This is a genomic window from Avibacterium sp. 20-132, assembly GCF_023611925.1.
Lineage (GTDB): Bacteria > Pseudomonadota > Gammaproteobacteria > Enterobacterales > Pasteurellaceae > Avibacterium.
Genome location: NZ_CP091456.1, coordinates 1587672 through 1645342, shown reverse-complemented (window position 1 = coordinate 1645342; position 57671 = coordinate 1587672). Strand labels below are relative to the sequence as shown.

The following is a 57671-nucleotide window of genomic DNA, read 5'->3' as shown; positions in this document are numbered from 1 at the left end:
TGTACACCGCCGTGTTTTATATTCAATGGATCAAAGTGGCATTACCCACAGTAAAGCCTATGTGAAATCAGCACGTGTTGTCGGTGATGTGATCGGTAAATATCACCCTCATGGTGACAGTGCGGTTTATGACACCATTGTGCGTATGGCTCAACCTTTCTCATTGCGCTATATGTTGGTAGATGGTCAAGGTAACTTCGGCTCGATAGATGGTGATGCGCCAGCGGCAATGCGTTATACCGAAGTTCGTATGCAAAAAATCACACAGGAATTGCTCACCGATCTTGATAAAGAAACGGTTGATTTCTCACCAAACTATGATGGTAAAGAAATGATTCCTGATGTGCTACCAACCAAAATTCCGGCCTTATTAGTGAATGGTTCCTCAGGGATTGCGGTGGGTATGGCAACAAATATCCCTCCTCATAATTTGGGTGAAGTTTTAGATGGCTGTCTAGCTTACTTGGATAATGAAGCAATTACCATTGATGAACTTATGCAATTTATTCCGGGGCCTGATTTTCCAACTGCCGCGCTGATCAATGGACGAAAAGGCATTGAAGATGCTTATAAAACAGGACGGGGAAAAGTTTATGTACGTGCCAAAGCTGAAGTTGAAACTTCAGATAAAGGACGTGAAACCATCGTTGTTACAGAAATTCCTTATCAAGTTAATAAAGCAAAACTGGTAGAAAAAATTGCTGAACTTGTACGTGAAAAGAAAATTGAAGGGATCAGTAATGTCCTTGATGTTTCAAATAAAGAAGGAATTCGTCTAGAAATTGAGGTAAAACGTGATGCTGTGGGCGAAGTGGTGTTAAATAACCTCTACGCCCTCACCCAAATGCAAGTAACATTCGGGATCAATATGGTTGCCTTAGATCACGGTCAGCCAAAATTATTTAACTTAAAACAAATTATTGAGGCCTTTGTAAAACACCGCCGTGAAGTGGTAACACGTCGTACAGTGTTTGAATTACGCAAAGCCCGCGAACGAGCGCATATTTTAGAAGGGCTAGCTATTGCCTTAGCCAATATCGATCCCGTTATTGAATTAATTCGTGCCTCTAAAACAGGCGATGAAGCCCGTGAAGCCTTGCTTGCTCGCGGTTGGCAGTTAGGTAACGTAAGCGGAATGTTAGAGGCGGCGGGAATGAATGCCTCTCGCCCTGAAGATCTTGCCCCCGAATTAGGTTTGCGTGATGGCGTCTATTATCTTTCTGAAGAACAAGCCCGTGCGATTTTAGATCTACGTTTGCAACGCCTAACTGGCTTAGAACACGAAAAAATTGTCACTGAATATCAGGAAATTTTAGTCGAAATTGGCGAATTATTGCATATTCTAAATAGTACAGAACGCTTAAGAGAAGTAGTTTGTGAAGAACTCGCACGCATCAAAACAGAATTTAATGATGAACGCCGTACTGAAATTACAACGGCATCAGGTGATATTAATTTAGAAGATCTTATCGCTCAAGAAGATGTGGTGGTTACCCTTTCTCACGAAGGCTATGTCAAATATCAGCCACTTACCGATTACGAAGCACAACGCCGCGGCGGTAAAGGTAAATCAGCAACAAAAATGAAAGAAGAAGATTTCATTGAAAAATTATTGGTTGCGAATACACACGATACAATTCTTTGTTTCTCAAGCCGTGGACGTTTATACTGGCTCAAGGTTTATCAACTACCGCAAGCCAGCCGCGGTGCGCGTGGCCGCCCAATTGTCAATATTCTGCCACTGGATGAAAATGAGCGCATTACCGCAATTTTGCCGATTTCTGCTTATGAAGAAGATAAATTTGTAGTAATGGCAACTGCTGGGGGAATGGTGAAAAAAATCGCCCTTACCGAATTTAGTCGTCCTCGTTCTAACGGGATTATCGCCCTGAACTTGCGTGATGAAGATGAACTCATCGGTGTGGATATTACAGACGGTTCAAATGAAATTATGCTGTTCTCTTCGCAAGGTCGCGTGGTGCGTTTTGCAGAAAGTGCTGTTCGCCCAATGGGACGTACAGCCACTGGCGTGCGCGGAATTAAATTAGCCCTAACAAACGATCTTTCTGATGATGAAAGTGCGGTGGAAATTGAAGAGATTTCTGACGATAATAACGAAGAAACCCTTGATCTCAATATCGACAAAGTGGTTTCGCTAGTTATTCCGAAAAATGAAGGGGCAATCCTCACCGCAACACAAAATGGTTACGGTAAACGTACCGTTTTAGCAGAATATCCAACAAAATCCCGTAATACCAAAGGGGTGATTTCTATCAAGGTCAGTGAGCGTAATGGTAAAGTTGTTGCAGCAACCCAAGTGGAAGAAAATGACCAAATTATGCTGATTACAGATGCTGGAACCTTAGTCAGAACCCGTGTTAGCGAAGTGAGTATAGTTGGACGTAACACCCAAGGCGTGCGTTTAATCCGCACCACAGAAGAAGAACAGGTTGTCAGCCTTGAACGTGTTTGTGATGTTGATGAAGAAGACAACGAAGACACAATAGAAAACACGGAAGAATAAAATAAAGTGGGCTATTGCCCACTTTCTCTTTTCTCAAAGCTGAAACCTTTTTTCACGCTCAATATGTTAAATTAAAAACCATCGTATAGGCTATTCGACAATGATTTTTTACACAATTTACACCCACCTTTTTTGTGCTTTTATTAGCTTAGGACTTTTTGTGATCCGAGCCTTAATGCAATTTGCTGGAAAAGATTGGCGTGCAATAAAATTGCTCAAAATTTTACCGCACTTATCGGATACGCTACTTATCGTAAGTGGCGCAATCTTATTATTCACATTAAACGTGGGGTTTCCTTGGTGGATTATCGCTAAATTTGGATTATTGATTATCTACATTATTTTTGCGGCGAAATTTTTCAAACGTGGCATAACGAATAACCCTATTGCCTTTCTGATTGCACTCATTTCATTGCTCGGCGCAATCTTACTCGGCTACAACCATTAATCTCATCAAACTCTCAAGCGGTTTGGTTTAGCTTAAACCGCTTTTTCACTTCACACAGCCTTTCATTCTCTATAATTTAAAGTGCGGTAGAATTTTGTAAAATTTTCCCACCTATTTTGAGTTATAAAACCTGATTTAGATCATAAGCTCACCATTTTTTTTAAAAAGAAGTTGGGATTACCAACTAAATACCTTAGTATTTTTGTCAGGTTTAATAATCCAAATAAGGTTAAATTATGTCATTAGAAAACAGAATGAAACAAGCAGATGAACAATGGCAAGATGCCAGTTACCAAGAAACGATTTCGCATATTCTATCGCGTTTTCATCAACGTCATCGTGAACAATTACAAGAACTTATTCCTCTTGCAGAGAAAGTTGAAGCACGCCACGGTGATCTGCCTGATTGCCCAAAAGGTCTGGCTGATGCATTAAAAAATGCCTATGCCGATTTATCTAGCCATATGATGAAAGAAGAACAAATCTTATTCCCGATGATTCAAGCGGGAAATTATATGATGGCGAGAATGCCTATTCAGGTAATGGAATTTGAACACGATGAACATAGTGCGACAATAGAAGTTCTACGATCCCTTACTCACAATATGACGCCACCTGCCGATGCTTGCACCTCTTGGCGTAATCTCTATCAAGGTATTCAAGAATTTTGTGATGATTTACAAGAACATATTCACACAGAAAATAATATCTTATTCCCTCGTGTCTTAAGCGAACAATAGAAATCGTTGCACCTTAATGAAAATTAAGGTGCTTTTCAATGAAACAAAATCTCCACCCAAAAGCCTTTCTCTCCACGTAAATTCTCTGCATTTTTATACCGCACTTGATAATGATGCAGTTGAGCGATGCGTTGTACAATAGATAGCCCCAAACCACTCCCTTTTTCATTTTGTCCCGCTGGGCGGTAGAAGCGTTGCCCTAACTTCTCTAAAACATTATCAGGCACGCCTCCGCCATTATCCGCAATAATGAGTTTATCCTGTTGTAAAATAAGGCGGATTTCACTTCCTTTCGGACAATAAGCAATGGCATTATCAATCAAATTACGTAGCATCAAAGAAAGTAATAATGGCTCACCTTGTTGGGTTCGGGGTGAACTGAGAGGTTCAAAAATTAAGCGAAACCCTGCGTTTTCCACCTCTAAATAACGTTCAGCCACAAGCTCAGTGATTAATTTATCCCATTCAATGCGGTTGAGATGTGCCAATTCATTGAGATTATCTAGACGGGAAAGGGTAAGCAACTGTTCAACTAATTGGCTGGCACGATCGATACCTAAAGTAAGATTTTGCAATGCCTGATTTCGCATTGCTTCATCTTTCCCCGCCATTTGAGCAAGTTCGGTTTGAATACGTAAGGCGGTGAGCGGGCTACGTAATTCGTGGGCTGCATCGGAGGTGAAACGCCGCTCTCTCAATAAACTGCTTGCCGTGCGAGTAAAAAATTGATTTAAATTTTGCACTAATGGCAAGATTTCCTTTGGCACTGGCTCAGTATTTAACGGCTGATCATCATCAGGACGACGATGGCTGACTTGTTCACTCACTTTGCGCAATATCGCCAATTCACGGCTAATAGCCCAAATAATCACGGCAAGTAGCACAGGCAGGCTAGCAAACCAAATCCACATTTGCCCTAGCACCATTTTTTCGATTAATTCTTGACGATATTCAAGTTCCTGCCCCACGGCAATCATTAATCTGCCTTCCGCCGCTGGTAGCCAAAAAATTCGCCATTTATCGTCATCTCCTTGCAACGTGGTATTGTGAAAGCCTCTTTTCGGTTCATAAATGAAATTGTTGCCATTTTCACTATCACTCAGCAATATTTCACCATCACGATTAAAAATCGCAAAGGCAAGTGCATCGTCATCATAATTTTGCCTTTTGCGAAAGTGCGGTGGTTTTTGTCGATGATTTTTCCCCTCCGGGCGAGGGCGTTCAATCAAAATACTTCTTAAATGAGAGGTTGCAAGCCGCTTGGCAAATAAAATTTGTTGTGTATCAAAGACTTCATTTACTTGACTGCGTGCCGCTGACCAAGCAATCGCGGTAGAAATCAGCCAAATAGTACAAGCGAATAGAGAGAGGATCAGAATGAGACGAAGGCGTAAGCTACGAGTGTTCATTTTATTCCTCCATCATTCCAAGCGCGTAGCCTACTCCATGCACAGTGCGAATAAAAGGCTTGCCTAATTTTTGGCGTAAATTGTAAATATGCACTTCTAATGCATTACTGCTCACTTCATCATTCCAAGTATAAAGCTTTTCCTCAATAAAGCTACGAGAAAGTACCCGCTCTTTATTATGCATAAACAGCTCAAGTAACTTATATTCCGTTCCCGTGAGAGAGATCTCTTGGTTGCGTAAAAAGGCTTTATGCTGTCCAAGATCAAGGCTCACGACGCCGTGCTGAAGAAAAGATTGTGCTTGTCCATAACGGCGACGAATTAAGGCTTGCAAGCGTGCCACCACTTCAGCCAAAGCAAAAGGTTTGCCGAGATAATCGTCCGCCCCAAGTTGTAAACCTTCAATCCGTTGTTCCAAGCTATCTCGTGCGGTTAAAATTAGCACTGGTACATCTTGATTTTCCTTGCGCCATTGGTTCAACACCTGCAAGCCATCTTTTTTCGGCAAGGTGAGATCGAGCACCACCGCATCATAAGGGGCATAACGCAAGGCTTGCATACCACTTTCCCCCTCTTTAAACCAATCGACACTAAAACCCGATTTACTCAACCCAATGTTAAGCCCATCACCAATTAAAGGATCATCTTCAATTAATAAAATTCGCATAATTTTAACCGCACTTTACTTAGCTTAAATCCAATCCCATTTGCCAAAAATCAATTTCCATTCGTGTCGCGGTAGTGAAAATATGCTGTAAGCGCTGTTGCTGTTTGCGGGAAAGATCGATAAATAATCCATTTAACATCGTCATAAATTCTTGTGCTGCCTGCTGAAAATCCTCTGCTCCGTAAGTGTCAATCCATTGTTGATAAGGATTGTTTGCCACTGGCGTTTGCTGACTCAGTATTTTGCCTATTTCCGCATAACCTAGCATACAGGGTGCGAGTGCGGTATAAAGCTCAGCCAATCCCCCTTTCATTCCACAATCTAAAACATAACGCGTATAAGCCACACAAGCGGTTGATTCTTGCACTTGATGCAACGTCTCTTCTGAAATGCCCCACGCTTTACAAAAAGCAACGTGTAGCTGAGTTTCTTTTAATAACACCTCATTCGCTTGATGTGCGGTCAAAATTTCAGCAAAATTTTCTGCTTTAAAAATACCTAAAGATAAGGCGCGACTATATTGAAATAAATATAAATAATCTTGCTGCAAGTAGTGCTGAAAACATTTTTTAGCCAGTGTTCCCTGACTTAATTGTTGAACAAAAGAATGGTGAATATAATTATCCCAATACGGCTGGCTTTGGGCGATCAAGTTTTCTACGGTAAGCATTTGATTTTCCTTTTTTTTATATTGAAGTAAATAATGCCATCTTGTCCCATTTACCACATAAACCCAATGAGAGAAAATGTCCCGTTGAGTTTAGCCTAAAAAAATAAATTTGCGAATGAAATCTTTTCTCAATTAATGACTTTTAGCGACTTTCATAATGCGATGAACTTCCAGTTCTAATTTTTTGTCGGATTTATCCACTTCAACCAAAATTTTTACCTCATCGTTCGGGGTAATGGTTTTACCACGCCACGCACGAGGTTCAACTTCTAGCTCAATTTCTCCGCTCTTATCACGGAATAAAAAATCATCTTTGCTTAGTTGTTTGACAATATGACCTTGTAAAACAAGATGTTGCTCATCTTCCCAAGACGCTTGTTGGATAATTTGGCTTATTGGTAAATTATTCATCACGGATTTTTTACCCTTAATTTGAGCTTGCGGATTATTAGGATCAACAAACCCTCCGTGCATTTTATGAGCTTTTTTATGCTTATGGTGATGTTTTTCTTGTGCTTTTTCTCCTTTCTCCGTATTTGACACAGGTTGTACTGTCTGTTGCTCTCGCACAGAGGATTGTTCACTCGTTGTTGGCAAATTTTCTGCACTCACCATAAGGCTAGCAGTTGATAATAGTAAAATTGTTGCTAAACTAAGTTTTTTCATTGTTACACTCCTTTCAAATGGCAAGACGGCTGTCTTGCTGGAAAGATTAAAACAAAGAAATATTAAGAGAATCTTAAGATAGGTAAAAAAGGAAAAAGAATGCGTTGTGAAAATATGTCTGCATTTATTGTAATGGATATTGTGCGTGAAGCGGCGAAATACCCGAATGCCATTCATTTTGAAATTGGCCAACCAGATTTACCCCCATCTCCGAAAGTGAAACACGCCTTACAACAAGCCATTACAGACAATCAATTTAGTTATACAGAAAGCCTTGGCTTACCGGCATTGCGTGAAAAAATCAGTGAATTTTATCACCGCACTTATCAAGTGGATATTGCACCACATCGCATTATTCTTACCCCCGGCACAAGTGGCGCATTTCTTGTCGCCTATGCCTTAACGCTTAACCAAGGAGATAAACTGGGGCTAACCGATCCTGCATATCCGTGCTATAAAAATTTTGCTTATATGATGGATATTGAGCCTGAATTTATCCCGGTAGATAAACAAGATTGTTATCAGCTTTCCCCGCAACAACTTGTCAATCGCCCAATCAAAGCCTTACAAATTTCCTCGCCGGCTAACCCTACGGGCAATATTTATACCCCTGAACGCCTGCAAGCCCTGAATGAATATTGCGTTGCCAATCAAATCGATTTTATTTCCGATGAACTTTACCACGGCTTAGTTTATGATGAACAAGCCGCCACAGCCTTGCAATTTAATCCTAATGCCTATGTGATCAACGGATTTTCTAAGTATTTTTGTATGCCGGGAATGCGTCTAGGTTGGCTTATTGTGCCAGAAGCAAAAGCCCGAGAAGCAGAAATTGTGGCGCAAAATATTTTTATTTCAGCGCCCACATTAAGCCAATACGCCGCATTAGAAGCCTTTGATGATGACTATCTAAACCAAATTAAAGCCAAGTTTAAACAACGCCGAGATTTTCTTTATGAAGAACTAAAACAACTGTTTAACATTGAATTCAAACCGCAAGGCGCATTTTATCTTTGGGCAGATGTGTCTGCTTACACCCAAGATAGCTATGAATTTGCCAAAAAAATGCTGGCTGAAATTCAAGTTGCGGCAACTCCCGGGATTGATTTTGGTGGAAATGGCACAAAGCACTACTTACGTTTTGCTTATACCAGAGATATTGAACATTTGCGCGAAGGGGTTGAGCGAATGAAGCGGTGGCTTACTAAACAGACTAATCACACAACAGCAAAATAAAAAGAATAAGGAATAGTATGAATTTTCAAGCAGATACAGAACAAGCCCTATTGGATATCGTAAAGCAAGAAGTCGTGCCAGCGTTAGGATGTACCGAGCCAATTTCCCTTGCATTAGCCGCTGCCACGGCGCGACAATATTTAAATGCAATACCAGAGCGTATTGAAGCAAAAGTTTCGCCTAATTTGATGAAAAATGGAATGGGCGTCACCGTACCCGGTACGGGAACCTTAGGGCTAACAATGGCGGCTGCGATTGGAGCCATTGGTGGTGATCCTAATGCAGGATTGGAAGTGCTAAAAAATATTACCACAGAACAAACTGAGCAAGCGAAAAAAATGATTCAAGAAGACAAGGTTTCTGTTTCTATTTTTGAAACGGAGCATATTTTGTATTCTGAGGCAACGTTATATCATCATCAGGACAAAGTGAGTGTTCGCATTGCTGCACACCATACCAATGTCATTTACATTGCCAAAAATGATCAGGTGATTTTCACCAAACCTTGCGCCGTAGAAAGTGATAATTTATACGAAATTTTCACCGCACTTTCTGCGAAAGCCATTTTTGATTTCTCCATTCAAGTGGAGCTTGCCAAGATTAAATTTATTGATGAGGCAGAAAGGCTAAACTCTGCCCTTTCACAAGAGGGCTTACGGCAAGATTATGGTTTGCACATTGGACGTACGTTACAAAAACAAATTGCTGCGGGATTGCTCGGTAATGATTTAATGAACCGCATTATCATCGAAACAACAGCAGCTTCTGATGCCCGAATGGGCGGTGCCAATTTACCCGCAATGAGTAATTCTGGTTCAGGTAATCAAGGCATCGCTGCAACAATGCCTGTTGTGGTAGTGGCAAAACATATTAACGCTTCAGATGAGCAACTTACTCGCGCATTATTTCTTTCTCACCTTATGGCAATTTATATTCATAGCAAATTACCAAAACTTTCCGCATTATGTGCTGCGACCACCGCCGCAATGGGCAGTTGCGCTGGCATTGCTTGGTTACTGACGGGCAAATTTGAAACCGTGAGTATGGCAATTAGCAGTATGATCGGTGATATTAGCGGCATTATCTGCGATGGCGCAGCAAATAGCTGTGCAATGAAAGTATCCACCAGTGTAACCTCAAGTTATAAAGCCGTACTAATGGCATTAGATAATATGCAAGTAACAGGCAATGAAGGCATTGTAGAACATTGTATCGATCGCTCAATCAATAATCTTTGCAACATTGCTTCACGTAGTATGCAATATACCGACCGCCAAGTAATTGAAATTATGGTGAGTAAACCAAAAAATAAATAAGCTTATTTAATGAATGGCAATATAAAAGAGAGGGATATTATCCCCCTGCTAGCTTAACCTTAAAACCTTTTTGTTCTAATAATTGTTTGAGTAACTCTCGTTTTTCGCCTTGGATTTCAATCAAGCCATTTTTCACAGAGCCACCACAACCACAACGTTTTTTCAGTTCTGCAGCTAATTTTTTCAATTCATCATCGGGCAAGTCTAGACCTTTTATTACGCTAACGCCACTCCCCTTTCTTCCACTCACTTGGCGTTCAATGCGAACGATGCCATCACCTTTAGGGCGAATAGGCTGTTGGTTTTTTTCTGTTTTGATTCTGCCTATTTCCGTAGAGTAAACTAAAGTGCTTTCTGACATATTAGCCCTCAATAGAAGCATTAATTGCACGCAATACTTCTGCTGGATTTTCAGCTTGAGTAATTGGACGGCCGATAACCAAATAATCAGAACCCGCTTGAATTGCCGCTGCTGGTGTCATTACACGACGTTGATCACCAAAGTCTGCGCCAATAGGACGAATACCCGGAGTGATCAGTTTGAAATCGCTACCACAATGTGCGCGTAAAATTTCGACTTCTTGTGGTGAACATACTACGCCATCAAGTCCTGCACGTTGAGTTAAATGAGCGAGACGAATCACTTGCTCCATTGGTGAGGCATTAATGCCAATTTGCAGCAGATCGAGATCTTCCATACTCGTTAGCACAGTAACGCCAATTAAAATTGGCGCATCTTTTCCATAAGGCACAAGAATATTTTTGGCTTCTTCCATCATTCGCAAGCCACCACTGGCGTGTAAATCCACCATCCAAACGCCTAAATCTGCTGCAGAACGCACCGCTCTTGCCACCGTGTTAGGAATATCGTGAAACTTGAGATCAAGAAAAACGTCAAAATTACGGCTATGTAGCTGTTTGACAAAATTTGTGCCTAGTGTGGTAAACATTTCTTTGCCTACTTTTAAGCGACATTGGCTTGGGTCAAGCTGATCCACCAAAGCAAGGGCTTGTTCTTCTTTTTCATAATCTAAGGCAACAATGACTTTACTGCTCATTTTCTCTTCCTCGTTGGTTAATGATATTCAATATCTGGCGTGGGTTTGATGCTTTCCCATTGACGACAAGAAGGACAGCACCAGATGAGTTTATTGGTTTGATAACCGCAATTCGTACAGCGATAATCAAAACCTTGCTTAATCCGCTCACCAACCATTTTTGAGAGTAAAATGAGGCTCTCTTTACCTCGCCCTTCTTCTGCACTTTCAATTTGATATTGGATAAAGCGATGAAAAACAATGGTTGTTGGGTTTTGATTGAGCTGTTGATAAAGTTTGGCTTGCGCAGCCACAAGGCCATCTTTTTCTGCAATAAAATCCGCTAAGGCAAGATCAACGGCGCTACTTTTGCCTACTTGGCTTGCTTTAATAAGAAAAAGCTCAAAATTATCTTGTTGATGTAATTCTTCATAGCAATATTTTAAGGCGGATAATGCCTCACTAATATAAGCGGGATTTTGCTGTAAAATATTTTCTAAATTTTTTACCGCACTTTGGTAATCCAGTTGCAAGATTTCATTTTGAGCCAATAATAGCGAGGCTCGGATACAATTTGGATAGACGGTTAATGCACGCTGTAAAAGCGCGGTGGTTATTTTTCTTTGTTCTGAATCTAGGCTCTGAGCATATTCACAATAGTAATGCGCCAAAGGGATAGGATCAAAGTGCGGTGAAATTTTGGCAAGTTTTTCTGCGACATTAATAGCTTTTTTCCATTCTTTCATTTTTTGATAAATCACCGCTAACTGCTGTAAGGCATTTTCAGCAAAATCGGGTTCATCGACTAAAAGAATATACAATGCTTCAGCACGATCAAAAAAACCAACCGTCATAAAATCCCGTGCAAGCTGTTGTTTGGCGAGAAGTTTTTGTTCAAAGCTATAATTTGGACTACGATCTAGGGCTTGGTGGATTCGCAATGCACGATCTACTTCACCACGAGAACGGAATAAGTTTCCTAATGTGAGTTCCGCTTCAAATTGCGAACTTTGTTCAATTTCATTTTCTTGCTCTTGTTTTTGTAAAATACCTAAAAACAAATCAACTGCTTTTTCTTGCTGATTAGAGAGAAGCAAATTCACCCCCGTTACATAATCACGGGATAATTTATTCGTGATGTCTTCCTGATCCTTTTTCGCACTACGATGCCCCATATACCATCCATAAGCTGCGGCAATAGGAAGCAGTAGAAAAAGCAGCTCGAGCATTATTGTGCAGCCTTATCTCGGCTTGAAGTTAATTCAGTAATTTGTGAGGAAAGGCGTTTTACCTTGCGTGCTAATCCCATATTTTTTAATTTTAATTTGAGATAAAAAAAGCCAGTAATAAACCAACCTAAAAGCAAGCCAAAACCAAATAAGATAGCCACTAAAGTAGAAAGCTGTAGTTCACTTTGAGCAACAATATAATTAAAGGTAATGAGTTGATCATTATTCGCCCCAATGGTGATGGCGACAAGTACAACGGCGAGTAAAATAATAAAACCGAAAATATACTTAATCATTACGCACTCCAAAAGATTTAAATAAATACAAAAAACGACACAAAGGTGCCGTTTAGTTAGCTGACTATTATGCTTGAATATCTACACGCATTCTAAGATCTTTACCAGCTTTAAAGTGCGGTACAGATTTTGCATCTAATTCAACTTTAGCACCCGTTTTAGGGTTACGCCCTACACGAGGCTGACGGAAATGTAGTGAAAAACTGCCAAAACCACGAACTTCAACACGCTCTCCATTTTCTAAGGTCTGCGCAATTTGCTCTAAAATCTCTTTTACTGCATTTTCTACCTCTTTAACTGAAATAGAAGGATGCTGTTGAACTAATGCTTCAATGAGTTCTGATTTAGTCATAATATTCTCCTAACTATCAATAAGTTAGCGTGAGTTTCCTCACGCCAACTTTAAAGGGAACTAAAATTATTCACCTTTAGCTGCTTTGAATGCTTCAGCCATCGCATTTGGAATAACCACTTCTTCTTTATTCACATTTGCAACTGCTGCCGCTTCTTCAGCTTGATCTTTCGCTTTCACAGATAAGTGAACTAAACGGGCTTTACGATCTACACCGGTGTATTTCGCTTCAACAACATCACCTTCAGCAACTTCGCTTGTTAAATCAGCAGCACGGATGTAACCTTCAACACCGCCGTCTAACTCAACTTTAGCGCCTTTTGCATCTGCTTCAACAACTTTAGCACTTACGATAGCGCCTTTTTTGTTTGCTGCGATGAAGTTATTGAATGGATCATCTTCAAGTTGTTTGATACCTAAAGAGATACGCTCTTTTGCTGAATCCACTTGTAATACTACTGCAGAAACTTCATCACCTTTTTTGTAGTTACGAACAGCTTCTTCACCCGGAACATTCCAAGAAATGTCAGATAAGTGAACTAAGCCATCAATCCCCCCTTCAAGACCGATGAAGATACCGAAGTCAGTAATTGACTTAATTTTACCTGTAACTTTATCGCCTTTGTTGTGAGTGTCAGCAAATTGTAACCACGGGTTAGGTTTACATTGTTTTAAACCTAAAGAAATACGACGACGTTCTTCGTCAATTTCTAATACCATTACCTCAACAGTATCACCTAAGCTAACCACTTTAGATGGGTGAATGTTTTTGTTTGTCCAATCCATTTCAGAAACGTGAACTAAGCCTTCAACGCCTTCTAAAATTTCAACGAAACAACCATAGTCTGTTAAGTTAGTTACTTTACCAGTTAATTTGCTACCAACTGGGTGATTTTCTGCGATAGCAACCCAAGGATCTTGACCTAATTGTTTTAAGCCTAAAGATACACGAGTACGATCTTTATCGAATTTTAATACTTTAACTGTGATTTCATCACCCACATTCACGATTTCGCTTGGGTGTTTAACGCGTTTCCAAGCCATATCTGTGATGTGTAATAAACCATCAACGCCACCTAAATCAACGAATGCGCCGTAGTCAGTTAAGTTTTTAACTGTACCTTTAACTTCAGCGCCTTCAGCAAGGTTAGCTAAGATTTCTTCACGATCTTGACTGTTTTCTGATTCAATAACAGCACGACGAGAAACCACAACGTTGTTACGTTTTTGATCTAATTTGATTACTTTGAATTCTAATTCTTTACCTTCAAGGTGTAAGGTATCACGCACTGGACGAGTATCTACTAATGAACCCGGTAAGAATGCACGAACACCGTTTAACTCAACTGTGAAACCACCTTTCACTTTACCGTTGATTAAACCGATAACTGTTGCTTGTTCTTCATAGGCTTTTTCTAATTCAATCCAAGATTCGTGACGTACTGCTTTTTCACGAGATAATTTAGTTTCACCGAAACCATCTTCCACAGCGTCTAACGCAACGTTTACCACGTCACCAACTTTAACGTCTAATTCACCTTGTGCATTTTGGAATTCTTCAGCTGGGATACGCGCTTCAGATTTTAAACCTGCATCGACATATACGAAGCCTTTTTCAATAGCAACAACTGTACCGTTAACGATTGAACCTAAACGAGTTTCAAGGTCTTTTAATGATTCTTCAAAGAGTTGAGCAAAAGATTCTGACATAATTAATCTTCTAAATTTAGTTAATAACGTCCACTTTATATCCATAAAAAGTGGGGCTGATAATAAATGTTTATCCATCCTTGAATAAACCGATGAAAATAATTTAAGCCTTAGAGACTAACCTTCTGACGAATATAATCAAGTGCTTGGGCTATCACTGCTTCAATACTTAATTCCGTGCTATCTAATAGCAATGCATCATCTGCAGGTTTAAGTGGCGCAACAGGACGATTTCTATCGCGAAAATCACGCTCTTTTATCTCGGCTAAAATCTGTGCAAAGTTACCACTAATTCCTTTAGTTTGCAACTGTTTATAGCGTCTTTTCGCTCTTTCTTCGACACTTGCATCTAAAAATAACTTGACTTGTGCCTGAGGGAAAACCACCGTCCCCATATCTCGCCCGTCTGCAATAAGCCCTTTATCCGTCGCAAAGCTTTGTTGTAACTGCAATAATGCTTGGCGCACTTGTGGAAACACCGCCACTTTTGAAGCCGCATCAGCCACTTCTTGAGTGCGAATTTGTCCACTCACATTTTCCCCTTCTAAGATAATTTTCACTTCATTATCTTCAGGTAAAAATGCCACATCTAAATGACGTGCTAAATTTGCCAACGCCATTTCATCATCTAACGACACTTGCTTTTTCAACGCCGCCAATGCAGTAACACGATAAATAGCCCCGCTATCTAACAAAGCAAAACCTAATTGCTGTGCCAACGCATAACATAACGTACCTTTACCTGCACCACTTGGGCCATCGACGGTGATGACGAGATTATTCTGCATAGTCATTCATTCTCTATTGTGTTTTATGAAAGTAGCAATCATAGCACAGCTCTGTGCTTTTCGCATTGTGATTTATAAAGTACGGTGATTTTTTATAAAATTTTTTGCTTTATTACAATTCCAAATAAATCTTTTTTCTTTATTGAAAAGAAATAACAGGCTTTGCTTTTTTCTTAGAATTTTGTGCGAAAAATTTACATTCAAATAGAAAATTACGTACCTTATTCGACATAGCCCTTTTTATAATTCATATCAATTCAAGGTGTTGTATCCACTACATAATTTTATGTAGCTCTTTCCTCTCAATCATATAAGGAGAAATATTATGGCTTTTAATCTTAAAAATAGGCATTTACTCAGTCTAGTGAATCACTCTGAACGTGAAATTAATTATTTACTTGAGCTTTCTCGAGATTTAAAACGAGCAAAATATGCTGGCACAGAACAGCAAAAATTAAAAGGTAAAAATATTGCCTTGATTTTTGAGAAAACCTCAACTCGCACTCGCTGTGCATTTGAAGTTGCTGCTTATGATCAAGGTGCAAGCGTAACTTATATTGATCCAACTTCTTCACAAATCGGTCATAAAGAAAGTATGAAAGACACAGCACGTGTACTCGGGCGAATGTATGATGCGATTGAATATCGTGGTTTCAAACAAACAGTAGTTGAGGAACTAGCAGAATATGCGGGAGTACCTGTCTTTAATGGTTTAACCGACGAATTCCACCCAACCCAAATGCTCGCAGATGTGCTGACAATGATCGAAAATTGCGACAAACCACTCACGCAAATTAAATATGTTTATATTGGAGATGGACGTAATAATGTAGGCAACTCTTTATTATTAATCGGGGCCAAATTAGGTATGGATGTGCGTATTTGTAGCCCTAAATCGCTTTTACCAGAACCTGAATTAGTGGCAATGTGCAAAAAATTTGCACAAGAAAGTGGCGCGCGAATTACTGTAACCGAAGATATCGATCTTGCTGTAAAAGATGTGGACTTTGTACATACCGATGTATGGGTTTCTATGGGGGAACCATTAGAAAGCTGGGGAGAACGTATTAAATTGCTTTTACCTTACCAAGTCACCCCTGAATTAATGAAACGTACAGGCAATCCAAGAGCAAAATTTATGCATTGCTTACCTGCTTTCCATAACAGTGAAACTAAAGTGGGGTGCCAAATTGCCGAAACCTATCCTGAATTAGCCAATGGTATTGAAGTAACTGAAGATGTATTTGAATCATCAATGAATATTGCCTTTGAACAAGCCGAAAACCGTATGCACACCATTAAAGCGGTGCTTTATGCAAGCTTAACCTAGGGAATAAAAGGAGAATATTATGCGAATAGTCATTGCATTAGGGGGGAATGCGCTACTCCGCCGAGGAGAACCCTTAACAGCAGAGAATCAACGACAAAATGTCAGAATTGCTTGTGAACAGATTGCCAAGATTTGGCCTAATAATGAATTAGTTATCGCTCACGGTAATGGTCCTCAAGTAGGCTTATTAGCCTTGCAAGGTGCTGCTTATAAAGATGTCCCAACTTACCCGCTTGATGTACTTGGTGCAGAGTCAGTAGGAATGATTGGCTATATGATTCAGCAAGAATTAGGTAATCTTGTACCATTTGAAGTCCCATTTGCCACATTACTTTCTCAGGTTGAAGTGGATAAAAATGATCCCGCATTCCAAAACCCAACAAAACCAATTGGACCAGTTTATACCAAAGAAGAAGCGGATAAATTAGCTAAAGAAAAAGGATGGTCCATTGCACAAGATGGTGATAAATATCGTCGTGTTGTACCAAGCCCATTACCAAAACGGATTTTTGAAACTCGTCCCGTACAGTGGTTGCTTGAAAAAGGCAGTATTGTTATCTGTGCAGGTGGCGGTGGTATTCCAACCTACTATGATGATCAACATAATCTTTGTGGTGTTGAAGCGGTCATTGATAAAGATCTTTGTTCTGCGCTATTAGCAGAAAATTTAGAGGCTGATCTCTTTATTATTGCCACAGATGTTTCCGCAGTGTATCTAAATTGGGGTCAAGAAAATCAACAAGCTATTGCAACGGCCCCTCCTGTTCTGCTAGAAGAAATGCCGTTCCCTTCTGGTTCAATGGGGCCAAAAGTCCAAGCTGCAGTGAATTTTGTTAAACATACGGGTAAAGATGCGGTGATAGGTTCACTTTCTGATATTGTGGATATTATGAAAGGTAAAGCTGGTACGCGTATTACAACAAATGCCAAAGTGATAACCTACTATTGATAGTTAATTAATACGCTTTATAGGTCTATAAAGCGTATTCTTACCATAACTTACTGTATATAAAGGAGTATATTATGGAAAACGCACATAGAAAAACCTTTAACTTTCCATCAGCATTTTCAATTTTATTTGTTATTTTAATTATAGCCGTAGGACTCACTTGGATTATTCCCGCGGGTTCTTATTCCAAACTGACCTATAATTCGGCAAACAATGTCTTTGTGGTAAAAACCTATCAACAAGAAGATACCATTTTACCTGCAACCAAAGAATCCCTTGATAACTTAAATATTAAAATCGAATTATCAAACTTCACCGAAGGGACAATCAAAAAGCCAATTGCCATTCCTGGTACTTATCAACGTGTTCAACAAAATCCTAAAACACTGCAAGATATTGCAATCAGTATGGTACAAGGTACGATTGATGCTGCAGATATTATGGTATTTATCTTCGTTTTAGGAGGAATGATCGGGGTCATTAACCGAACAGGCTCTTTTAATGCGGGTCTGACTGCTTTGGCTAACCGTACTAAAGGCAATGAATTTTTGATTGTTTTCTGCGTATCCGTATTAATGGTAATTGGAGGAACAACCTGTGGCATTGAAGAAGAGGCCGTCGCATTCTATCCCATTCTTGTTCCCGTTTTCCTTGCTTTGGGATACGATGCCATTGTTTGCGTTGGCGCAATTTTTCTAGCTTCATCAATGGGAACTGCATTCTCTACTATCAATCCATTCTCAGTGGTAATTGCCTCTAATGCAGCTGGTATTCCATTCACTGAAGGGATTACTTGGCGATTTGCTGGCCTAATTCTCGGCTCAATTTGTGTCATCGCTTATCTTTACTGGTACTGTAAAAAAATAAAAGCTGATCCGACCGCATCTTATACCTATGAAGATCGCGAAGAATTTGTCCAAAAGTACATGAAAAACATTGATACCAACCAGCTCATTAACTTCACCGTGCGTAGAAAAATCATCTTAATGTTGTTCTGTATCGCATTTCCAATAATGGTTTGGGGTGTAATGTTCGGTGGTTGGTGGTTCCCACAAATGGCGGCTTCCTTCCTTACCCTCACAATTATCATTATGTTTATTTCTAAACTAAAAGAAAAAGAAATCGTTAATGCCTTTACTGAAGGGGCATCAGAATTAGTTGGTGTTTCCCTTATCATTGGTTTAGCTCGAGGAGTAAATCTTGTACTTGATGAAGGAATGATTTCCGATACGATTCTTGCTTATGCATCAGAACTTGTTTCTGGCGTACCGGGAAGCGTATTTATTTTAGCACAACTTGTGATCTTCATCTTCCTTGGTTTAATTGTACCGTCTTCATCAGGTTTGGCCGTGCTTGCAATGCCAATTATGGCGCCACTTGCAGACACCGTAGGCATTCCAAGACATATCATTGTATCCGCCTATAATTGGGGACAATATGCAATGCTATTCCTTGCACCAACAGGGCTTGTTCTCGTTACTTTGCAAATGCTCAATATTCCATTTAACAAATGGGTTCGTTTTGTTATGCCGATGATCGGATGTTTATTGGTAATAGGCTCAATCTTACTTGTTGTGCAAGTTTCACTTTATACTTGATACTCACACTTGCGTGTAACCAAATTGCACGCAAGTGTTTTCTTATAAAGAATAAGCTAAACAACAACATAGATCACAGTTTTACCTCGATTATCTTGTTATAATCAATTCGGCATAAAGCTACACAAGGATAATGTATGGCTAAGAAAGTATTTGATAATATTGATACGCGAATTTTAAGAGCATTACAACGCAATGGACGCTTGCAAAATAACGAGTTAGCCAAAGAAGTGGGATTATCTAATTCCGCTTGTTTACGCCGAGTTAATATTTTAGAACAAAATGGCGTGATTGATAATTATGTTGCCTTGCTTAATCCGCAAAAACTTAACTGTAATCTGGTAATTTATGTGCTAGGTTCATTTTTTGAAGAAGATCCCAAAGTCCGCGAACGCTTTATGTTTGAAATGAAATCCTTGCCACAAATTGCAGAATGCCATTTAATGGCGGGAGATTATGACTTTATCCTTAAATTATTCGTTTCCAATCTTGAAGAGTTTCATTCAATTAAAATACGTTATCTCACTAAAGAAATCGGTATCAAAAATATCAAATCTGAAATAGCCTTAAAAACTGTCAAAAACACCACCGAGCTCCCACTTTGATTTACCAAGAAAACGTACCCAAAAGTGCGGTCACTTTTGGGCCTATTTTTTAGCTAAATATTATACGTAAATCAGTTTCCAATTTATCCAACATTTCATACCGTTTACGATACATTGAACGTTTTTTGCTTTGAATATCTTCTAAAGGTTTACGTTCTATCTCAAGTGGTAATGTCCAGTAGCCATTCTCGGCTATCCCATTGTTTTCTTTCCAAAAATCATCATAATTGAATAATAGACGGTTATAATCATTCCAACGATATTTCGCTTGATTTTTATGTGGGATTGCAACTAATTCACAAGCAAAAAGTTGGCATAGTAGCTTAAATACATTCACAATCATAAACATTGGTCTAATGCCATATAAAGATTTAGTTGCAGATTTCACCAACTGTTGCGAATTAGCTTCATTAGGGCCTTGAATGGATGCAATCAATAATTTATTAGGTGTTAAAAAGCTAAAAGAGGCATCATAGACATTCTCATCATTTTCATTTTTGATATTGATAGAGAGAAATCCCTCAAAAGGATCAATAGCATTAATATTTAAGTATAGCTTTAAGCCATCAGGTAATTCAGCCAACAAAACACGATCTTCTCTGATCAATGTTTCTAGCCTCTCATTTCCTAGAAATTTTTCTGCTAATTGAAAATTAGCTAATATTGATTGAATCCGTACCTTTTTACTAAAGCGATTATCACAATATTTTCTTAACACCGCATTACAACGATAAGGGACTTTCTCAAAGATAGGTATCCACTTCGGATCTTGATTTAAAAATAGCGTGAATTGATGGCATTCTTTATAACATAATACACGATAGAAATAATAGCGGAGACGTGAACGTAGACGCTTTAGGAAGCGTTTATCATAGGGTTGCAAGGTTTTAAAATCAGGAAAAGAAAACGAACTGGACATAAAAATACCGATAAAAAGCCAAAATAAGATGGAAATTTTAATAAAAAATAACCGCACTTTCAATGTAATAAAGTGCGGTTAAAGTTTTACACGATTTTAATTAATCTTTTTTATTATTTAACTGTGGTAAAAAAGAGTCTTTTGAAATGCTTAACAAACCAGTTTGGGTGTAAATACCTAATTTATCACGGGTATCGACAATATCTAAGTTACGCATTGTTAATTGACCGATGCGATCTAATGGATCGAATGGGGCATTTTCAATTTTTTCCATACTTAAACGTTCTGGGTGATAGGTGCTGTTCGCTGATGACGTGTTTAAGATGGAATAATCATTGCCACGGCGTAGTTCAAGAGTAACTTCACCAGTGATCGCACGCGCAACCCAACGCTGCGCAGTTTCACGCAACATTAATGCTTGCGGATCGAACCAGCGACCTTGATACAATAAACGACCTAGACGTAAACCGTTAATGCGGTATTGTTCAATGGTGTCTTCATTGTGGATTGCACTGAGCAAACGCTCGTAGGCAATATGTAATAATGCCATTCCCGGCGCTTCATAAATACCGCGAGATTTTGCCTCAATAATGCGGTTTTCAATTTGGTCTGACATTCCTAAACCGTGGCGACCACCAATGCGGTTTGCTTCAAGGAAGAGTTCGACTAAATCGCTAAATGATTTACCATTTAATGCCACTGGCACGCCTTCTTCAAAGCGAACCGTAACTTCTTCAGGCTTAATTTCTACCTCTTCGCGCCAGAATGGTACGCCCATAATTGGATTCACAATACGAATGCCACGGCTTAATAATTCGAGATCTTTCGCCTCGTGTGTCGCCCCCAGCATATTAGAATCTGTTGAGTAGGCTTTTTCGGCGGACATTTTATATTCAAAACCATTGGCGATTAAGAATTCTGACATCTCGTGGCGACCGCCGAGTTCCTCAATAAAGCGATCATCTAACCAAGGTTTATAAATTTTTAAATTTGGGTTAGTTAATAAACCGTAACGATAAAAACGCTCAATATCATTCCCTTTGAAGGTACTTCCATCGCCCCAGATATTGACATCATCTTCTTTCATTGCGGAAACCAGCATTGTTCCTGTTACCGCACGACCTAATGGTGTGGTGTTGAAGTAAGTTGCGCCCCCTGTAGAAATATGAAATGCCCCACATTGGATCGCCGCAATCCCTTCGTGCGCAAGCTGGCTACGACAGTCGATTAAACGTGCGTTTTCCGCACCATATTCCATCGCTTTGCGTGGAATGGCATTGTAATCTTCTTCATCAGGCTGACCTAAATTTGCCGTATATGCGTAAGGAATTGCCCCATTTTGACGCATCCAAAGCAATGCGGCACTGGTATCTAATCCGCCAGAAAAGGCAATCCCAACTTTTTGTCCTACTGGAAGGTTTTGTAAAATCGTGTTTGACATAGTAATACCTTAGTTGTTGCTTTTGTGTGAGTAATGTTAAATCGGTTTATTATCAATGAAATCGCCTTTAAAGTCCATTAGGCATTAAAGGATTTTACTGCTGGAAGCATTAATTCAGGATCAGGATATTGATAAACAAAATCTAATTCTTGGCAAATTTTATTGCCTTCAATAATTCGCCTTGGATCCGTAGATGAACAAATAAAGTGCGGTGCAATTACACCAAGTTTTTCCGCCATTTTCCCATAATATTGCGCTTTGGTCGGATGACAAGGTGCAGAAAGATGATACAAACGCTGCCCACTTGGGGTTTCAAGCAAAAGCTGAATCGCTCTCGCACAATCATCAATATGCACTAAATTGACTGACGTGTTACCTTGTTTCACGTCTTGCTTATTTGCTAACGCATAAACTGGATGACGATCTGCCCCTACAAGCCCTGCAAAGCGGATAATATCGCAATCAACATTAGGCAATGTGGCTAGCCATTTTTCAATTTCAAGCAAGCCCTGCCCAATTTCACTGTCAGGTTGTGGCAACTGCGCTTCATCAAAATGCCCACTTTGCATCGGAAAAACGGAACTGGAACTAATAAAAATAAAATGCTGAACACCGTGATTTAGCGCCTCATTGACCAAATTTTTAATGCCTTGCACATAATCTTTGACATCAAAAAAATATTGGCTTGGCGGAATATTTATCACCAAGCTATCCACGGCCAAAAGCGCAGATAAATCATCAGGATCGGCATTGATTTCAGGCTCAAGCAACAAGTGATAGGTTTCCAATCGCATTAAGCGCATTTGTTCCACCTCATCGTGTGTACGTTTCGTGCCTTTTACTATCCAGCCTAAATGTTTTAAATGGCGAGCAAGGGGCAACCCTAACCAACCTAATCCAACGATTGCAACAGATCGCATATTACCTCGGTAATCCAATTATTGTGTCGTCAATTCTAGCCGAAAAAGCACCGCACTTGAAAATAATTTGCTTCCCGATTGATTATTTCGTCAATAAATCCAATGCTTCTTGGTATTTATCCACCGTTTTTTGGATCACCTCAGCAGGAACTTTTGGGGCGGGAGGTTCTTTATTCCAACCGCTGTTTTCCAGCCAATCACGGATAAATTGTTTATCAAAAGAAGGCGGATTTATGCCTTCTTGGTAGCTGTCCACCGACCAAAAACGGCTAGAATCCGGTGTTAGCACTTCGTCCATTAAGGTAAGCGTGCCGTTTTCATCTAGTCCAAATTCAAATTTGGTATCACAAATGATAATGCCTTTGGTTAAGGCATATTCTGCCGCTGCTTTGTAAAGTGCTAGGGCTTTTTCTTTCACTTGCGCCGCTAATTCCGCCCCAATGAGCGCTTCACATTCGGCATAGCTAATATTGATGTCGTGATTGCCCAGTTCTTCTTTACTTGACGGGGTAAAAATTGGCTCTGGCAATTTGCTCGCTTCTTGCAAACCTTTCGGTAATTCAAGCCCACAGATCGTTCCTGTTTGTAAGTAATCTTTTAAGCCACTTCCCGTGAGATAGCCACGAACAATAGATTCAATTTTAATCGGCGTTAAACGCTGACATACAACAGCACGATCTTTGACTAAATCAGCTTCCGCTTTTGGCAATACATCATAGACACTGTCGCCGGTAAAATGATTTGGCATTATAGGGGCTAATTTATTAAACCAGAAGTTAGAAATTTGGGTAAGAATTTCGCCTTTACGTGGAATGGGATCATCTAAAATCACATCAAATGCCGATAAACGATCGGTTGCCACCATTAACATTCGTTTGTCGTCAATTTCATAGAGATCACGCACTTTGCCTGAATAAATTTTTTTTAGACTTAATTCGCTCATTTTTACCTCGTTTAGCTCATAAAAAAACTGCCGAATATTGTACCGCACTTTTAATTAATTTACGCAAACGTTTGCTTGTTTTTTTAGAATAATTGAATAAATCCTTATTACAAAGAGAAAAGAAAAAGAAAGTATTGAGAATCACACAAAGATCAGAGAAAATAACCCTCATTTTTTTCAGTATAACGAATAATAACCTATGTCTTTAAACGATTATCCACAACAAGTTAATAAACGTAGAACTTTTGCCATTATTTCTCACCCCGATGCCGGTAAAACCACTATCACAGAAAAAGTATTGCTTTATGGAAATGCGATTCAAAAAGCAGGGTCAGTGAAAGGAAAAGGTTCAGCGCAACACGCCAAATCAGACTGGATGGAAATGGAAAAGCAACGTGGAATTTCCATTACCACTTCTGTCATGCAATTTCCTTACAATAATTGCTTAGTCAATTTATTAGATACCCCAGGACACGAAGACTTCTCAGAAGATACTTACCGCACATTAACCGCTGTAGATAGCTGTTTAATGGTGATAGACAGTGCCAAAGGGGTTGAAGAGCGTACCATTAAACTAATGGAAGTCACTCGCTTGCGTGATACGCCGATTCTCACTTTTATGAATAAATTGGACCGCGATATTCGTGATCCGATGGAATTATTAGATGAAGTAGAAAGCGTACTCAATATTCATTGTGCGCCGATTACTTGGCCGATTGGTTGCGGTAAATTATTTAAGGGTGTCTATCATCTTTATAAAGATGAAACCTATCTTTACCAAACAGGGCAAGGGCATACGATTCAACAAGTTCGCGTGGTGAAAGGTCTTGATAATCCTGAATTAGATCAAGCAGTAGGCACAGATTTAGCACAGCAATTGCGAGATGAATTAGAACTGGTACAAGGCGCATCTAATGAATTTGATCTATCACTTTTCCTTTCTGGCGAATTGACCCCCGTATTCTTTGGTACAGCACTAGGTAATTTCGGGGTCGATCATTTCCTTGATGGTCTAACTGAATGGGCACCAATTCCACAAGCTCGTCAAGCAGATACCCGAATCGTAGAAAGCAGTGAAGAAAAGCTTACTGGCTTTGTCTTTAAAATCCAAGCCAATATGGATCCAAAGCACCGCGACCGAGTTGCCTTTATGCGTGTTGTTTCGGGCAAATATGAAAAAGGGATGAAACTGCGCCACGTTCGTATCGGCAAAGATGTCGTGATTTCAGATGCACTTACCTTTATGGCAGGCGATCGTACTCACGCTGAAGAAGCCTATGCGGGGGATATTATCGGTTTACATAACCATGGCACGATTCAAATTGGCGATACTTTCACGCAAGGGGAAGAATTAAAATTCACTGGCATTCCAAACTTTGCCCCAGAATTATTTCGCCGTATTCGCCTTAAAGATCCACTCAAACAAAAACAATTACTCAAAGGTTTAGTACAACTCTCAGAAGAAGGTGCTGTGCAAGTTTTCCGCCCTCTCACCAATAATGATCTTATCGTCGGTGCGGTAGGGGTGTTGCAATTTGATGTGGTTGTTGCTCGCTTAAAATCTGAATATAACGTCGAAGCCATTTACGAAACCGTAAATGTCGCCACCGCACGCTGGGTGGAAGGTGATGATGTGAAAAAATTTGAAGAATTTAAACGCAAAAATGAACAAAATCTTGCTTTAGATGGAGGGGATAATCTCACCTATATCGCCCCAACAATGGTCAATCTGAACCTGACTCAAGAGCGTTATCCTGACATCACTTTCTTTAAAACAAGAGAACATTAACGTCAGAAAGAAAAATCAGCAAAATCACTACCGCTTCTTACATAAAGATCGAACGATGTTTTTAGTTTTAAATCACAGCCATCTGTGAGATGGCTGCCCCTCTTCATAATCGGCACTATTACGATAATGAGTTTCAATTCACAGCCATCTGTGAGATGGCCGAAGCGCACTACTCTATGCAGGGCTTTACACCTGACGTTTCAATTCACAGCCATCTGTGAGATGGCTGAAATTCATTACTTCATCATCAGCAGTATTTATTGTTTCAATTCACAGCCATCTGTGAGATGGCTGTATTTGAGTAATAAACACGTAAAAGATTGTATAGGTTTCAATTCACAGCCATCTGTGAGATGGCTGGGGGCTAAGTTTTTAGAAACAGATAACGTTGCTAGTTTCAATTCACAGCCATCTGTGAGATGGCTGAGGTGATAAGAAACTTAGTGAACTTTCAGACCAAGTTTCAATTCACAGCCATCTGTGAGATGGCTGCGCCATTAATTTCGCAAATAATTCCTTTAATCTTGGTTTCAATTCACAGCCATCTGTGAGATGGCTGTAATATCCCACGATCCTTTTGCCCAAGCCTTACGTTTCAATTCACAGCCATCTGTGAGATGGCTGCTAGTCATTATGCGTTGAAAGTAACACATTCAATGTTTCAATTCACAGCCATCTGTGAGATGGCTGTTCCAAAAAGATAGTACCAATACCGCCAACAGCAGTTTCAATTCACAGCCATCTGTGAGATGGCTGCATCCACATACTATGATACGCTTGCTATTGAGGAGTTTCAATTCACAGCCATCTGTGAGATGGCTGGGATTAGGATATTTGCCAAAACATTATGGTATTAATGTTTCAATTCACAGCCATCTGTGAGATGGCTGTGCAATTTCTATTGATTTTACCGATTATTTGATAGTTTCAATTCACAGCCATCTGTGAGATGGCTGCAGCCCAAAATTGGTCTCGTTGATTAAATTGGACGTTTCAATTCACAGCCATCTGTGAGATGGCTGCAAATTATGAGCGTTATGGTGTTGGAGTATATGGTTTCAATTCACAGCCATCTGTGAGATGGCTGTAGCTTGTTTATTCTGATTTTTGAATTAGATGATGTTTCAATTCACAGCCATCTGTGAGATGGCTGTTAACTAACCGCTACGATTGGCAACTATTTCTTGTTTCAATTCACAGCCATCTGTGAGATGGCTGTTGCCACGTTCAGTTATCGTTAAATTTTGCAATGGGGTTTCAATTCACAGCCATCTGTGAGATGGCTGTGCGTTAATTATTCTCTTTATCGTTCAGCTATTGTTTCAATTCACAGCCATCTGTGAGATGGCTGGGGTGTTCACCCTTTAACTAATTGAAATATAATAGTTTCAATTCACAGCCATCTGTGAGATGGCTGTGCCGTGTTGTTTCAATCCTTGCTTGAGCGAACTTGTTTCAATTCACAGCCATCTGTGAGATGGCTGAATTAGAAAAAGTAAAACGCGGGGGAAATAATGGTTTCAATTCACAGCCATCTGTGAGATGGCTGCGCCAAAAGTGCGGGCTTTATCATTCGCCGTAGTTTCAATTCACAGCCATCTGTGAGATGGCTGCGTGGGTTTAGTATCACCAATAGCCAAGGTACAGTTTCAATTCACAGCCATCTGTGAGATGGCTGCTTCCGCAGTCTGTGGGCTAACAAATTCCCCCGCAGTTTCAATTCACAGCCATCTGTGAGATGGCTGATTGCTTACTTAACGGCAATGCGTATGCAGTGATTGTTTCAATTCACAGCCATCTGTGAGATGGCTGGTTCAAATTTATATGTAATATCAAAAGCAATAGCTGTTTCAATTCACAGCCATCTGTGAGATGGCTGTCAAAAAAGCCCGTGGCATACCGTCCGAATGGGTGGTTTCAATTCACAGCCATCTGTGAGATGGCTGTCACCGCAATCAATCGCCATTCAACTTTTAGCGATGTTTCAATTCACAGCCATCTGTGAGATGGCTGCTTATAGGCATTACAATGTTTCCTTAAAATTCATTGTTTCAATTCACAGCCATCTGTGAGATGGCTGGTGGATGAGGGCTTAATGAGCCGTTTCAATATTGTTGTTTCAATTCACAGCCATCTGTGAGATGGCTGTCACCAACACGGGCAAAGAATGTACCAACAGTTGGTTTCAATTCACAGCCATCTGTGAGATGGCTGCCTTTAATCCGTCTACTGATTTAGTACATATTGTGTTTCAATTCACAGCCATCTGTGAGATGGCTGTTTTGTGATAATAAAATAAATAATAGTGTAAATGTTTCAATTCACAGCCATCTGTGAGATGGCTGGGATTTGTACAAGAAAGTATTAATACTATTTATAAGTTTCAATTCACAGCCATCTGTGAGATGGCTGAAAGTTTTTTTAAAATAATCTTTAAATTCATAAGTTTCAATTCACAGCCATCTGTGAGATGGCTGAAGAAACGAAAAAAGGAGCTTGAACAAGTCAGAGTTTCAATTCACAGCCATCTGTGAGATGGCTGAACATAAAAAAAGAAATATTTAAAAAGATTTCTAGTTTCAATTCACAGCCATCTGTGAGATGGCTGGGATCGAAGAAATTCAACCGCTTGAAGATAAATTAGTTTCAATTCACAGCCATCTGTGAGATGGCTGCCGAAATATTATTGTAACTAATATTACCGGCGTAGTTTCAATTCACAGCCATCTGTGAGATGGCTGCACCACATAGCCAACCAGCTTTTTATCTTGCGCTTGTTTCAATTCACAGCCATCTGTGAGATGGCTGATACTACAAGATATTATATTAAGAGAAGATACAAAAGTTTCAATTCACAGCCATCTGTGAGATGGCTGGTTTTTCTTTTCTTCGCTTTCTTTTTGAACTATTAAGTTTCAATTCACAGCCATCTGTGAGATGGCTGGGCTTATGTACTCCCAGCAAAAACAAAAAAAATAAATGTTTCAATTCACAGCCATCTGTGAGATGGCTGATTTTAAAAATATGTGATCTAAATCGCATTTCTAGTTTCAATTCACAGCCATCTGTGAGATGGCTGTCGGGTTATGGCAACAAAGCAACCCTATTCCGCCCGTTTCAATTCACAGCCATCTGTGAGATGGCTGCTCGCCAAGGCTCAAAGGGGGATCCGTGTTTAAGGTTTCAATTCACAGCCATCTGTGAGATGGCTGCTTTATTAATATTATTCCATATTTGATTATCAGCAGTTTCAATTCACAGCCATCTGTGAGATGGCTGCTAATAAATAGCGTTTACCGCTTAAATTGTTTTAATGTTTCAATTCACAGCCATCTGTGAGATGGCTGAGCATAGGGAAAAAATATAACAAAAATAATGAATTAACCTCAGTATTTCGCTAACAAGTCTTTCCTATGGGGATGAGGATTATAGCATAGTTATTGCCAAATAAAATTCAGCGTTAATTATTTAATTTTTAAAGAACAATAGAGAATCGCTAACCTAACAGAGATTTGATGAGAACAAGAAGTTAGCGATTATAAGATTATGGTATCTTGGAAAATATCAATTGATGGTTTTGCACCATGATGCTCTACTTTTCTGCGCCATTTACTTCCTAAATGGTAAAAGCGCAAACTATCAGTTTCAGGGTTATAAGTATCCAATAGTTTGGATTTTAATACTACCCATTGATCTGGAGCTATATCACATTCAAACACAGAATATTGAACGCGAACACCATAATCAAGACAATGTTTCGCAATACGACGCAAACGCGCTTGACCTTGTGGATCATCAAGAGAAATATCATAAGTAATCAGCATTAACATATTGTTATCCTAACGCATTAAAAATGGGGGATATTGCGCTAAATCACCGCGTAAATGCCGTGCTAGTAGCATTGCTTGTATATGGGGTAATAATCCTATTGCAACATTTTCCTGCAAAAATGGGTGGAGTATTTTTTCTTGCTTCTTCGCTTGCCAAGCTTGGAATAGGCTTTTTCGCATTTCAGGTTTCAAATTAACTGCACCACTACTTTCTTTTACAAAATCACTTGGTTTAATTTGCCCACGGTTAATTAGGCTTAATACGGTTCTATCCACCCACCAAGCACGAAATTCTTCCAATATATCTTGTGCTAAACTATCTCTGCCTGGACGATCAGCATGTAAAAAGCCAATTTGCGGATCTAGCCCCACACCTTGCAAAGCACCGCTAATTTCCTTACCTAAAATACTATATAAAAATGATAACAACGCATTCACTTCATCACGCGGTGGACGGCGTGAACGTCCGTGAAAAGCAAAACCGCTCTTATCCCGCAATAAATGATGAAAAACACTAAAGTAACGAGATGCAGCTTCGCCCTCAATGCCACGAATAGTCTCCAACCCGTCAGCTTGCTTAAGCTCCCTTAAACGTGCATTTAAACCATAAATAGCCTGTTGAATTTCTTGATTTTCACCATAGTTTCGTAACTGGCGTTGCAACACGCGCTTAGATGATTGAATTTTAGCTGCGATAATATGACGTGCAATGGTGGTAGGTTTTTCCGCGGAATATCGATATTGCGCTCGGCGTAATAATACATTGCCACTTTGTCGGCCTTGTAAGCGCCCTAAATAGCGTCCATTTTCAGTGAAAAAGGCAAGATTTACATTATTTTCGCCACAAAATCCCATTAAAAATGGAGATACCAACACATTACCAAAACAGAATATATGTCCAATAGAATGAATAGGAAGCTGTGCCACTTTTTTACGCTCTTGTTCAATCACAAGCGTTTCTCTTTCTTTATGCAAATAACTGCCTTGTGTCGTGATATAAATGGTATTTTGTAGTTTTTTCATCGTAAAAATTCACCTAATTAAGATTAAAAAACTCATCATTTTTATACCGCACTTTGCTTTTATTCTTTCTCATCAAACAACCTTTTGATATAAGATTGCGATTTATCTTTTTCCAATAATGCAGGCTGGCAAAGCTCAATTAAGGAACAAGCCTTACAGTGTTTCCCATATTGTGGTGCAGGCGTTATGCCGCTTTCTAACAATGCTTGTACATTCGCAATGGTATCTAATGTTCTGTTTCTTAATTCAGCTGAAAACAGAACAGGTAAACGATGTCGCGTTTGTAAATACCATATCGCCCCTTCCGTAATAGACTGCCCTGTCATTTCTTCTAAACATAATGCTTGAGCGCAAAGTTGAATTTCATCAATAGGTTCAAGTTTAGGTTTGCCACGTTTATACTCTATAGGCTTTAATTGACCTGAGCTAAGATCTTGCTCTACGAGATCCAAAATTCCCGTTAATCCAAGCTGTTGCGCACAAACATGTACGGTTCGCTCAAAACGAATTCCCTTACGGCTTTCAGGCTCGCCTGAATCGACACGCTCGTGCAAGGTTCTTCCTTGTGCCGTAAGCAAGTTTTCTTCCCACGCTTGCTCGTTATGGATTAACGCACATTGGCGTGGGCAGAATGCATAATGCTGTAATGCCGAAAGGGAAACGATATACATTGGTTAAATTAATTCTTCAACCGTTACGCCTGTTAACCCATCAGTATTCACTGAGATACGGTAATCATCAAATGACTGTGCAGGCATTGCCATATCACCATTCACACGTTCTACGGTGACTCGCTCAAATAATTTATGCGCTGGTTGATTGCCTAAGGCGTCTTGATGTTTAAATACCACCAGTTTGCGCGCCACCATTTCACCACGCGCGGCAGAATGATCGTGTTCAAACATTAGCTGTAAAGCCTGCCATAACTTCTGTAAATCGTCATCACTAAAGCCCGTTTTCTCTGCTAATTTTGCTGAAATAAAGCCGTGAACACGATAAAGTCCGTAAGGAACAATGGCTTTACGCCCCATAGTACGTTCTTTTTCAAGATCTTTCTCATTGGTTACAGCCATACGCGTAATAGAAAGTTCCACTGGAACAATCGGATCGATTGATTGTGCAAAGGCAAATTGCACTGGGCCACGAACTTGACCGCTATTAACTTCTGTCGTCATTACTGCACCAAAACTACGAACATCAAAGAAATTTTTGCACATCCATGCGGTAATTTCGCGTGCTTTGGCTTCATCTTTCGGTAGTTTTTTCGCTTCAGGCTTGATGGATAAAGCTTCATAGGCACGTTTATTTTGTAAATTCAACACGCTTTTTTCTTTCACATAAATCTCGTAGCCTGGCTCATTTTCATAGCATAATTCAATAAAATTACGGATCTTACGTTTTAAACAAACATCTGTAACCAAGCCTTTGCTGGTTTCAGGATCCATACGCGGTAAATTTCCTGCATCAGGATCACCATTTGGATTCCCGTTAGTAACATCAAAAAAATATACAAATTCATAACGATTCTGGATAGTCATTTTTTACTCCTTGATTGATTCGGTTTCATCAGCATTGACTTTTTTGCTGAAATAACGTTCTTTTTCTTGATAATAGCCTAATGCAAAGCGTCCTTGTTCCTCAATATTCAAATGACGCGGGAAAACGGTTGGTAATTTTGCTAAAATTGCGGCAAGCTCCTTACTTAAATTAATCGCCATCCCCACTTTGTCTTTCTTTAAGCGAGAAAAATGATGCTGAGCCCCTTTCAGAAGACGTGGGAAAACTGAATACGGCACAGTAGATGCCGAGGCATAATAACGATCGACAATATTTGCATTGAGATCACCCAACGCTTGGTATTGAACGCGTTCTAACAACGCAAACAATCGCCCAAGAAGATAAGCTGTATGATCCGTATTTTCATCTAATTCCATAGGAACTCCTTGTTTTATCAAACCTTTTCTAAATCGCCGCTGAAGTACGGCTTTAACCATTGCAATTCTTAATCCTGTTATTTGTCCATCCGCTCTAAATCGCATCAGTAATTGAGATAATAAATTCATCGGATAGAGACTATCAGTAAAAATAGCTCGAGCCAGCTCCCCTGCGAGTACTGGGGAAATATTCTCAGATTTGCCTTTGCCAACGCGATCCAATGGCGTTGTTTGCAATAATAAACGCCAAATAGAAGGTGGCGTTTTCCAAGGGCGAGGATTAAGCGCAAGATCCTGCCAATGCATCGCTAAGTTATTGGCTAGCTCACCAAAACTGGTTTCCAACCAAAAACGAATAGAAATTCTTGAGGCATTGGGCGCTAAACCTAAAATGAAAAAACGGGTACTCGGCGCTATTCCTGGATTAATCTCTTGCAAAGGTCTGCCTTTACTCATTTTTTCTAGCATATCAAAAATAGGGCTATTCTCTTGCTCATCATCAGGCGGTGTCAAAAAACCTGCAAAAAATTGTTCCGCCAGCTCCGCTTGTTCAACATCTTCTGCTTCTGCCCAAAAAACGGTACTTGTATCGCCGATCATTAAATGATGATTTTTATTGCGTAATAAATAATTTAACGCTGTGGTATAAGCAAACGCTGCTTGTTCTGAAACAGGTGCATTATCACCTTGATCCTTATTAAAAGAAGTAAAGGCATCTTTATTGAAGGAAATAATTGAACCGCCCGCAGCTTGTCCACCTTGAACGCCTTTAATTGAAGGATGCAAACGTGCAATAGGTGCTTTTTCACCCGTAATTAAGCAAATTCCTTCTGCCTTTTCATTCTGGGATAATAAACCTGTCCATAAATTTTGTGCTTCAACAGTTTGATGAATATATTCATTTTCACCATCCAACTTAAATACAACGTTAGCATCTAGTATTTCAATAGGACAAAGAGAGTCTGCAAATTTTTCAGGATCCCAAGTTGTTAAGAATTTCACCAAGGCTTGCAAGCCTTTATCTTGAGTATCAGCCAATGTCTCTAAATGAAATTGTTTGAACGCATCGAAAGTATGGCGCGAAAGTAACGCAGGCTGCACTTTCGCAGTATCTTTATCCTGATTTGCTTCCACCCCAAGTACATAAGCTGTTTTATCCCATAAAAAGTTCGGTTTTATCCCAGAAGTTCGTTTCACTGCTTGGGGAACATTGATTAACTTCACCCTTGACTTTTTGTCATCAGTAAAATTAGGAATAACATCAACCAGCTCTCCCTTTGAATTTAATACTAAGATATATCCAATTTTTTCTTCACTGAATCCATAAGAAGGGACTTTAGGTTCACCTGTATCACGATCCTTTTGTGAAGATAAACGATGATAATAACGAACAAGCGATAATAAAATCACGATACCACCTCCTCAGCCATAAAAGGTGGCACCGTAATAATGCCATCTTGCATTTTGGCTCTAAAAAAGTGCGGTGTATTTTCATTCTGAAAATCAATATCGTGCAACATCCAGCCTAAATCACGCTGACGATCGTTTTCATCTAATAAACATTCAGGTAACGATTCACCTTCATCAATAAAGGCAAATTCAGCTGGAAACTCCCTCACTCCCATACAAGGTTGTTGGAAGCATTGCCCTTTCATCGCACGACGTTTAAACATTTCTAAATGCTTGGTTAAATTATCACTTTCACCCGCTTTATCCGTCATTACAATATGGGCTTCAATAACATAAGCGACATTTTTTAATACGGTAGCAGCACGTTGTTGACGATCTTCTTCAATAATAGTATAAAGTCCTTCAACACTTTTACGTTTCATTGCCCCACTTACTTTAGTGGCTGGCAGCTTACTCCCTAATTCATTTCTGCGAATAGATTCAAACTGGATAGGCTTCAGCACATAGATCTTATCTATTACCCAATTTATTGCGGGCTTCCAATGGATCGCTGATAATATCCCCCGCGCAGCTGAAGGGGTTATCACGTCATAAGAGACCCGTTCCACCTTCATTTCTGGGCGGGTGAAACAGGCATAGTCGCCCCAAATATGTAATCTCACTTTATTCTTCATTCACTACTCCATTTATTCTATGGTTATGCTATGACAACTTACCAAGCACAATTTTCCGCAGCAATAAATTCTGGCGTATCCCAATTTAATCCAGAATCTTCGCTATATAAATCCTGATTAATCAGATAATAAAACTGTTCACCAAAACGTTCTCTATTGATTAAATCAACCACGCCTCGCTGATAAAGTGCGGTCAAAATTTTCTCAGAAATTTGGATCGTATAGGGTTGCAACTTGCGTAAAATTCCCCCAATTTGTTCGGCATTTTGCAGGCTATCGATAAGTTTTTCGGCCTCTTCATTAAAAGGAATAATCAAAGGCACAAGATGGCTTTGAATCATTTGAAATTTTTTCGCCATGGTTTCAAAAGGGAAATTTAGCCTTGCATTATGGCAATCTGCTAAAATGCCTGCTTTATCTAGTTCACTCCCCTTTGAAGCATAAACCTGCTTGAAATAATTTAAAATAGCATCTGGTGCCAGTAAATCGGATTGATGCGAGCGTACAACTGAACGCATACAGGCCGAAAGTACGTTTAACTCCGCTGGTGGCTTCCACTGCTCTTCTGGCTTAAAAATAAAGACTAAACTTTCGCTCTGCGCCCGTTTTCCCTCACGATTACAACGTCCTGCGGCTTGAGCAACAGAATCTAAGCCTGCTTCCGCACGCATTACCAGCGGGAAATCGACATCCACACCCGCCTCTATTAAGGATGTTGAAATCACCCGACAAGATTTGCCTTCTTTCAAGCAATGACGAATCTCATCAAGTATTTGCGTACGGTGTTTAGCACACATCAAGGTGGAAAGATGAAAACATCCCTCCAAGGATTTCGCTAAATGATACAAATGCTGCGTGTGCTTGCGATTATTGACAATAATCAGAATTTGTGGATTTTCAGTTAAATAATTGAGTACAGACTCATCTTTTTGCTCACCAATATGCTGTACAGTGGTACGTGCCAATCGTTCAAATAATTGTTCAGGATTTGGCGCAATTTCGCGTAAATACTCAAATCCTTTATAGAAACCGTGTTGCTGATGAATCGCAGGTTGAGTCGCGGTACACATTACCACCGAACAGCGATAATTACGCGCAAGTTCATCAATGGCTGCCATAATCGGACGTAATAAATTGAGCGGTAACATTTGTGCTTCATCTAAAATAATCACACTTCCCGTAATATTATGTAACTTACGGCAACGAGATGAACGATTTGCAAATAAAGATTCAAAAAATTGCACCGCTGTGGTTACCACAACAGGCATATCCCAATTTTCAGAAGCTAAGCGCAATTTATCTTTGCTATTTTTATCCGCCAATTTTCCATCATCAAAGGTACTATGATGCTCTAACACCGCTTTCTCACCAAGCTCGCCAAATGCTTGGCGAAATTGTGCAGCATTTTGCTCAATAATACTCGTAAAAGGAATCACATAAATAATACGGCGAAGTTGGTGAATCTTAGCGTGCTCAAGAGCAAATGCCATTGAGGTAAAAGTCTTTCCACCACCAGTTGGCACGGTTAAAGTAAAAAGTCCAGGTGGTAGTACGGCTTGCTGTACCGCATAATCAAAAATCTGACTACGCAGTTGATTCAGCGAAGAAGCTTTCTGATTAGCTGAAGATTGTCTAAATTTTGACTGAATAAATTGATTGAAATGATGCTGTAAGGTAATAAGATCCGGATAATTACCCCGCTCAACGGAAACATTTTGCCCTTTGGCATAAAAAGCTTCTGTTTCTAAAAAATCCGCATCGACCAAACAAGAATAAAGCATTCGGGTAAAAAAAGACAAAGAGAAAAATTGCTCTGTTTTTGATGGTGTGATAGCAGGAAAAGAAAGTTTATCGGCTAACGGAATTTCATCTTGCCAAGCTTTATCTAAAGCAGGAATGATATTTTCTAAGCGCTGAGCTAAGGTTGTTAGCTCCCCTTCTCGCGAACCATTCGCTAACCCAGCGTGATGCCCTGCAATACAAAATGCCATCAGCCAACCGAGTTGAGGGTATTTTTCTATGGCTAATTTTGCCCCTGCAGTTGAATGATCAACCCGCGGCCCACCACGCAAACGCGCTTGATATGGCTCACTATACTTACCAAAATCGTGTAGCAATCCCATATGATATGCAATCTCTTGAGCGCCAAAATATTGCGCAAAATCAGCTGCCATTTTCGCAACATTGATCAAATGATCACTTAACAACTGCCAATCTTTCTCTGTCGGATCTTCTGTTGAATGTGCGAAAAAAACCATAAGCTCTACTGCTGTAAAAGGTTAATCATTAGACAGTAGTATATAAAAAAATCCTTATCTTCCAATCAGTAAAACTAAATTATGTGATACATTTCACATTGTTTTAGAAAATACCTAAGTTTAGGATAAAACTAACATAAAATGATGCAATTGAAAGGCAAATAATAGACATAAAAAAAGCCGCCACCGGCGGCTATCTTATTATAGCCAGCCAAAGGCTGGCTATAAAAACCATACGCTATGCGTATGGTGTTAAAGAGCTTAAGCGATGAAAAGAAAAATCCTCACTATATAATGAACGAAGCTGATAACCAAAATTCAACATATAGGAGGATATGTCATGACAAATAAAGCGAATGACGATTTAAGTTTATCACATACAAGGTGGAACTGTAAGTATCACCTAGTATTTATACCTAAATACAGACGGAAAGCTATTTTCGGTAAGCTAAGAGCAGATATAGGGAGTATTTTAGACTATAAAGGCGTAGAAATTGTAGAAGCTCATGCAATGAAAGATCATATCCATATGCTTGTAAAAATACCACCGAAATTAGTAGTTTCAAGTTTTATGGGATATTTGAAAGGAAAATCATCATTGATGATTTTTGAAAAGCATGCAAAGCTAAAATATAAATATGGTAATAGACACTTTTGGGCAAAAGGCTATTATGTAAGTACGGTGGGTTTAAATGCCAAGGTGGTAGAGGAAAATATATACGTAACCAAGAAAAAGAAGATATGCTACAAGATAATTTAAGTACGAAAGAATATGTGGACCCCTTTAAGGGGTAACCAAAGTAATCTCTAAACACGGTTGTCGGTCTTTTCACACATCCCTTGAGGGATGTGTGAAGTAAAGGCCCTTATAGGGTAACCTCAAAACCGCACGTTTCACGTGCGGATTGTTATTGATTTATCTATAATTTTATGACACCTGAGGGCGAGCTTGCGAGGGGTTTAAAATCTCTTGTATAGCCCATTAACCTAAAATAGTTCTTTTTCTTTACGTGGAATATTCGGCCAATACTACCACCCGATCTATTGTTTAATAGACGCTCCTATCCTACACAACTTATAAAGTTTGTAAAAGCTGGATTCTAACTTTTTATAATAAAGCTGAATTTACCATATCTATAATTTCGATTTAAATCGTCGTATCAATGAATTAAGCATTAAAATGAAATAGCCTAGTAATAAAATGCAAAATAGATATGTAACTGAAACAGAGATATTCCGCAATATGAAACTCTCCCAAGCTCCAAGATGAAAAAATAGTATTGTTATCCATTAAATGTCGTCCTTGGACGCTTGCTACAATATATTGAAAAAAAAAGATTACTGTGGAAAATAGCCATTCTCGAATAACCAACTATATAGTCTCTGACTTGAGCAACGCTACCCACTTCACTTTTTATTCACTTTTAAACTATTTAAAATTAAAATATAATTTATTCTTGATTTTTACGGTTTCTTCACTTTTGCAGGGCTAGCTATGAAAAAAACAGCGATATTGATTTGGTTTTGTAGTTTCTCATCATTATTATCTGCGGTAGAACGACTTTCTCCAGAATTAAATCATATTGATGCCCAACAGCAACAACGCCAAAAGGAGCAAATCCAACAACAAAGCAAACGCCTTCGCCCTAATCCTGATGTGAGAATGTCAATTTCTTCAGAAAAACCTACCGCACTTCCATTTAATGAATCCCCTTGTTATCCTATTCAACATCTTTCTCTAGTCGATTACTTTTCCGATAACATCGTAAAACCGAGCCAATTTCAATGGGCATTAAATCAAACCATTGCCCAATTAAATCTCAAATTACCGCATTGCTTCGGGGCTCAAGGATTAGGGATTTTGATGAAGCAAGTGCAAAATAATCTGATTGAGCGAGGCTATATCACAACCAGAGTGGTGGCAAGCGAACAAGATTTAACGCAAGGCATATTTTCTTTAACCGTTATTCCTGGGCAAGTTCGCCATACCATTATTGCGGATGCAAGCAGAATTCCTTGGTTTAGTAAACTGACAGCGAAGACCGCATTGGCATTTAAGCAGGGAGATTTAATTAATCTCCGCGATATTGAGCAATCATTAGAAAATCTCAAGCGTGTGCCAACGGCTGATGCAAATATCGAAATTCTTCCCACCGATAATAACGCTCAAATTGGTGAAAGCGATATTAAAATCACCTATCAACAGCAGTTTCCATTCCGATTGAGCCTCAATTTAGATGATTCTGGTTCAAAATCCACGGGGAAATGGCAAGGCTCTGCTACCTTTTCGTGGGATAATCTTTTTTCTGCTAATGATTTATTTTATACCACCTTCACACATAGCTTAAAACATCATAGTGATGATCCCGGTCGCCGAGCAACAAGAAACTATGGCTTCTATTATTCTGTTCCTTTTGGTTATTGGATGCTCTCTGCCTCACTTTATAAAACGGATTACCATCAAGATGTTTTTGGGGCGTTTGATAATACTTACCTCTATGCGGGGCGTAGCGAAACAACTAATTTGAATCTTGCCTATCGGCTTTATCGTGATGCCGTGCGTAAAACCACTCTTTCTGGTGGCTTTTGGTCTCGCCACTCGAAAAACTACATTGATGGGGCTGAAATTGGGGTTCAACGTCGTCGAATGGCTGGTTGGCAAATCAATCTTAGCCATATTGAATATATTAAAGCGGCAACACTGAAACTGTCTGCAGGATTTAAATGGGGAACAGGTGTACGCCACGCAATGGCAGCCCCAGAAGAATATTGGGGAAACGGTACTTCTCGCCCTAAAATTATTACCGCCTCAGTGGACATTGATTATCCTTTCTATATCGAAAAGCAACTCCTAGCATTTAATACAAACTGGTCTGCTCAATGGAATAAAACCCCGCTTATTCAACAAGATAGATTCAGTATTGGGGGACGCTATACGGTACATGGATTTGATGGTGAGCTTACCTTATCAGGAGAACGCGGTTGGCTATGGCGTAATGAACTAAGTTGGAATGTGGCAAATAAAGGGCATTGGCTATATCTAGCGCTTGATGGCGGCCGAGTGATGGAGCGTGATGAAGAAATGCGTCTTGGTCATCATTTAATGGGGACGGCCCTCGGACTACGCGGAGGTTGGACGCACTTTTATTATGATGTTTTTATTGGACGTCCATTAAGCAAACCAAGTGGCTTTAAAACATCGCATAGCGTAACAGGCTTTAATATTGGCTTAACCTTTTAATTTAGTGTATTAGGCTTAAACGAGGATTTTCTTATGAATAAACATCACTTCCGAGTCATTTTTAGCAAAACGCTGCAACGTCTTATCGTGGTTTCAGAACTAGCGAAAACCGAAGGTAAAGCAAAAAGTGAAATGCCTCAAAAACAAAGTGCGGTACGTTTTTTGCCGATTTTTGCCACATTAAAACCACTGACATTCCATTTATTCTGTGCTTTTGGTTTTGTTGCTATTTCCTCTTATGCCTTGGCTGATACACTTATCATCAAAGCCGATCCTAATGCCCCTAAAAATCAACAACCCATTGTGTTGCAAACTGCGAATGGATTGCCACAAGTCAATATTCAAACTCCAAATAGCAAAGGGCTTTCCCATAATAAATACCAAGATTTTAACGTAGATAAAAAAGGGGCGATTCTTAATAACAGCCACAAGGCCACACAAACTCAACAAGCTGGATTAATACAAGGCAACCCCTACCTTGCTCGTGGTGAAGCCAAAGTGATTCTCAATGAAATCACCTCCACAAATCCAAGCGAACTGAAGGGTTATCTTGAAGTGGCAGGGAAAAAAGCAGAAGTAATTATCGCCAACCCAAATGGGCTACACTGCGATGGTTGTGGTACGATTAACGCCACCCGTTCCACAATGACCACCGGCAAACCGATAATTGAAGAGGGACGTGTAACAGGTTTTCAGGTCGAAAAAGGCAAAATGAAAGTCAGCGGTCGGGGCTTAGATAACAGCCGTGTAGATTATACAGATATCCTTGCTCGAGAAGCAGAAATCAATGCGGGCATTTGGGCAGGCAAAAAGCTCAATGTGGTAACAGGAAAAAACACCATCAAACAAGCAGAACTTGCCAATGCTGACGGTGAATTACAAATTATCCGCATAGATAGCCAAAATCTCAGTGAAAATACACCGCACTTTGCCTTAGATGTGAGTGAACTTGGCGGTATGTATGCAGGAAAAATTCATCTTGTCGGCACAGAACAAGGGCTAGGCGTGCGTAATGCAGGGCATATTGGGGCGAGTGCAGATAATGTACAAATTGATATTAATGGCAAACTCATTAACAAGGGGGATATTAACGCCAAACAACAAATTAACGCTGATGTGCAGGACGGAATTGAAAATAGTGGCGTATTACACGCTGAACATAACCAACAGCTAAAGGCAAAACATATTAAGAATCAAGGAACAATTTATGCCAAATCCAATATTCAGCTACAAGCGCAAACCGATATAACCAACCATGGTAAATTACTTACTGAGGCACATCTTACAAGCCAAAGTAAGACAGTCAATAATCAAGGTGGCATAATTCAAGCGAAATCGGCTCAAATCATTGCGACAGAATCCGTTAATAATACCAAGATAAATGATAAAGGATCGCTTATCCAAACCAATAATACATTGAGTATTAAAACTAAACAGCTTAGCAATCAAAATACAAAAGCGGATATAGATAAAAATGTTGAACAAGGCATTATTGCAGGTATATTTGAGCTTGATGCCAATAGGCTTGAAAACCAAAATGGGGCGATGTATGGATTACAAAATATTCAGCTAAACCTTACTGAGCGTCTAGATAATCAGCAAGGCGAAATCCTCTCTCTTGGTGAGTTACAAATTCAAGGCGATAAGCATAATATCAATAATCAACAAGGTAAAATCGCAAGCAGAAGTAATTTAGCGATTGATGCCAATACATTAGAATCTGAAGGGGATATTGAAAGTGACCGCAATGCGCGTATTCATCTCAAACAAGATTTAACGCTTAATAATGCGTTTAAAGTGAGTGGTGATTTAGATTTTCAAACGCTGGGCAATTTTATAAATAACGCAGTGCTTCGTGTAGGAGAGAAACTACGCATACAGGCGCATAATATCAATAATAACAAGGATAGTGAGCTATCTGGTAAAAACACCCAAATTCTCAGTAATGAAATCATTAATCGAGGATTAATTGATGGTGAAAAAACTTTGCTAAAAAGCACCGCACTTTCTAATTTAGGATCTGGACGGATTTATGGCAATCATTTAGTTATTGAGACACAGCAGCTCACCAATGACAAGGAAAACAACATTTCCCCAACCATTGCGGCACGGACACGTTTAGATTTGGCAGTTGGCTCACTTATCAATCGTGATCATGCGTTAATTTTTAGTGCGGGCGAAATGGGCATTGGTAGTCAACTTAATGAGCAGCATCAGGCTATCGGCAAAGCGACATTAATTGATAATGGCAGTGCAACCATTGAAGCCTTAGGTGATGCTTACATACATACCGCACGCCTGCAAAATCACGATTTACATTTAAAATTAGGGGAAAATCATACGGATGAACGGCGAGTTGAATATGCCCCCAAAAATGCGTCTCGACGCTATGTTTTGATGGATAAAGATGGCTATCACGGACGATTTGATTTAAGAAATAATAGTAGGAGCGATAAAAATTCATATTTAAGGCTGAATAATGGTACAACCATTGGGGCTAATGGTTGGATACATTGGAACTATAATCGACATACCATTACTACCATTATTGAAGAACGTGATCCCGCAAAAATTTTGATTGGGGGTAAGCTTCATTTATCAGGCAATGAGCTTGAAAATAATGCCTCAACCTTATCTATCGGCAGTCGATTATTATTGGGTGATAGCACCTTTGCTAATAACAATCAAAATGATGATTTACATTCAGATGATGGAATGATACTTAAAAACATTGATATTAAAGGCACGATTGATGTTAATGATAAAGGGCTATGGAATAGCTTTGCCAAACATTACCGTAGATATGGCTGGAAAGGTAAAAAGCGTTGGGCAGTTGATGGTGATGGTGAAGGAAATTTTAATGACATTCACCCAACCATTCACTTCTCTTTCAATAAAGTAGAAAATACCATTGGTCAGCCAATTGTCAGCACCAATACACAAATTTCAGATCAAGCAGATGCGATTGCACCAAACCAAATTAATGGCATCACCATTCATTTACCAGAACAAAGTCTATATCAAATCAACCCTGATGCCCCTAATGGCTATTTAGTGGAAACCGATCCTCGTTTTACTGACCGTAAACAATGGCTCAGCTCTGATTATATGTTTAACGTATTGCGTTACGATCACGAAAATGTACAGAAACGATTAGGTGATGGTTATTATGAACAACGCTTGGTAAACGAACAAATTAATCAACTTACTGGACGACGCTTTTTAGACAATCACCAAACGGATTATGAACAATACAAAGCCTTAATGGATAGCGGTATTTATTATGCCAAAAAATTTAATCTTATCCCCGGTGTAGGATTAACGGCGGATCAAATGGCAGAGCTAACCTCAGATATGGTATGGTTTGTGAATAAAGAAATCACCCTACCAAGTGGCAAAAAGCTGACTGTTCTCACGCCACAAGTTTACCTTGTTTCCCGTAACCTTAATGTGAGTTCACAAGGGGCGTTAATTTCAGCAAGAGAAATTGTAGGAAGCCTCAATGGTGATATTACCAACACGGGAACCATTGCCGGGCGAAATCTGACTGCACTTTCAGCCAAAAATATCAATAACCAAGGGCTTGTTTTGGGGGATTCCGTTAATTTATTTACAGAACAAAAATTAGTCAACCTGGGCGATAAAATTGAAGCATTAAGTCGTGCTACATTAGTTGGCAAAACAGGGGTTGAAATCGCAAGTACAACAAGTAGTCGAGCCTATCAAGATAGGTTTGGTAATGAATTTGAGCGCACTAATTTAGATAATCTCGCCAGCATTAATGTCAAAGATAAAACTGGCAAATTGTTTATTTACAGCCCGCAAGGCGTTACCACTAAAGGTGCTGTACTCAATAGTGCAGGTGAAATGCTTGTTCAAGCCAAACAGATTGATATTGGCACCATCACTACAAAAAATAAAACGGATTACAATGCGGATGCGGATAATTACTATCGTCTAAATCAACAACAAGAAGTAGGCTCTCAACTGAATGGAGGAGGCAATATCACCCTTGCAAGTGAACAGGGCACTGTCGTTCACCAAGGAGAAATCCATAGCGAAAAAGGTGATGTTAATCTTTCCTCAAACGGCGATATTCGCATTGAAGAAGGACGCAATAAAGAGCAACTTTCTTCTGCTGCCAAAGTAAAACATCGTGGAACCTTACAATCCATTACTCACATCACCAAACACGATCATAATTACGATTTAGCTCAAGGCTCAAGCATAGATGGTAAGAATGTGATATTACAAAGCAATGCTAACCTGACCGTTCAAGGCTCAAATATTGTGGCAGAAAATCAGCTAGATGCTCAAGCTAAGGACATTACCATCAAAGAAGCGGAAAATCGTGTCTTTGAACAAGATTTTGAGAAAACCACGAAATCAGGCTTAATGGGTTCGGGGGGATTTGGTTTTACCGTAGGAAGCAAAAAAGACACCACAGAAAATGACCAAATGAAATATTATGCCACAGGCAGTCAAGTGGGAAGCCTAAAAGGAAACACGACTCTACTCGCCCAAGAACATTATCGTCAACAAGGTAGTACGGTCTCTTCCCTTGAGGGTGATGTGAATATCGGTTCGAAAAAAGTCGATATTTTGGCAACCGATGACAAATATGACAGCCATTATAAACATACCATGGAACAAAAAGGCTTCACCATTGCGGTAAATATTCCTGTGGTGCAAGCAGTGCAAAATGCCATTGCTGTAGCGGAACAAGCTAAACAAATAGGTGAAAGCAAACATAGCCGAGTGAATGCGATGGCAACGGCTAATACCGCTTGGAGTGCCTATCGAGCAGGGCAAGGCTTAATGAAGGCGGGGCAAACCTTAAGCGAAATGGCGAATGGCAATCTGGCTCAAGGGGCGATGAATGCCAGCGTATCTATTACCTATGGCGAGCAAAAAAATGTGCAAACCACCGATACCCAAGGCAACAGTACAACGGGCAGTGAGATTAATGCGGGCGGAAAAGTGACTATCCAAGCCACCGGGGCAGGCAAAGAATCAGACATTAACATTGTAGGTTCTGATGTATCGGGCAAACAAGGTACCTCCTTCCTTGCTGAAGATGAAGTGAATTTTCTCGCAGCCAAACAAACCCACCAAGAACGCAGCAAAAATAAATCCAGTGGGTTTAATGCAGGTGTAGCGGTCAGTTATGGCTCAGATGGCTTTGCCTTTGGGATTACCGCAGGCGGTAATTATGGCAAAGGCTACGGCAATGGCGATGAAACAACGTGGCGAACGAGTCATATTGGCGATAAAAATAGCCAAACGCTCATTCAAAGCGGTGGGGACACTACCCTTCGTGGCGCTCAAGTACAAGGCAAAGGCATTACTGCAAAGGTTGAAAATCTTAACATTGAAAGCCTGCAAGATACGATGCGTTATACGGGCAAACAGATGAATATGAGTGGTCAAGTAACTGTTGGTTATGGTTTCTCTGGTTCCGCTAGTTTCAACCAATCTAAAATGAAAGCCGATTATGCCAGTGTGCAAGAACAATCAGGGTTATTTGCTGGTGATGAGGGTTATCAAATTGATGTACGGAATCATACGGATTTGAAAGGTGGTTTAATCACTTCCACCGCACAGGGGGAAGCAGAGGGTAAAAACCGTTTTGAAACGGGGACACTCTCCTATTCTGATATTCAAAACCATGCAGATTCGAAAGGAAGTGCTTTTGGCGTGAGCGGCTCGGTCGCGATGAATTTTGATACGCCGTTAGGTGAATATGGTCAAGCACAAAGCAATAAACAAGCCGTCAATGAACAAGGCGAGAAGTTATATATTGACAGTCAGGGTAATCAAACCACTGCAAGCCGAGATAGTTCAGGGAAAGAGAATAAAGTCAAATTAGCAGAAGGATTAGATTCCCTCACAGGTAATCTCTCTGCTGGTTTTGGTTATGATAAAGAAACTCAATCCAGCGTAACAAAAAGTGGCATTAATACAGTGAATATTCATTTCCGTGATGAAAAAGCACAGCAATCACTGACAGGAAAATCTACAGCGGAAACGTTGAAAGAAATCAAAACAGAGATTACTACAGAGAATGCTGAACAACATTCAGGCAAATTAGCCAATCATTTTGATAAAGAAAAAATGCTCAAAGAGCTAAACATTCAAGTAAAAGTAACAAAGGAATTTAGACAAAATGCCTTTTCAACCATAGATGCTTATGTTCTTCCAAAGCAAGCTGAGTTAAGAAAACAAGTTAAAGAGGCAAAAACAGAAGAAGAAAAGACCGCACTTTATAATGAGATTTATAAACTCCAATACCAAAAGCGATTACTTGAAACAGTTGTAGGTATAGTTTCAGGCACACCTGAGATAGCCATAACGCAAGGCACCTTGCAATTAGCAGCAACAAAAATGCGAGAAGAGACCTTAGCCAACTCACGAAAATTTAAAGGCATTATTGACGCTAAAACGGGTAAGAAAATCAGCAATGTTTCTTATGATAGCGGGTATTTTGATGGCGTGAAGTTAGGTGGGGTTAGGGTTGATTTGGACGCAATTTGTAATAGTACAGTAGGAACCTGCCAACCCCAAAATGATGGGTCTAGAATATTTTATGGTATTAATGGTTATACTCTACAAGATGCAATTAATCCTGATATAAATCAAAACGAAAATATTAAAAATTTATATGGCCCTACAGGTGGTTTTCAAGCAATTGAAGGGGGATGGTATTTACCATTTAATATAACTATTCCATATAAAATAGGAAGTTTCTCAGATAAATTAGTAGAGTCTTTCTCTGGTACACATGACATGTTAGGAGGTCAAATTTGGGGCTGGTATAACGAGCAAGGTAATACTTTATCTAAAAATAGCTTTCAAGAAAAAACTTCTCAAATTACTACGTCTATTGCTATTCCAGTTTCAGCTCCTTTCGCAATGGCAGATTTAATGTCATCTGACTTTGTAGAACTTTTATTTAAATTGGGTGGAAATTAAGATGAAAAAAATATTGCTGTTACTTAGCTTCTTTTGTTTATCTGGGTGTATATATAATGGTCGTTGTTGGGTTCCATTAATTCAGACTGTTGCTTATCATCATTGCGGAGAAAAGAAAACGCCTTATCCCATTATTGCTGGATATCAAAAGAAGAATAGTATAGGGCATACAGATCCTAAGCAACGCTCAAAAGATATTAGAGCTTGTGGATCTGATGATACATTATTTGATTTTTCTTCAGGATATAAAGAGTTTCGGAAATGTTTAGCAGTAAAAGGCTATATTTATATAGAACCCAAAGATTGTGGTTATCAAGAACCTAAGTGGAGTACTGGAAAATGTAATTTTTAGATAAAATGAATGACAAATATCTGTGAGGTGTATTGCCTTAAGCAATTCCCAAAAGCTCAATCAAGACTTGTATAGACAAGCACAACAATTGGGTTATCAAGTTGATACCAATAACCATGGTCGAGGTAGTTTAACAGCAAGTATCTCTTTGCGAGATATGAATATTTGGAAAGGTGAAACGAATATCCCAATCCGAAAATCTCGCTTTTATGGCACAGCAACCAATGTTGAAGCCTATGCAAATCAGCTAAAACGCAATGGATATAGCTATACAACTAAAGATGGCAAAACTTATCAAAGCGGTGCCTATTCTGCCGTACATAAAGCAGATTTTGTAGGAAATAAATTACTACTAGGCTTAGTGGGAAGTAATGAAGTTACAGGTGGAAATTGCTGGATTTATTATTCACATAGTAGTTATTTTGCGGAAGTGCCTAGTAAATATTTAATCGCAACTAAAAATAAAAATGAAAAACGAGTAGAGTATGAAAATATTTGGGGAGAATATAATGGAATAAACAATATGTCTCAGCCTAAATTAGTTCCTTCAAACAAAATAAAAAATAGAGAGTTATATGAAAAAAATGCTTATTAATGTCATCTTATCTTTCTTATTGATAGGATGTTATCCTTGTCGTCTTTTTGATTGGAATTGTAATCATATTGATGAAGGGTATTCTAAAAGAATTGACTTATGTCTTATCTCTCAAAGAGAGAAGGCTAAAATATATTTGAAAGATAAATATACAGATAAAGTAGATAGTTATATTTTCAGCAAATGCATTAAAAACACCAATTATAAATTTGAACACAGCTCTAAATATTTAAATTATTACAATTAACATTTCTACAACATATTTCTCCATATATAAAGCATATTTTGTAAGAAATAAATGGGGATTAGGCTTAGTGGGAAGTAATGATGTAACAGGAGGAAATTACTGGATTTGTTATTCACATAGTAGTTATTTTGCGGAATTTCCAAATGGACAAACGGAGATAGAAAAAAGGGAGATCTTTATAAAAACTTGGGGAGAACCAAACTCGAAATATGATAATCCTTCCAAACCAAAATTAGTTAAACCAATAAATAACCAAGAGAATTATTTATATGATAAAAATCCATTTTAAACTAATAAAAGCAAAAGAATTATATGGTGAAACAGGTGGTTTTCAAGCAATTGAAGGGGATGGTATTTTAATGGAGAACCTCTTTTTGAATATAAACCTGGCAGTATTTCAGATTTATCTGTTGAGTCTTTTGCGGGTACACACGATATGTTGGGAGGTCAAATTTGGGGCTGGTACAATGAGTTGGGAAATACATCACAGAAAACAAAGGGACAAGAAGTTTTATCAAATATTACAACTGTAGCTGCTCTCCCTATTTCTGCACCATTTGCCATGGCAGATTTGATGTCATCCGATTTTGTTGAAACATTAATGAAAATTGGAGGGCAATAAAGTGAGAGTTCTATTTCTTATTATATGCAGTAGTGTATTATCAAATTGCTTTTATTATGATGGATGTATTTATTCCCCTCAGATGGTTAACTGCTATATAGAAAAAGGGGAAGTATTTCCATCCATATCTCGTTATCAGAAACCGTATAGTTTAGGAAGAACTGATAGTAATCAACGTTGGAAAGATGTAATTTCTTGTGGTGGTAAATATTGGGATTATGATCAAAGAAGTGTTCCTCTCAAGAAACGAAAAGAATTTTATTATTGTATGCTGGGTAAAGGATATATTCATCTTTCTCCAGCACAATGTGGTTATCAAAATCCTAAATGGGATAAAGGGGTTTGTAATTTGTAAGAAATTTAATATAAGCAAAAACTTTGCCCCAGTCGCCGCACAAGGTATTGCTTGGGCTTCAGAACAATTAGGTGCGGTACAAAATTATGAAGTTTTATCTGCCCGCAAATCGCAGGTTGAAAAGGCGTTATCTAACAGCACCAATCCTGAAGAACGTGCGAAACTACAAGGTGAACTCACCCAATTAACCGATTATCTTAACGAAAACCAAACCCGCTACAACCTTTGGAAAGAAGGCGGTGCAGGCAGAGCGGCATTACACGCTGCCGCAGGTGGGTTATTAACGGGGAATGTAACTGGTGCCGCTGCGGCTGGCACCACCTCTCTTGCTGCACCAGTTATTGAAAATCTGGGTGAAAAAGCGGAAGAGAAATTTGGCAAAGCTGGCAAACTGGTGGTAAACGCCACAGCTGGCTTAGCCATTGGAGCGGCTGTGGGTAATGGCAATGTGGGTGCGATGAGTGCAGCAGCGAATACGGATTGGAATAACAGACAGCTGCATCCAGATGAAATGAAACGAATTAAGGAATTATCACAAGGTGATAAAGAAAAAGAGCAACGTTTAACGATTGCGGCTTGTGCCTTAGTTCATTGTTCTGCTCAGTTATCAGAAGAAAATCCAATCTATGAAGAACAAGCCAAAAATTTAGAAAAACTCGGTAGTAGTGAGGCTTATGCGGAAGAAAGAGCCTTATTAAAACAGCAAAAAGTTCTCAAAGAAATGGTAGTTGGTTTACCACCGTCAGATGAAACAATGTCTGTACCCCATTCGTTATTTACTTACGGTATGAGTGATAAATTGCTTGATAAAACTTCAAAAACTAATGAAACCTATGGTGTGAGTACACGAATTGGCGGAGCTTTGCAAGCAACTGGTGGTGCGTTAATTAGTGCTAGTTCAACTGCCTCAGCAATTACAGCTTGTGCAGGCAGTTCAGGGCTAGCTTGTGGAGGTGCTGCGGCATTAGGCGCAATCGGTACATCATATGGTGTTGACCAAGCAAATGCTGGAGTAAACAGTCTATTAACAGGGAGAAACTATTCTACCTATGGTTCGAAATTATTAAGCCAGATGACAGGAATCTCTCCTGAGACAGCAGAAGCGGTTTATGGCTTACCATTAATGTGGCATGGCGGGAATGCGTTGAGAACGGGGAGTAATGTGATCTCTCATTCTGCTTCTGGGCTAAAAAATAGTGAAATATTGACAAAGGGTATTAATGGTGCAAGAAGTACATTAAATTCAGTCAGTAAATGGGCAGCTGCACATCCAAATGCCACAGAAGCTATTGTAGGCGGGACAGTATCCACAGGGTTTGATATTTACAATGGTAATGCTACGCCTGAAGGAACCGCAATGAATTATATATATTCGAGAGCTTTAGCTGGAAAAAGTTTGAGTACACAATTATCTTTAGGAACAATGTATCAAGGCATTGTATCCGCAAATGATAGTAGTAAAACAGATCAAGAAATAGTTTCTGACATATTAAAAAAAGATGCTGGAACAATAGTAGCTTATAAAGCCGTAAGCATAGGGAATGCTGGGGGAAAAGCAAAACTCCCTATCCTACTAGGAAGTTCACTACTTGGTGGAGTTATAGAGAATACTGATTTATATAAAGAAAACAAGGACAAAAAATAATGTTTAACTTCATAAAGAGCTATATAAAACCATTTTTTATTTTACGTCTACTTTTATACTTCATTAATTATTATTTATTTTCTTTTGAAGATAATTGATTATTTATTTAATAATTCATTTTTTTGATGTAAATATATTTTATAGAGCAATCCCAAAAGCTATATTTTTGACTTTTGCATATCTAATTCTTGGCAAATTATGGTCTTTTTTGGGGTTAGCAAAGAAAAATAATAAAGAATAATGAGGATAAAAAATAAGATTACAATTGATAATCTTGGCACATCAGTTTATTTACTGAATATTTACGCAGCTATAAATAATGTGACTAAAATAACTGGAAAAGTATCAACAAAATTTGATATCTACAATAAATGAATGTAAGCGGTCAAGTCACTGTTGGTTATGGCTTCTCTGACTCAGCCAGCTTCAACCGTTCAAAAATGAACGCCGATTATGCCAGTGTGCAAGAGCAATCAGGGATTTTTGCGGGCGATGAAGGTTATCAAATTGATGTGCGTAAGCACACGGATTTAACTGGGGGATTAATTACCTCTACCGCACAAGCGGAAACAGAGGGTAAAAACCGTTTTGAAACAGGCACACTCTCCTATTCTGATATTCAAAACTATAGCAATTATTCAGCAAAAGGTTTTGGTTTAAGCGGTGGTGTAACCATTAGTGGTGGTGATTCACCAAAAGAAATTGGTGGGATGAAACTTCGACAAATTGGGCAAAATGCTCAAGATGGTTCTGCGAAAGTGGAATATAGCGGTATCGCAGGTGTTGGAAGCCAAGGAAATTGGGGAATCACCAAAGGCATTACCTCTGCACTGTTAGGTCAAGTGAAAGATAAAGGAAGTGAAACGGGTATAACAACCAGTTCAATCAATACCACTAATCTCACCATTCGCAATCGTGATGCGCAACAAAAACTAACAGGAAAAACCATTGAAGAAAGTTTACAAAACCTTCCTAGAATCAACCTTCATCAAGGTGTTGAAAAAGCCGATGTTGAAACTATTCGCTCAGATTTAGAGCGAGATTTAAATACAGCAACAGAGTTTGTCAATAATGTAAATAATCAAGGTGATGAAATCTACTATCGAATAGAGAAAAATGAGCAAAATATCTATATAAAACATAAAAAAGAAGAGAATTGCCAAAACATTGAATGCATTAATATATCCGAAGTGAATGTTAATCAGCTCACTGTACCAGAAACTAAAGAGGAAGCAGAGTTATTAGCTCGTCTTTATGTTCACGGTATAATGAACATGTCTGATGAGGATAGAACAATAGGTGCAATTCAATATGGCGGAAAGGAATATTTAAATAATGATGCTTTAATTGTGAGAAAACCCTATTCTTCATTTCCAGCAGAATTAGTTTATACTGTATTTGAACGAGTAAGAGGAGGATTGGATATGCCAAGTATTTTTGGTGCATCAAATGCAAGTCGAGACCAAGTTAAAATTTGGGGATTATTAGAGGAATATAATCGTCAGAACCCAACGAATCAAGTAGATTTATTTTCTGTCAATCATAGTTTAGGCGCTTCAAGTACAAAAAATGCCATGAATTGGGCGAAGCATGAAGGAATGTCTTTCAAAAATACAACATTAAATGCGTATGTCGTAGGAACCTCTTATCCAATAACGAATAATACTTTAGGTGCTACTCTATCAGGTGGTTTATATGATAAAGGCTATACTGAAACGGCAGCAGGTTTATTCAGAGATGGAAGTGTGGAATATGCTTCTGCACCGAGAGATATTGTTGCCACGGGAATTAATTTACCATTTGTGCCAGGGAGTCTAAGTATTGGGATAGGGAATACAAATACTACAGCAAATAATAGTACAGGGATTCCACTTTGGGGTATGTTAACGGGGCATCATACTAAGGCATATTACCGGGATAAGGAGTCAATAAAATTTATTTCTCCCCAAAAATCTGAAGAAATAATAAATTATCAGAAAAATATTTGGGAGAAAGTAGGGCCCCAAATAAAACGTATAAATTTTAATGGGGAAATTTTTCTTAATAATGAAGAGGATAAAAAGTAATGAAAAAAACTATCTTTTTGTTTTCTTTGTTATTATCCGGATGCTATTTAGCTAACGGGTCTCCTGACCCACTCAATTACTGGGTTAAAGATGGAGAAAAAATACCATATAAATATTTTAAAAGTTGTGATGATTTTTCAAAAACACAAATGGGAAATCATTATTTCTATTTGGAAAATAAATTTTATAATTCAACTTCTGATAAAAGAGAAGATGGTGAGTTTATGGAGCTTTATAGAAAAAAAATGCTTTAGTTGATCAATGCCTATACGATATTGGCTATCGGTTTAGACCACCTTTAAAATGGTGTTTAGCTCAAGATGGAGATAATACTAAAACTTGTATAGAAAATCTGAAATATAGAAATTAATTTACTTGCCGCCAAACAACCCCACCAAGAACGTAGCAAAAATAAATCCAGTGGGTTTAATGCAGGTGTAGCGGTGAGTTATGGCTCAGATGGCTTTGCCTTTGGGATTACCGCAGGCGGTAACTACGGCAAAGGTTACGGCAATGGCGATGAAACCACATGGCGAACGAGTCATATTGGTGATAAAAATTTGGGGGGAAATTGGTCCTAAAACAAACATTATAGAATTTAATGAAAGTAAGCATATAGGAAGTAAATAATGAAAAAAATTAATTTACTATCAATTTTAATACTATCTGGATGTTACTTGGCAAATGGTTCTCCTCCACCATCTACTTATTGGATTAAAAACAGCGTAAAAATTTCTTATCAAGAAGCTTATGTTTGTTATAACAAATCAAAAGAAATTGCCTTAGATAAAAATGAATCGAAAAGATTTTCTTATTTAGAAAATAAATTTAAAGAAAATCCAATAGATATGATAAATAATTATAATGATGAATATGAAGAGTATAATAATCTTATGAGTAAAATTAGTAGATTAAATAGGCAATGTTTTTATGATTTAGGCTATCGTTTTAGACCTCCTTTAAAATGGTGTTTAGCTCAAGATGGAGATAATACTAAAACTTGTATAGAAAATCTGAAATATAGAAATTAATTTACTTGCCGCCAAACAAACCCACCAAGAACGTAGCAAAAATAAATCCAGTGGGTTTAATGCAAGTGTAGCGGTCAGTTATGGCTCTGATGGCTTTGCCTTTGGGATTACTTTGGCGAGTATGAAGATTTCGGGTCATTACTTGCGCATCTTCATCTAAATACTCAATCAACTCATATTGTTCGCCATCTTCACGATTTACATAAACGTTGCCTTTTTGCAAAATGATATGACCACGTTCTAATCGACCGTGATAGCGAGGATGAATAAACCCTTTAGTCATTTGAATACCCCAAACTTCGGTAAATTCAGATAATGGTTCAAACCAATTGCAAGTCAGTTACTTGGTTGCCAATAAGTGATAGATAATCTGTAATCCTTTGATTCGATAAAGTGAACCTGTAAAAAGGCGAGAGAGCAGAAAATCTATCGTGGTACTGCCGGTAACTTAACTTGAGTAAGTATTGCTTCAATATCTTCAGAATCGCATTGCAATCGCTTATAACGTTGCACTGCATTAATGTTAAATAACTCAAGGTGACGAATTCTATCTTCATCGTAAACGTGAAAAATACACTCGTTCTTTTTGCTGAATGCCATTGCCGCTTTCCATTTTTCTTTCCAGTCATGCCAATGTTCTTGCCATTTTGATTTCGGTTTTACTTCAATCAAAAGTGATGGTCGCCCATCATTGAAACGAATGAAGAAGTCAGGTGTGTAAGGATAAGTCATACCATTTTCACAAACAAAATGCTAGCAGGTTGAGAAATAATTTCTTCTACCGCAGGCATATAAATAAAATAGAATAAGAAATCACGCTCAAGCGTAGATTCGTAAGGTATTCCTACTCCATCTTTAAAAGGGAGTAAACCTGATATGCTAAGGTGTGTTGGTTTGATCTTACGAACCTGTTGGAAAGTGGGTTCTGTTTTCATAAATAAATTGACCTTTATTTGTATCTTTTAGTATGTTTTGATGGCTATTTGTAGTTTTTATGCCATTAAATAGTATCTTATAAGGGTAAAAAAATAGGCTAAAGCCTTATTCTATTGTTCTAAGTTTTGCCTATTATGTCACTTATTTGTAACTTTGACAGCAGACATAATGCATGGATTACCGCATATTCTGCTTTGCTATGTCGATAGACGGGCAGTGAATAGGTTGCCGCCTCTCGGTAAGCGACTTTGTCAGGAATATGAAAATCAAGGAGGGTTTTATCAACACTTAAGTTTTGCTCAAAAAGCTGTTTTAGCTGACTAAGCACAAATTTCACATCATTGGTATGATCGACACAGTTAGGCACCGCTTTGAGCGGCGGGAGCGAAAACCCAAATGCCTCAAAGGTCTGTAATTCTTGGTACATCCCCATCGTGCCGCGAAGAAATTCTTTTGCAGATAAAATATGTGGCAAGATAGGACAAAATAACAAATCTGCGGCAAGTACGGACATATCTACCGTAATATCTCGTGTTCCGCGTGTATCCACAATAATCACATCATAGCCTTTGAGCTTTTTCAGCAAAAAACTAAACCGTATTGCACCATCAGGAGCATTGCGTAGCATTTGGCTGACATTATTTGTGGGATCGTTGGATTGAATTAAATCCAAATTGGGCAGGGTTGTTTTTGAAATAATATGGGCGGGATCAACATCTTGATAGGTCAAAAACTCATGGATACCACCTGGTGCGACATAATCTAAAGCAAAATACGCACTAAGTGTCGGTTGCGTATCGGTATCAATTAATAAGGTCTTTAATCCGTGATCTGCACAAAATGCACCAATATTCGCCGCATTTGTACTTTTTGCTGAACCGCCTTTGGTTGAGGCTATGGTAATGATGAATGGTTTTTTGGTAAAAAATTGATTAGTGTTCATAATCATACTCACTTATACAAGAAAAATGGATAAGAAAGTATTGACTTAAATTAATTACATAGAAGAGAGTATCTAGAATTGATCAAATCTTACTTTAAACTCTACTTAAGAGTTGATTTCAAATGGTGCCCGAGGGCGGACTTGAACCGCCACGACTCGAAAGTCGAGGGATTTTAAATCCCTTGTGTCTACCGATTTCACCACTCGGGCTGAGTGATATGCTGACTGCGGTTGAAATATGGAGGCGTGTCCCGGAGTCGAACCGAGCTACATGGATTTGCAATCCAGTGCATAACCGCTTTGCTAACACGCCGTAGCGCAAATTGGAGCGGGAAACGAGGCTCGAACTCGCGACCCCGACCTTGGCAAGGTCGTGCTCTACCAACTGAGCTATTCCCGCTTTCGCTGCAACACATTCGCTGTCAGTGGCGTGCATTTTACTAACTTCTTGAACGCTGTCAATTAAAAATATGAAAAAACATTATTGATTGATGAAAAAAAATGCAAAGCTAACAAACTTGTTTTAAAACAAAGCGATTTATGGATAATTTTAGATCGTTTTTAATCCTTGTGTCTTATCAGCAAACTAAATTTAAAATCTACTTTCAACAGGCGATCCTTTATGCCAAAATGGCACTATTCTATTTATCAAGACTGCACAAAATTATTTTCTTTAATGAATACAAAGTGCGGTACAATTTTTTGTAATTTTTACGAGGAAGAATATGACACAACAATATAAGATTGAAACATTACTCGCGCAAGCAGGCAATCGCACAGATGAAAGAACCGGTGCCGTTTCCACGCCAATTTTTCTTTCCACTGCCTATGGCCATCACGGTATTGGTGAAAGTACCGGTTATGATTATACCCGAACAAAAAACCCAACCCGTACCGTTTTAGAAGAAACTATTGCAAAATTAGAAGGCGGTGAAAGAGGCTTTGCTTGCGCTTCAGGTATGGCTGCCATTCAGTTAATTATGCAGTTATTTGCTTCTCCGGATGAATGGATTGTCTCTAGTGATGTGTATGGCGGTACTTATCGTTTATTAGATTTCGCCTATAAAAATACGCACGGCGTGAAACCTATTTATGTCAATACGGCCTCTCTTGATGCCATTGAGCAGGCCATTACGCCAAACACCAAAGCGATTTTTGTGGAAACCCCTTCAAATCCGTTAATGGAAGAATGCGATGTGCCAGCTATTGCTAAATTGGCGAAAAAACATAATTTGTTACTTATTGTTGATAATACATTCTTAACGCCAGTACTCTTCCGTCCTTTAGAATGTGGCGCTGATATCGTAATCCACAGTGGCACAAAATATCTTGCAGGGCATAATGATGCGTTAGTGGGTTTAGTCGTTGCCAATGGGCAAGAATTATGTGATCGTTTATTCTATATCCAAAATGGGGCGGGCGCAGTGCTTTCACCATTTGATAGTTTCTTAACCATTCGCGGAATGAAAACCTTAGCATTACGTATGGAACGCCATCAAAAAAATGCACAAGAATTAGCGAAATTCCTCGCAAGCCAACCACAAGTGAAGGATGTACTTTATCCAAATAAAGGCGGAATGCTCTCTTTCCGTTTGCAAGAAGAGTCTTGGGTAAATCCGTTCTTAAAAGCAATTAAGCTCATTACTTTTGCTGAAAGCCTTGGCGGTACAGAAAGTTTCATCACCTACCCTGCAACCCAAACGCATATGGATATTCCAGAAGCAGAACGTATTGCCCGTGGTGTGTGTAATTGCCTGCTACGTTTCTCGGTGGGATTGGAAGATGTGGAAGATCTCAAAGCGGATCTACTACAAGCCTTCGCCCAATTAAACTCATAAAACGGAGAAAAGATAATGAAAGTCGCTGTTTATAGTACCAAAAGCTACGATCGTAAATATTTAGAATTGGTCAATGTGAAATACGGCTTCGAGCTGGAATTTTTTGATTTTATGCTC

The 57671-nt window shown here is 39.0% G+C and carries 45 protein-coding genes, 3 tRNA genes, 4 pseudogenes and 1 CRISPR repeat array (2 of these 53 cut by a window edge); of the genes and pseudogenes, 25 read left to right on the top strand and 27 right to left on the bottom strand.

The window, feature by feature from the left end:
- From gyrA to L4F93_RS07800, 3 genes and pseudogenes are all read left to right on the top strand, one after another.
- On the top strand, positions 1 to 2524 hold the 3' portion of the coding sequence (gyrA, locus tag L4F93_RS07810) for a DNA topoisomerase (ATP-hydrolyzing) subunit A (RefSeq protein ID WP_250349762.1). The gene continues 128 nt to the left of window position 1, outside the view; only the last 2524 of its 2652 coding nucleotides appear in the window; its start codon lies off the left edge, out of view; its stop codon occupies positions 2522 to 2524.
- A 100-nt stretch (positions 2525 to 2624) separates the two neighbouring features.
- Positions 2625 to 2972 (top strand): SirB2 family protein, encoded by a 348-nt coding sequence (locus L4F93_RS07805; RefSeq protein ID WP_250349761.1) that lies wholly within the window; start codon positions 2625 to 2627, stop codon positions 2970 to 2972.
- Between the two features lie 275 nt (positions 2973 to 3247).
- Positions 3248 to 3712, top strand: a pseudogene (locus L4F93_RS07800) (hemerythrin domain-containing protein); the annotation flags it as partial.
- 35 nt (positions 3713 to 3747) lie between these two features.
- Here the strand turns inward: L4F93_RS07800 and qseC are convergent.
- The 4 genes from qseC to L4F93_RS07780 all read right to left on the bottom strand — a co-directional run bounded on the left by qseC (position 3748) and on the right by L4F93_RS07780 (position 7124).
- Positions 3748 to 5121, bottom strand: a complete 1374-nt coding sequence (gene qseC / locus L4F93_RS07795) for a quorum sensing histidine kinase QseC (RefSeq protein WP_250349759.1) — start codon at positions 5119 to 5121, stop codon at positions 3748 to 3750.
- A gap of 1 nt (position 5122) precedes the next feature.
- The gene (locus L4F93_RS07790) at positions 5123 to 5788 is read right to left on the bottom strand and encodes a response regulator (protein WP_250349758.1); all 666 of its coding nucleotides are present in this window, start codon (positions 5786 to 5788) and stop codon (positions 5123 to 5125) included.
- A 19-nt stretch (positions 5789 to 5807) separates the two neighbouring features.
- Positions 5808 to 6458 (bottom strand): thiaminase II, encoded by a 651-nt coding sequence (tenA, locus tag L4F93_RS07785; RefSeq protein WP_250349757.1) that lies wholly within the window; start codon positions 6456 to 6458, stop codon positions 5808 to 5810.
- A gap of 132 nt (positions 6459 to 6590) precedes the next feature.
- On the bottom strand, positions 6591 to 7124 hold the full coding sequence (locus L4F93_RS07780; RefSeq protein ID WP_250349756.1) for a YgiW/YdeI family stress tolerance OB fold protein: 534 nt from the start codon (positions 7122 to 7124) through the stop codon (positions 6591 to 6593).
- A 99-nt stretch (positions 7125 to 7223) separates the two neighbouring features.
- Here L4F93_RS07780 and L4F93_RS07775 point away from each other — a divergent pair, with 99 nt between their 5' ends.
- Both L4F93_RS07775 and L4F93_RS07770 read left to right on the top strand, forming a co-directional pair.
- The gene (locus L4F93_RS07775) at positions 7224 to 8360 is read left to right on the top strand and encodes a pyridoxal phosphate-dependent aminotransferase (RefSeq protein ID WP_250349755.1); all 1137 of its coding nucleotides are present in this window, start codon (positions 7224 to 7226) and stop codon (positions 8358 to 8360) included.
- Between the two features lie 17 nt (positions 8361 to 8377).
- On the top strand, positions 8378 to 9676 hold the full coding sequence (locus L4F93_RS07770) for an L-cysteine desulfidase family protein (RefSeq protein ID WP_250349754.1): 1299 nt from the start codon (positions 8378 to 8380) through the stop codon (positions 9674 to 9676).
- 37 nt (positions 9677 to 9713) lie between these two features.
- On the opposite strand, the gene yciH is transcribed toward L4F93_RS07770, so the two are convergent.
- The 7 genes from yciH to cmk form a co-directional block, all read right to left on the bottom strand.
- Entirely contained in the window at positions 9714 to 10037 is a 324-nt protein-coding gene (gene yciH, locus L4F93_RS07765) for a stress response translation initiation inhibitor YciH (RefSeq protein ID WP_250349753.1), read from the bottom strand.
- Position 10038: 1 nt separating this feature from the next.
- Positions 10039 to 10734 (bottom strand): orotidine-5'-phosphate decarboxylase, encoded by a 696-nt coding sequence (gene pyrF / locus L4F93_RS07760; protein ID WP_250349752.1) that lies wholly within the window; start codon positions 10732 to 10734, stop codon positions 10039 to 10041.
- 17 nt (positions 10735 to 10751) lie between these two features.
- Entirely contained in the window at positions 10752 to 11942 is a 1191-nt protein-coding gene (lapB, locus tag L4F93_RS07755) for a lipopolysaccharide assembly protein LapB (RefSeq protein WP_250349751.1), read from the bottom strand.
- Positions 11942 to 12238, bottom strand: a complete 297-nt coding sequence (locus L4F93_RS07750; RefSeq protein WP_250349750.1) for a LapA family protein — start codon at positions 12236 to 12238, stop codon at positions 11942 to 11944. The genes lapB and L4F93_RS07750 overlap by 1 nt, the downstream gene beginning before the upstream one ends.
- 67 nt (positions 12239 to 12305) lie before the next feature.
- Positions 12306 to 12590, bottom strand: coding sequence for an integration host factor subunit beta (locus L4F93_RS07745; protein WP_250349749.1), 285 nt, complete (start codon positions 12588 to 12590; stop codon positions 12306 to 12308).
- Between the two features lie 66 nt (positions 12591 to 12656).
- Complete coding sequence (gene rpsA / locus L4F93_RS07740; RefSeq protein WP_250349748.1) at positions 12657 to 14300, bottom strand: 30S ribosomal protein S1; 1644 nt, start codon at positions 14298 to 14300, stop codon at positions 12657 to 12659.
- 110 nt (positions 14301 to 14410) lie between these two features.
- Positions 14411 to 15088 carry a (d)CMP kinase gene (gene cmk, locus L4F93_RS07735; RefSeq protein WP_250349747.1) on the bottom strand — a complete coding sequence of 226 codons (678 nt, stop codon included), beginning with the start codon at positions 15086 to 15088 and terminating at the stop codon, positions 14411 to 14413.
- Positions 15089 to 15413: 325 nt separating this feature from the next.
- Between cmk and L4F93_RS07730 the strand changes: the two genes are divergently transcribed.
- The 4 genes from L4F93_RS07730 (at position 15414) to L4F93_RS07715 (ending at position 19570) form a co-directional block, all read left to right on the top strand.
- The gene (locus L4F93_RS07730) at positions 15414 to 16418 is read left to right on the top strand and encodes an ornithine carbamoyltransferase (RefSeq protein WP_250349746.1); all 1005 of its coding nucleotides are present in this window, start codon (positions 15414 to 15416) and stop codon (positions 16416 to 16418) included.
- Between the two features lie 19 nt (positions 16419 to 16437).
- The gene (gene arcC, locus L4F93_RS07725) at positions 16438 to 17367 is read left to right on the top strand and encodes a carbamate kinase (protein ID WP_250349745.1); all 930 of its coding nucleotides are present in this window, start codon (positions 16438 to 16440) and stop codon (positions 17365 to 17367) included.
- Between the two features lie 74 nt (positions 17368 to 17441).
- Entirely contained in the window at positions 17442 to 18965 is a 1524-nt protein-coding gene (locus L4F93_RS07720) for a YfcC family protein (protein ID WP_250349744.1), read from the top strand.
- Positions 18966 to 19102: 137 nt separating this feature from the next.
- Positions 19103 to 19570: an Lrp/AsnC family transcriptional regulator gene (locus tag L4F93_RS07715; protein ID WP_250349743.1), complete on the top strand. Its 468-nt coding sequence runs from the start codon at positions 19103 to 19105 to the stop codon at positions 19568 to 19570.
- Positions 19571 to 19619: 49 nt separating this feature from the next.
- Here the strand turns inward: L4F93_RS07715 and L4F93_RS07710 are convergent, their stop codons facing one another.
- The 4 genes from L4F93_RS07710 to L4F93_RS07695 form a co-directional block, all read right to left on the bottom strand.
- Complete coding sequence (locus L4F93_RS07710; RefSeq protein ID WP_250349742.1) at positions 19620 to 20489, bottom strand: VirK/YbjX family protein; 870 nt, start codon at positions 20487 to 20489, stop codon at positions 19620 to 19622.
- A gap of 100 nt (positions 20490 to 20589) precedes the next feature.
- Positions 20590 to 21930: an argininosuccinate synthase gene (gene argG, locus L4F93_RS07705; protein WP_250349741.1), complete on the bottom strand. Its 1341-nt coding sequence runs from the start codon at positions 21928 to 21930 to the stop codon at positions 20590 to 20592.
- Between the two features lie 77 nt (positions 21931 to 22007).
- Complete coding sequence (locus tag L4F93_RS07700; RefSeq protein WP_250349740.1) at positions 22008 to 22850, bottom strand: SDR family oxidoreductase; 843 nt, start codon at positions 22848 to 22850, stop codon at positions 22008 to 22010.
- 82 nt (positions 22851 to 22932) lie between these two features.
- A complete protein-coding gene (locus L4F93_RS07695; RefSeq protein WP_250349739.1) occupies positions 22933 to 23793 on the bottom strand; it encodes a phosphoribosylaminoimidazolesuccinocarboxamide synthase in 861 nt (286 codons plus the stop codon).
- A 199-nt stretch (positions 23794 to 23992) separates the two neighbouring features.
- Here L4F93_RS07695 and prfC point away from each other — a divergent pair, with 199 nt between their 5' ends.
- Entirely contained in the window at positions 23993 to 25582 is a 1590-nt protein-coding gene (gene prfC, locus L4F93_RS07690) for a peptide chain release factor 3 (protein WP_250349738.1), read from the top strand.
- A 64-nt stretch (positions 25583 to 25646) separates the two neighbouring features.
- Positions 25647 to 28929: a CRISPR direct-repeat array (repeat unit 32 nt; unit sequence GTTTCAATTCACAGCCATCTGTGAGATGGCTG).
- Positions 28930 to 29118: 189 nt separating this feature from the next.
- Here prfC and cas2 read toward each other — a convergent pair.
- From cas2 to cas3, 7 genes are read right to left on the bottom strand one after another with little or no spacing between them, the layout of a single operon-like run.
- Positions 29119 to 29412 carry a CRISPR-associated endonuclease Cas2 gene (gene cas2, locus L4F93_RS07685; protein ID WP_250349737.1) on the bottom strand — a complete coding sequence of 98 codons (294 nt, stop codon included), beginning with the start codon at positions 29410 to 29412 and terminating at the stop codon, positions 29119 to 29121.
- 9 nt (positions 29413 to 29421) lie between these two features.
- Positions 29422 to 30435, bottom strand: coding sequence for a type I-C CRISPR-associated endonuclease Cas1c (gene cas1c / locus L4F93_RS07680; RefSeq protein WP_115249799.1), 1014 nt, complete (start codon positions 30433 to 30435; stop codon positions 29422 to 29424).
- Positions 30436 to 30494: 59 nt separating this feature from the next.
- Entirely contained in the window at positions 30495 to 31106 is a 612-nt protein-coding gene (cas4, locus tag L4F93_RS07675; protein ID WP_115249800.1) for a CRISPR-associated protein Cas4, read from the bottom strand.
- 3 nt (positions 31107 to 31109) lie between these two features.
- Complete coding sequence (gene cas7c, locus L4F93_RS07670) at positions 31110 to 31973, bottom strand: type I-C CRISPR-associated protein Cas7/Csd2 (RefSeq protein WP_250349736.1); 864 nt, start codon at positions 31971 to 31973, stop codon at positions 31110 to 31112.
- Positions 31974 to 31976: 3 nt separating this feature from the next.
- On the bottom strand, positions 31977 to 33779 hold the full coding sequence (gene cas8c / locus L4F93_RS07665) for a type I-C CRISPR-associated protein Cas8c/Csd1 (RefSeq protein ID WP_250349735.1): 1803 nt from the start codon (positions 33777 to 33779) through the stop codon (positions 31977 to 31979).
- On the bottom strand, positions 33776 to 34453 hold the full coding sequence (cas5c, locus tag L4F93_RS07660) for a type I-C CRISPR-associated protein Cas5c (RefSeq protein ID WP_250349734.1): 678 nt from the start codon (positions 34451 to 34453) through the stop codon (positions 33776 to 33778). Before cas5c ends, cas8c begins: the two co-directional genes overlap by 4 nt.
- Positions 34454 to 34491: 38 nt before the next feature.
- On the bottom strand, positions 34492 to 36711 hold the full coding sequence (gene cas3, locus L4F93_RS07655; RefSeq protein WP_250349733.1) for a CRISPR-associated helicase Cas3': 2220 nt from the start codon (positions 36709 to 36711) through the stop codon (positions 34492 to 34494).
- Between the two features lie 340 nt (positions 36712 to 37051).
- Here cas3 and tnpA point away from each other — a divergent pair.
- The 13 genes and pseudogenes from tnpA (at position 37052) to L4F93_RS12455 (ending at position 53997) form a co-directional block, all read left to right on the top strand.
- Positions 37052 to 37506, top strand: a pseudogene (gene tnpA / locus L4F93_RS07650) (IS200/IS605 family transposase).
- Positions 37507 to 38206: 700 nt separating this feature from the next.
- On the top strand, positions 38207 to 39952 hold the full coding sequence (locus L4F93_RS07645; RefSeq protein ID WP_250349732.1) for a ShlB/FhaC/HecB family hemolysin secretion/activation protein: 1746 nt from the start codon (positions 38207 to 38209) through the stop codon (positions 39950 to 39952).
- Positions 39953 to 39985: 33 nt separating this feature from the next.
- On the top strand, positions 39986 to 46924 hold the full coding sequence (locus L4F93_RS07640) for a two-partner secretion domain-containing protein (RefSeq protein WP_250349731.1): 6939 nt from the start codon (positions 39986 to 39988) through the stop codon (positions 46922 to 46924).
- 1 nt (position 46925) lies between these two features.
- Positions 46926 to 47276, top strand: a complete 351-nt coding sequence (locus tag L4F93_RS07635) for a hypothetical protein (RefSeq protein WP_250349730.1) — start codon at positions 46926 to 46928, stop codon at positions 47274 to 47276.
- A gap of 88 nt (positions 47277 to 47364) precedes the next feature.
- Entirely contained in the window at positions 47365 to 47871 is a 507-nt protein-coding gene (locus L4F93_RS07630) for a hypothetical protein (protein WP_250349729.1), read from the top strand.
- Between the two features lie 314 nt (positions 47872 to 48185).
- Entirely contained in the window at positions 48186 to 48407 is a 222-nt protein-coding gene (locus L4F93_RS07625) for a hypothetical protein (RefSeq protein ID WP_250349728.1), read from the top strand.
- A 147-nt stretch (positions 48408 to 48554) separates the two neighbouring features.
- Positions 48555 to 48740, top strand: coding sequence for a hypothetical protein (locus L4F93_RS07620; RefSeq protein ID WP_250349727.1), 186 nt, complete (start codon positions 48555 to 48557; stop codon positions 48738 to 48740).
- A gap of 308 nt (positions 48741 to 49048) precedes the next feature.
- On the top strand, positions 49049 to 50740 hold the full coding sequence (locus L4F93_RS07615) for a hypothetical protein (RefSeq protein WP_250349726.1): 1692 nt from the start codon (positions 49049 to 49051) through the stop codon (positions 50738 to 50740).
- 440 nt (positions 50741 to 51180) lie between these two features.
- Positions 51181 to 52806 (top strand): hypothetical protein, encoded by a 1626-nt coding sequence (locus tag L4F93_RS07610; protein ID WP_250349725.1) that lies wholly within the window; start codon positions 51181 to 51183, stop codon positions 52804 to 52806.
- The gene (locus L4F93_RS07605; RefSeq protein ID WP_250349724.1) at positions 52806 to 53060 is read left to right on the top strand and encodes a hypothetical protein; all 255 of its coding nucleotides are present in this window, start codon (positions 52806 to 52808) and stop codon (positions 53058 to 53060) included. Before L4F93_RS07610 ends, L4F93_RS07605 begins: the two co-directional genes overlap by 1 nt.
- Positions 53061 to 53168: 108 nt before the next feature.
- Positions 53169 to 53366 (top strand): annotated as a pseudogene (locus L4F93_RS07600) (hemagglutinin repeat-containing protein); the annotation flags it as partial.
- A gap of 69 nt (positions 53367 to 53435) precedes the next feature.
- Entirely contained in the window at positions 53436 to 53837 is a 402-nt protein-coding gene (locus L4F93_RS07595) for a hypothetical protein (RefSeq protein ID WP_250349723.1), read from the top strand.
- Positions 53827 to 53997 (top strand): hemagglutinin repeat-containing protein, encoded by a 171-nt coding sequence (locus L4F93_RS12455; protein ID WP_442778835.1) that lies wholly within the window; start codon positions 53827 to 53829, stop codon positions 53995 to 53997. Before L4F93_RS07595 ends, L4F93_RS12455 begins: the two co-directional genes overlap by 11 nt.
- A 183-nt stretch (positions 53998 to 54180) precedes the next feature.
- Here the strand turns inward: L4F93_RS12455 and L4F93_RS12430 are convergent.
- From L4F93_RS12430 to L4F93_RS07560, 5 genes and pseudogenes are all read right to left on the bottom strand, one after another.
- Positions 54181 to 54772, bottom strand: a pseudogene (locus L4F93_RS12430) (Tn7 transposase TnsA N-terminal domain-containing protein); the annotation flags it as partial.
- A gap of 119 nt (positions 54773 to 54891) precedes the next feature.
- Complete coding sequence (locus L4F93_RS07575; protein ID WP_250349720.1) at positions 54892 to 55716, bottom strand: ParA family protein; 825 nt, start codon at positions 55714 to 55716, stop codon at positions 54892 to 54894.
- Positions 55717 to 55839: 123 nt separating this feature from the next.
- Positions 55840 to 55926: transfer RNA gene (locus L4F93_RS07570), tRNA-Leu, on the bottom strand.
- A 29-nt stretch (positions 55927 to 55955) separates the two neighbouring features.
- Positions 55956 to 56029, bottom strand: a tRNA-Cys gene (locus L4F93_RS07565).
- Positions 56030 to 56040: 11 nt separating this feature from the next.
- Positions 56041 to 56116 (bottom strand) — tRNA-Gly (locus tag L4F93_RS07560).
- Positions 56117 to 56441: 325 nt separating this feature from the next.
- Here L4F93_RS07560 and L4F93_RS07555 point away from each other — a divergent pair.
- Together L4F93_RS07555 and L4F93_RS07550 are read left to right on the top strand one after the other, a co-directional pair.
- Positions 56442 to 57554, top strand: a complete 1113-nt coding sequence (locus L4F93_RS07555; RefSeq protein WP_250349719.1) for a methionine biosynthesis PLP-dependent protein — start codon at positions 56442 to 56444, stop codon at positions 57552 to 57554.
- Positions 57555 to 57569: 15 nt separating this feature from the next.
- Positions 57570 to 57671 carry the start of a 2-hydroxyacid dehydrogenase gene (locus L4F93_RS07550; RefSeq protein ID WP_250349718.1) on the top strand. Its footprint extends 894 nt past the window's final position, so the window shows 102 of its 996 coding nt (coding positions 1–102); it begins with the start codon at positions 57570 to 57572; its stop codon lies beyond the right edge, outside the window.

What these genes read in the sequence shown, in the direction of transcription:
- L4F93_RS07805 (WP_250349761.1), top strand. Translation starts at nt 2,625, where the DNA reads ATGATTTTTTACACAATTTACACCCACCTTTTTTGTGCTTTTATTAGC.
- qseC (WP_250349759.1), bottom strand. Translation starts at nt 5,121, where the DNA reads ATGAACACTCGTAGCTTACGCCTTCGTCTCATTCTGATCCTCTCTCTA.
- L4F93_RS07790 (WP_250349758.1), bottom strand. Translation starts at nt 5,788, where the DNA reads ATGCGAATTTTATTAATTGAAGATGATCCTTTAATTGGTGATGGGCTT.
- tenA (WP_250349757.1), bottom strand. Translation starts at nt 6,458, where the DNA reads ATGCTTACCGTAGAAAACTTGATCGCCCAAAGCCAGCCGTATTGGGAT.
- L4F93_RS07780 (WP_250349756.1), bottom strand. Translation starts at nt 7,124, where the DNA reads ATGAAAAAACTTAGTTTAGCAACAATTTTACTATTATCAACTGCTAGC.
- L4F93_RS07775 (WP_250349755.1), top strand. Translation starts at nt 7,224, where the DNA reads ATGCGTTGTGAAAATATGTCTGCATTTATTGTAATGGATATTGTGCGT.
- L4F93_RS07770 (WP_250349754.1), top strand. Translation starts at nt 8,378, where the DNA reads ATGAATTTTCAAGCAGATACAGAACAAGCCCTATTGGATATCGTAAAG.
- yciH (WP_250349753.1), bottom strand. Translation starts at nt 10,037, where the DNA reads ATGTCAGAAAGCACTTTAGTTTACTCTACGGAAATAGGCAGAATCAAA.
- pyrF (WP_250349752.1), bottom strand. Translation starts at nt 10,734, where the DNA reads ATGAGCAGTAAAGTCATTGTTGCCTTAGATTATGAAAAAGAAGAACAA.
- lapB (WP_250349751.1), bottom strand. Translation starts at nt 11,942, where the DNA reads ATGCTCGAGCTGCTTTTTCTACTGCTTCCTATTGCCGCAGCTTATGGA.
- L4F93_RS07750 (WP_250349750.1), bottom strand. Translation starts at nt 12,238, where the DNA reads ATGATTAAGTATATTTTCGGTTTTATTATTTTACTCGCCGTTGTACTT.
- L4F93_RS07745 (WP_250349749.1), bottom strand. Translation starts at nt 12,590, where the DNA reads ATGACTAAATCAGAACTCATTGAAGCATTAGTTCAACAGCATCCTTCT.
- rpsA (WP_250349748.1), bottom strand. Translation starts at nt 14,300, where the DNA reads ATGTCAGAATCTTTTGCTCAACTCTTTGAAGAATCATTAAAAGACCTT.
- cmk (WP_250349747.1), bottom strand. Translation starts at nt 15,088, where the DNA reads ATGCAGAATAATCTCGTCATCACCGTCGATGGCCCAAGTGGTGCAGGT.
- L4F93_RS07730 (WP_250349746.1), top strand. Translation starts at nt 15,414, where the DNA reads ATGGCTTTTAATCTTAAAAATAGGCATTTACTCAGTCTAGTGAATCAC.
- arcC (WP_250349745.1), top strand. Translation starts at nt 16,438, where the DNA reads ATGCGAATAGTCATTGCATTAGGGGGGAATGCGCTACTCCGCCGAGGA.
- L4F93_RS07720 (WP_250349744.1), top strand. Translation starts at nt 17,442, where the DNA reads ATGGAAAACGCACATAGAAAAACCTTTAACTTTCCATCAGCATTTTCA.
- L4F93_RS07715 (WP_250349743.1), top strand. Translation starts at nt 19,103, where the DNA reads ATGGCTAAGAAAGTATTTGATAATATTGATACGCGAATTTTAAGAGCA.
- L4F93_RS07710 (WP_250349742.1), bottom strand. Translation starts at nt 20,489, where the DNA reads ATGTCCAGTTCGTTTTCTTTTCCTGATTTTAAAACCTTGCAACCCTAT.
- argG (WP_250349741.1), bottom strand. Translation starts at nt 21,930, where the DNA reads ATGTCAAACACGATTTTACAAAACCTTCCAGTAGGACAAAAAGTTGGG.
- L4F93_RS07700 (WP_250349740.1), bottom strand. Translation starts at nt 22,850, where the DNA reads ATGCGATCTGTTGCAATCGTTGGATTAGGTTGGTTAGGGTTGCCCCTT.
- L4F93_RS07695 (WP_250349739.1), bottom strand. Translation starts at nt 23,793, where the DNA reads ATGAGCGAATTAAGTCTAAAAAAAATTTATTCAGGCAAAGTGCGTGAT.
- prfC (WP_250349738.1), top strand. Translation starts at nt 23,993, where the DNA reads ATGTCTTTAAACGATTATCCACAACAAGTTAATAAACGTAGAACTTTT.
- cas2 (WP_250349737.1), bottom strand. Translation starts at nt 29,412, where the DNA reads ATGTTAATGCTGATTACTTATGATATTTCTCTTGATGATCCACAAGGT.
- cas1c (WP_115249799.1), bottom strand. Translation starts at nt 30,435, where the DNA reads ATGAAAAAACTACAAAATACCATTTATATCACGACACAAGGCAGTTAT.
- cas4 (WP_115249800.1), bottom strand. Translation starts at nt 31,106, where the DNA reads ATGTATATCGTTTCCCTTTCGGCATTACAGCATTATGCATTCTGCCCA.
- cas7c (WP_250349736.1), bottom strand. Translation starts at nt 31,973, where the DNA reads ATGACTATCCAGAATCGTTATGAATTTGTATATTTTTTTGATGTTACT.
- cas5c (WP_250349734.1), bottom strand. Translation starts at nt 34,453, where the DNA reads ATGAAGAATAAAGTGAGATTACATATTTGGGGCGACTATGCCTGTTTC.
- cas3 (WP_250349733.1), bottom strand. Translation starts at nt 36,711, where the DNA reads ATGGTTTTTTTCGCACATTCAACAGAAGATCCGACAGAGAAAGATTGG.
- L4F93_RS07645 (WP_250349732.1), top strand. Translation starts at nt 38,207, where the DNA reads ATGAAAAAAACAGCGATATTGATTTGGTTTTGTAGTTTCTCATCATTA.
- L4F93_RS07640 (WP_250349731.1), top strand. Translation starts at nt 39,986, where the DNA reads ATGAATAAACATCACTTCCGAGTCATTTTTAGCAAAACGCTGCAACGT.
- L4F93_RS07635 (WP_250349730.1), top strand. Translation starts at nt 46,926, where the DNA reads ATGAAAAAAATATTGCTGTTACTTAGCTTCTTTTGTTTATCTGGGTGT.
- L4F93_RS07620 (WP_250349727.1), top strand. Translation starts at nt 48,555, where the DNA reads ATGTTGGGAGGTCAAATTTGGGGCTGGTACAATGAGTTGGGAAATACA.
- L4F93_RS07610 (WP_250349725.1), top strand. Translation starts at nt 51,181, where the DNA reads ATGAACGCCGATTATGCCAGTGTGCAAGAGCAATCAGGGATTTTTGCG.
- L4F93_RS07605 (WP_250349724.1), top strand. Translation starts at nt 52,806, where the DNA reads ATGAAAAAAACTATCTTTTTGTTTTCTTTGTTATTATCCGGATGCTAT.
- L4F93_RS07595 (WP_250349723.1), top strand. Translation starts at nt 53,436, where the DNA reads ATGAAAAAAATTAATTTACTATCAATTTTAATACTATCTGGATGTTAC.
- L4F93_RS07575 (WP_250349720.1), bottom strand. Translation starts at nt 55,716, where the DNA reads ATGAACACTAATCAATTTTTTACCAAAAAACCATTCATCATTACCATA.
- L4F93_RS07555 (WP_250349719.1), top strand. Translation starts at nt 56,442, where the DNA reads ATGACACAACAATATAAGATTGAAACATTACTCGCGCAAGCAGGCAAT.